The organism is Pantoea sp. Ap-967 (genome assembly GCF_011752565.1).
Taxonomy (GTDB): Bacteria; Pseudomonadota; Gammaproteobacteria; order Pseudomonadales; family Pseudomonadaceae; genus Aquipseudomonas.
The window spans coordinates 56,924-111,638 of the sequence record NZ_VWXK01000017.1; the positions used below are offsets into that span (position 1 = coordinate 56,924).

Consider the following 54,715-nt stretch of genomic DNA (forward strand, 5'->3'; position numbering starts at 1 on the left):
TGTAGGAGCAGGCTTGCCTGCGATGCGCCGCGCGGGCGGCGCTCGATCTCACAGGCGCCCTGCTCTTCAGGCGAACCCACCCTAATTTGCAACAGAACATTTATTTTCAAAAAGGGCTTGAAATCGCTTCGCCGTTGCCTGACCTTAGAGTCAAGAGGCGCAGAAATACCAAGGCCCTCAATGGCCTAGGCACGCCTCCATGCGAGCAAGCTGAATAAGGATTGGAATCATGCAAATCCAGGTCAACAGCAGCAACCATATCGAAGGCAACATCCGTCTCAACGAGTGGGTCCGCAGTACGCTGGAAGCCACCCTCGAACGCTACGACGACGACCTCACCCGCATCGAGGTTCATCTGCGCGACGAGAACGGCGCCAAGCCCGGCCCGCACGATAAACGCTGCCAGCTGGAGGCTCGCCCGAAAGGCCACCAACCGATTTCCGTGACCCACACCGCCACGTCGCTGGACCAAGCGGTCGACGGTGCCGCCAGCAAGCTGAACAACGCCCTGGAACACTTCTACGGCAAGCTGCGCAGCAAGCGCGGCGTGCTTGAACTCAGCGACCCCGACGCCTGATCGGCACACACAAGAACGCCCGGCCAATGCCGGGCGTTTTCATGTTTACGGATCAACGGGCCTGAACCAACCAGGGATTCACCCGGTCAACTTCTGCAATCATTCATTGCAGATACCCGAGCATGAACAATCCTTTCGACCAGATCAGCGCTGCCTTCGCCCCCGAATACCGCGTCAACCTCAGCATCGAACGGCTCGATGGCAGCATCATGCTGACCCTGTCCGACGACGCCGGCGTGGTTGCCAAACGCCTCATCAGCCAAGCCCAACGCAACGACCCGGTGCGCCTGCAGCGGGTGATCGACAGCATTCGCCTGGGCCTGGCCATCGAACTGGGGCAAAACCCGCTGCAGGTACTGGCCGCCCTGACCCGCGAAGGCCGTGCCGACAGCCGCCCGTTCGCAGCCATCGGCGTGGCCAACTGAGCCTCAGCCCAGCAGCTTGCCGATTTGCTTCTCCAGGTCCGGCAGCCGCCAATTGCCTACCCGATGCGCCGCATCGAATGTGCCGGGTTGGTGGAACAGGCCGACCAGGCCCTGGTCGTAGGTGGGTTCCTGGCCCTGCTTGAGCCAGTAGATAACCTCTTCGACCAGCGAGCGGCTGGCGACCACCTTCAGTTCGATGACGTCCGCGACTTCAGTGACGTACAGCGCATCCGGATCGAGCCCCAGGGGGGCCAGGACGTTCTTCAGGTGGGCATGGACGGCTTCGGCATCTTTACGCATTGCGATTCTCCTGTTGGCGCCACCGGCCGTGGCCCGATGCCACGACGCCCGATGCGGCGCCAGCCAGGATTCAATCGCACCGCCGCCCACCCTTGGCGGTAGAAAAATATCCCCTCACTTGCCCTCGTCCACTTCCTTGCCGTTTGCGTCCAGGGCCTTGGTCGAGGGGTAGCGGTACGAGGCGTAGCGCACCACCAGGATCGAGAACGCCAGCAGCAGGATGCCGCCACACACATACAGCAGCCCGGCATCGGGCGCCTTGTGGTGCGAGACATCGCCGATCAGCAGGCGCGTCAGCGCGGTGATTGCCACGTACAGCAGGAAGCGGATTGGCATGTGATTGGTCTTGAAGTAGATCCCGACCATCGCCCCCAGCTCCAGGTAGATGAACAACAGCAGGATGTCATCGACACTGACCCCACCCTTGCCGAGCATTTCAAGGAAAGTCACCACGGCCGCATAGGCGGTGATGGCACCGATGCCGAACAGCGCCAGGTAATGGAACGCTTCAACGCACAGGTTGCCCAGCGAGTCGGCCGAGCCGTGCAGGCCCTTGCGCAGTCTTTCAGCCCATTTGATGTTCACGATGTGCGATTCCCCGATACGACATGAAGGATGGTGCGTCACCCTTGTGACGCTTGTGCCATGCAGTTAAAGGGCCAGGCCCCTGGCTTGGAAGGCGACCAATTGCCGCAAGGCACCTGTGGGCTAGGCTTTAGCCTGATTTTTTGGTTGCACGGTGATGGCCAATGCCATTACTGTATATGGATACAGTAATCCAACCAGCTAAAAGGCACAGAGGTGATGAATGGCCGTCGAAGTGGTGTACCGCAGCAGCCGCGACCCGGAGCGCTTGTTCATGGATAAGGCCGAAGCAGATCGTCACGACAAGATGCTCGAACTGGCCGAGCGCCTGGCAGAGGTGCTGCACAAGGCGGTGCCATCGTTGACCGAGCAGCAGGTGGAAGAGGCCGGGATCTACATGGCCAAGAACCGCGATGTGTTCGCGCGGGCGTTCAAGAGCCAGCCGGATGCGTTGGGTGAGTTGCTTGAAGGCGGTGCTGCCGAGTGACATCGGCGCAGTTCACAGGCGGGTAGGAGCGAGCAGAGCTCGCGATGCGGTGCCACCGGCAGGTTCAGCCTTTGAAGTATGCTGCGCCTGCCAGATCGCATCGCGAGCTTTGCTCGCTCCTACCGGTTTTGCGCAGGTGGTTTTCACCGCGCAGGGGGCGCTGCATCTCAACCATAAAGCAGCCGCTCGGCCAGCATCTGCGCCACCCGCGCGGGCGAGCGTTTCTCGGCCTGGGCATGCCCGTACACCTCGGTCAGCCGTGTGGGTATGCGGGTGAGGTGTTCGGTAATGTTCCCCAAGTCCCCGCCCTGGTGCCGCAACGCCACGTAGATCAAGCCCCCGGCATTGATCACATAATCCGGCGCATAAAGAATCCCGCGTGACTCCAACTGGTCAGCCACCTGCAAGGTCGTCAGCTGGTTGTTCGCCGCCCCCGCCACCGCCGCACAGCGCAGCTGCATCACCGTCTGCCCATTGAGCACCGGCCCCACGCCGCACGGGGCGAAGATATCGCACGGCGTGCTGATCAACGCATCGTTGGTCACCGGGTGGGCATTGAACTGCTCCACCGCCAGCCGCACCCGCCCAGGGTCCAGGTCGCTGACCAGCAATTCCGCCCCTGCCGCGTGCAACTGCTCAGCCAGTGCATAACCAACATTGCCCAACCCCTGCACCGCCACGCGCAAGCCTTCCAGGTTGCTGCTGCCCAAGCGTGCCCGCGAGGTGGCACGGATGCCGGCGAACACGCCCATGGCCGCGTGCGGCGAAGGGTCACCGGAGGCTGTGGTGCTGGTGACGTGTGGCGTGGACTGGGCAATGCAGTCCATGTCCAGGGTCGAGGTGCCGCTGTCCACGGCAATGATGAAGCGGCCCTGCAGGGTGTCGATGAAGCGGCCGAACGCCTCGAACAGCGCCGCGCGGTTTTCCACATGGGGGTTGCGCATCACCACCGCCTTGCCCCCGCCCAACGGCAGGCCAGCCAGGGCCGCCTTGTAGCTCATACCCTGGGCCAGGCGGATGGCATCGGTCATCGCGCTTTCATCGTCGGCATACGGCAAGTAGCGGCAGCCACCCATGGCCGGGCCCAGCGTTTCGCTGTGAATGGCCACCACAGCCTTCAGGCCCGTGGGCGGGTCAGTGAACAGGTGCAGCGACTGGGTGCGGGTGCTTTGCATCAGCGCGAACATCGGCGGGCTCCCCTGCGAGGTGCTCCTACCAGTATAGGCACGCGCTTGCAGCTGACGCGGCGGGCGGACCACTGGACGAATCTGCCTGCCACAGCTATTACTCTAGCGTGTGTGGAGATCGCCGATGAACCCACGTCAAGTTTGCCTGGCCTGCCTGGAGCGCGAGCCGGTCGCCCTGCTGGAAGCCGCCTTGTGGATTGCCGCCGAGCATGACCGCCAGGTTGACCCGGCCGCCTGCCTGGCCCAACTGCACCACCTGCAAGCCCAGATCAGCGCCAGCCTGCCCATGCTGCCATTGACCGAGCTGGCCCAGCCGTTGCTGCGCCAGCTCAACGCATTCGGCTTCCAGCAGGATGAATACCACCCCCTGCGCCCACAGGCGGCACTGCTCGACAAAGTGCTGCAGCGCCGCCGTGGCCAGCCGCTGGCCCTGGCCATCATCACCTTAGAGCTGGCCCGGCGCTTGTCCATTCCCCTGGAAGGCGTGGCCTTCCCTGGGCATTTCCTGCTGCGCGTGCCCGGCGCCGACCATTTGCTCGACCCCTGCGGCGGCAGGCGCCTGTACCCCAATGATTGCCGCGAACTGCTCGCCCGCCAGTTCGGCCCGCACATCGCCCTTACCGCCGAGCACCTGCGCGCCGCCAGCGCCACGCAGATGCTCCAGCGCCTGTCACGCAACCTGCGCCAACTGCACATCAGCAACGATGACCACCTGGCGGCGCTGATCGATGCCGAACGGGTGATGCAGCTGGGCCCGGTGCAGGTCAGCGACTACGTGACCCGCGCCTCGCTGTACCAGCAGCTGGATTGCCCCCAGGCCGAACGGTTCGACCTGGAGCATGCCCTGCTGCTGACTGACGACCCGGTGCAACGGCTGAAACTGTCGGAACGAATCGGCAAGCTGCCCACGGTAAACCGCTCGATTCACTGAGCCGGTGTATCCACCTGGCAGGACGGGTGGGCACTGGCGAATGCCGGGTGCCCCGCCGCCAGGGCCGCCACCCGGCGAATACGTGGGTAGCCACCCAGGTCGATGGTGAAGCGCTCGGCGGCATACACCTGTGGAATCAGGTAGACATCCGCCAGGCCCGGCTGCTCGCCGAAGCAGAAGCCCTGGTCGCCAATCAAAGCCTCCACCGCCGCCAGGCCCTGGCTGATCCAATGGGCGATCCACTGGTTCACCTGGGCTTCGTCATGCCCCAGCTGGCGCAGCTGGTTGAGCACGCTGACGTTGTGCAGCGGGTGCACATCGCAGCCGATGATCGCCGCCACGCCCCGCACCCTGGCGCGCAGGGCTGGGGCGGCGGGCAGCAGCGCAGGCTGTGGATAAACCTCCTCCAGGTACTCGATGATCGCCGGTGACTGCAGCAGCAGCTCCCCCTCGTCGGTACGCAGGGCCGGCACCCGCCCCTGCGGGTTCAGCGCCACATACTCCGCCCCGCGCTGCTCGCCCTTGAGCAGGTTGACCGGCAGGGCCTGGTAGCCCAGGCCCTTGAGTGCCAGGGCGATGCGCACCCGGTAGGAGGAGGTGGAACGGTAGTAGGTGTACAGCTCCATGGCCAGGTTTCCTCAGTTGGCAGCGATCACGGTGCCGCGGCATTCGCCGAAGCCAATGCTGGCCACGCCATCCGCCGTGCAGCGGGCGCGCAGGATGATTTCATCACCGTCTTCGAGGAACTTGCGCAGCTCGCCACTGGCCAGTTCCACCGGTTGCTTGCCGCCCACGGTGATCTCCAGCAGGCTGCCATAGGCGTCCGGGCTGGCGCCGGACAGCGTGCCGGAACCGAACAGGTCACCCGGTTGCAGCTGGCAGCCGTTGACGCTGTGGTGGGTAATCAGTTGGGCCACGGTCCAGTACATGTTCAGGGTGTTGCTCAAGGCCAGGCGGTGGGCAGGCAGGCCCTGCTCGCGCATGCGGGCGGTGAGCAGCAGCACTTCCAGTTCGATATCGAAAGCCCCGCGGGCCTGGTCGTGCGCGTCCAGCAGGTAGGGCAATGGCTGTGGGTCACCCTCCGGGCGCGCTGGCTGGGCGCGGCGGAAAGGTGCCAGGGCTTCGGCGGTGACGACCCAGGGCGACAGGGTGGTGATGAAGCTTTTCGACAGGAACGGGCCCAGTGGCTGGTATTCCCAGGCCTGGATATCACGCGCCGACCAGTCGTTGAGCAGGCACAGGCCGGCCAGGTGCTGCTCGGCCTCGGCGATGGGAATGGCCTGGCCGATGTCGTTGCCCTGGCCGATCCAGATCCCCAGCTCCAGCTCGTAGTCCAGGCGGGCACAGGGGCCGAAGGCCGGTTCGGTGTGGCCGGCCGGCAAGGTTTGGCCTTTCGGGCGGCGCACATCGGCGCCCGAGGGGCGCAGGGTCGAGGCACGGCCGTGGTAGCCGATTGGCACGTACTTGTAGTTGGGCAGCAGTGGGTTGTCGGGGCGGAACAGCTTGCCGACGTTGGTGGCGTGCTGGATGCCAACGTAGAAATCGGTGTAGTCGCCCACCTTGGCCGGCAGGTGCATCTGGCACTCGCTGGCGGGGTACAGGGCGGGCTTGAGTGCAGCCTGGTGTTCGCTGCGTTCCCCGAGCAGCGCCTGCAGGCGTTCGCGCAGGGCCACGCGGGCAGGCCGGCCCAGGGCGAAGAAGGCGTTCAGCGCACCGCCGCGGGTCGCTTCCACCGCAGCCTTGGCCTGGCCCTCGAACAACCCGGCGGCCAGCACGGCCTCCAGGTCGAGAATGGCGTCGCCGATGGCCACACCGCAGCGCTGCGCTTCGCCCGGGCGGCTGAAGATGCCCAGCGGCAGGTTCTGCAGCGGGAAGTCGCTGTGCCCGTTGGCGTGCTCCACCCAGCTACGGGCAATGGCGGTCTGGTTCATGGGTTATCTCCGGTTCGGGGTGAAGGTGCTTGGCAAGGTGGCCCAGCAACTGTCGTAGTCGGCCTGCAATTGCGGGCTGTCCTGAGCCTGCAGGCTCGGGCGCAGCACCTGGCTGGTTTCGAACATGAAGGCCATGGTGTTGTCGATCTTGTGCGGTGCCAGCTGCGCTGCGATGGCTTTCTCGCAGGTTTCCGCGTCTGGCCCGTGGGCGCTCATCACCCCGTGCAGGGAAGCGCCACCGGGCAGGAACCCTTCGGCCTTGGCATCGTAGGCGCCGCTGATCAGGCCCATGAATTCGTTCATCAGGTTGCGGTGGAACCATGGCGGGCGGAAGGTGTTCTCGGCCACCATCCAGCGGGGCGGGAAAATCACGAAGTCCATGTTGGCCAGGCCATGCACGCTGGTGGGCGAGGTCAGCACGGTGAAGATCGACGGGTCGGGATGATCGAAGCTGACCGTGCCGAGGGTGTTGAAGCGGCGCAGGTCATATTTGTACGGCACATTGCTGCCGTGCCAGGCCACCACGTCCAATGGCGAATGCTGCAGCTGGCAGGCCCAGTGCTCGCCGAGGAACTTCTGCACCAGTTGCACCGGGCCATCGGCTTCTTCGTAGTGCGCCACCGGGGTGAGGAAGTCGCGCGGGTTGGCCAGGCCGTTGCTGCCAATCGGCCCCAAGTCCGGCAGGCGCAGTGGCGCGCCATGGTTTTCGGCAAGGTAGCCACGCGCCTGGCCATCGGGCAATTCGACGCGGAATTTCATGCCGCGCGGGATCACCGCAATTTCCAACGGCGCGACTTCCAGCACGCCCAGTTCGGTGGCCACGCGCAGCCGGCCCTGCTCCGGCACCAACAGCAGCTCGCCGTCGGCGTTGAAGAACACCCGGTCCATGGAGCGGTTGGCACGGTAGATGTAGATGCTCACCCCAGCCGGTTTGTCGGCGGCCGCGTTGGCCACCATCGGCAGCCAGCCCTCGATGAAGTCGGTGGGTTCGGCCGGAATGGGCTGGGGGTTCCAGCGCAGGCGGTTGGGCGTGGCCGCGCCCAGCGGGCCGGCCAGGGGCTGGCGCTGCAGGCGTTCGAAGCGCGGGTGCAGGGCCGAGGGGCGAATACGGTACAACCAGGTGCGGCGCAGTTCACTGCGGGCCATGGTGAACGCCGTGCCCGAGAGCAATTCGGCATACAGCCCGTAGGGCGCCTTTTGCGGTGAGTTCTGCCCGACCGGCAAGGCACCGGGCAGCGCTTCGCTGGCGAATTCGTTGCCAAAGCCGCTCAGGTACTGAAGATCGGCGGACGTGTCGCGGTTCATCGATGCCTCCGGATTTTGTTTTTATCGTAATCAGATTACGAATAACGTAATTTGCTCCCCGCCGGGCGTCAAGCTATAAAGGCGCGACGCGAAGAATCCGGAAGTTTCCAACCCATGGCCAAAGCCAGTTCCCCCGCCGACAACGGCAAGCAGAAAGTCCGCTCGGCGGAGGTCGGCACCGACATCCTCAAGGCCCTTGCCGAGCTGTCCCCCTCCACCTCGCTGTCACGCCTGGCCGAACACGTGCAGATGCCCGCGAGCAAGGTGCACCGCTACCTGCAGGCGTTGATTGCCAGTGGTTTCGCCGAACAGGACGCGGCCACCAACCATTACGGCCTGGGGCGCGAAGCCTTGCGCGTGGGGTTGGCGGCGCTGGGCAGCATCGATGTGCTGAAAGTGGCAGCGATGCCGCTGTCGCTGCTGCGCGATGAACTCAACGAGAGCTGCTTCATCGCCGTGTGGGGCAACCAGGGGGCGACGGTGGTGAGCATCGAGCCGGCGGTGCGGGCGGTGACCGTGGTGACGCAGATCGGCTCGGTGCTGCCACTGCTCAGTTCATCCACCGGGCTGGTGTTCGCCGCGCACCTGCCCGAGCGCGAAACCGTGGAATTGCGTGACCGGGAACTGGCCACGCTGCAGCAGGCGCCGGGCGACTACCAGGGCTTGCTGGCCGGCATCCGGGAACGCGGCCTGCACCATGTGCATGGCCTGCTGATGCCGGGGGTGGATGCCTTGTCGGCGCCGGTGTTCAACGCCCTGGGGCAGATCGCGGCGGTGATGACGGTGGTCGGCCCGACGTCGATTTTCCATGCCGACGAGCATGGCCCGGCGGCGCAGCGGCTGCTCGCCGCGTCCAGGGAAACCAGCTGGCGCATGGGCTATTCGCCCACGGCTTGAGACTGTTGCCCGAAACGTAAAGGTGAATGTCACTGACGGCTATTTTTCCCTCAGGATCAAGCGCTTATTCTTACCTCACTGGCCGGCATGAAGGGCGTTAACCCCCCTGTCCTTCAGGCCCGCGAGGTTCACCGACGTTGATTTTGAAGCTCCTTGATCTAACGTCTCGATTGGCCGCTGCCTTTGCAGCGGCCTTTTTTTTGCCTGATCGATTGGTAGCGAACACTTGCGGAGCCGGTGCCACGCACCGCGTCGCCTGCTTCGCGGGGCAAGCCCGCTCCTACAAGAGCGCGGCGTGGCTGCTAGGGGTATTTCTGCAGGTTGGCCATCATCTGCTGCAGGGACTGCAGGTTGTCCCGCGGGTGCACCGCCCCTTCGAAATCGGCAATGCGCTCCCAGTTCTGCGCCACCTGTTCGGGCGTGAACCCCTCAGCCGGGTCGAAGCCAACCCCCAGGCTGCGCTCCCAGCGCACCTTGCCCACCCAGCCGCCACCCACCTCGAACAGCTCACCGCTGTCCTGGCATTGCTCGCTGCCCAGGTACACCACCAGCGGGCTGATCAACTCGGGCTTGAGCCGTTCGAACACCTGCGCCGGCATCAGCCCCTCGGTCATGCGCGTACCACCGGTTGGGGCGATGGCATTGGCCAGTACGCCATGCTTGCGCCCCTCGATCGCCAAGGTACGGGTCAGGCCGTACAACCCAAGCTTGGCCGCGCCATAGTTGGCCTGGCCGAAGTTGCCATAGATGCCCGAGGTGGACGCCGTGAAGATCACCCGCCCCCAGTTCTGCTCGCGCAGGTGCGGCCAGGCGGCGCGGGTCACCTGGTAGGCACCGTCCAGGTGAACCTGGCAAACCTGCGCCCAGTCGCTGTCGTCCATCTTGTGGAACGCCTTGTCGCGCAGGATGCCGGCATTGTTCACCAGCACATCGACCCGGCCGAAGCTGTCCAGCGCCTGCTCGACGATACGGGCGCCCTCGCTGACCGAATCATGGCTGGCCACGGCAATGCCGCCCGCTGCACGGATTTCGGCCACCACCTGGTCGGCGGCCGAAGCATTGGCGCCCTCGCCCCGGGCACTGCCGCCCAGGTCATTGACCACCACCTTGGCGCCGCGCGCGGCGAACAGCAGCGCATGGGCCCGGCCCAAGCCGCCACCGGCCCCGGTGACGATCACTACACGGTCTTGCACACGTACCGGCTCGCTCATGCCCATGGCTCCCGCTCAGGTTTCGATGGCGTGAGTGTCCGCCAGCCCAGGCTTGCGGACAATCAAGCGCACCCGGGCTGAATGCCTGGCAATAACGCAGGGCGATGGCCGCCGCCTCAGGACCAGGCCAACCTACGCGGCAGGTAGCGCAGGGGCTGCTCGCGAAACGCCAGGTAATGGCGCAGTACCTGCACCGGTGCCTCGGTGTGCGGGTAATGGCCGATGCCCTGCAGCACAACCGTGTCGGGGTTGGGCACCAGTTGCCGGTAACGCTCGACCATCTGCGCACCCGACAACGGGTCGGCGCTGCCATTGATGAAGCGCAGCGGCACGCCATCGCGCTGCAACGCCGCCACCCAGCGCTCGCGGTGCTGCCTGCGCTCAGGCTGGTAACCCACCAGCTTGTGCAGGATGCGCGTGCCGCAATTGCTGGCGATCAGGCTCCAGCAGTCGTCCAGCGCGCTTTCGCTGGGGTGGGTACAGGGCCCGTAGATCTGGCTCACGGTGCGCACCAGGTCGTCACGCCCGAACGAACGCCCCACTAGCCAGCCCAGGCGGCTGAGCAGCAGTTTCTGCACCAGCGGAAGCTGGCAACGCTCCGGGAACAGGCCGCTGTTGAGGAACACGCAACTGGCCACGTCTGCGCGCTGCTCGTGGTGGCGCGACAGCAGTTCCTGGGCGACGCTGCCGCCGTAGTCGTGGGCCAACAGGTGCACCGGCTGGTCGACCCCAAGGTGCGCCAGCAGCGCCTGCTGCAGGTCGGCCTGTTCCATCAGGCTGTAGCGGTGGTCGAGCGGCTTGGCCGAATCGCCAAAGCCCAGCATGTCGCAGGCGATAAGCTTGAAGCGCTGGGCCAGCGGGGCCCAGAGGTAGTGCCAGTCCCAGCTGGCGGTGGGGAATCCATGCAACAGTAACAGGGGCTCTCCTTGCCCTGCGGTCCAGTAGCGGATGCTCTGGCCCCGGAATGAAAAACTCAAACCCCGGGTACGCCAGACGCACAAAGGAATCTCGGCGAGGGGCATCAGGGTTTTCCCGGAAATTGGCGATGGACGGGTTTGGGCAAGGCTGCGGTCATTGCAAGTCACCTCGGCACATTGATGTGCTCTCTGTATCGGGGTTGAGTCTAGTCAGCCCCCTGCCCGGTGAAACTTGCGTTGCCAGCCAGCTTGATGACCGAGCGAGTCAGTGGCACGAACGGTCACAACAGCATGGTCAACAGCGGCGCGGCGAACAGGTTGAGCAGGCCGGTAAGGACCATGACCAGGCCGGCCACCGAGCCTTCCTCGCGGCCCACTTCCTGCGCCCGACTCACCCCGGCGCCGTGCGCGCCAACCCCGAACAGCGCACCCCGAGCCAACGGCGTGCGCAGCGGCAGCCAGCGCAGCAGCACGCCCCCGAACATCGCCCCGAGCACACCGGTGAACATCACGAACACGGCCGTCAGCTCCGGTACGCCGCCCAGGTCGTGGGCCAACGGCATGGCGAACGGCGTGGTGATCGAGCGCGGCACCAGCGACAGGCTGATCGCGTTATCCAGCGCCAGCAGGTGGGCCAGCCCCCAGGAGCTGGCGATCGACGCCGCGCTGCCGGCAACCATGCCCATCAGCAACGCCGGCCAGTGCCGTGCCAGCAGCGCCCGTTGCTGCCAGATCGGCACGGCGAAGGCCACGGTCACCGGGCCCAGCACGCCCATCAACCAGTGGGTGTTACGCGCATATTCGGCATAGGCGGTGTGCAGTGGCACCGCCACCGCCAACAGCAGCGCCGGCACCAGGATCAACGGCGACATCAAGTAGCGCCCGGTGCGCCGGTACAACCAGCGGCTGGCCAGGTAGGCGCACAAGGTCAGTGCCAGCCAGAACAGCGGCATCGGCTCAAGGCTCATGGCGCAGGCTCCAACGGCACACCAGTTCCACGGTCAGGGCGGTCACCACCATCACCGTCAGCGTACTCAAGGCAATCACCAGCAGGATGCGCCAGCCTTCTTCGCGTACCAGGCTGCCGTAGTCCAGCAGGCTCATCAGCGCCGGAATGAAGAACAGCAGCATTTCGGCCATCAGCCAGCCGGCGCCCATCTGCAAGGTGGCGGGCTTGAGCAGGCCGCACGCGAACAGCACCAGCAACAGCGCCAGGCCCATCACGCCACCGGGGATCGGCCAACCCAGCCATTGGGCCAGCTGGCCACCGAACAGGAACAAGACAAGCAGCACCGCCAGCTCGGCGAGCAGGCGCAGGGGCTTTTTCAACAACGCGGGTTTCATGGGCGGGGGTTCCTCGACAAGCCCTTATTTTAAGAGCCGGCTGCCTAGGCCAGAAGCGAATTGTTAGACTTGCACCCATTCCATAATGGAATTCGGAACATGGAATTCAAACAGCTGCGCAGCTTCATCGAAGTGGTTCACCGCGGCGGTTTTACCCAGGCCGCGCAAACCCTGCACATCAGTCAGTCGGCCGTGAGCAAGCAGGTGGCCCAGCTTGAGCAAGATGTGGGCCAGCCACTGCTCGAACGCCAGGCCTCGCACCTGCACCTGACCGCCGCCGGGCGCATCGTGCTGGAGCGTGGCGAGGCGCTGCTGCGCCAACGCCAGGAACTGCTGCGCGAGCTCGACGACCTCAGCCAGATGGCCCGCGGCGAGTTGCGCCTGGGCCTGCCGATGCTGGGCAACGATGTGCTGTTCGCGGGCCTGTTCGCCGAATACCGACGGCGCCACCCGAACATCGCCATCCAGTTGCTCGAAGGCGGCAGCCATAGCGTCGAACAGGCCGTGCGCAGCGGCGAGCTGGAGCTTGGCGGCAGCCTGACGCCCAGCGACCCGGCGTTCGAATTCCAGCCCTTCTGCAACGAACCGTTGGATGCGCTGCTGCCAGCCGGGCATGGGTTGGCGGGGGTAGAACAGGTTAGCCTCAGGCAACTGGCCGACACCCCCTTCCTGCTGTACCAGCGCAGCTTCGTGCTCAACGACCGCTTGCTCAAGGCCTGCCAGCAGCAGGGTTTCACGCCCAAGGAAGGCGGGCGCAGTGGCCAGGCGGATTTTCTGGTAGCGCTGGTGGCGGCGGGCCAAGGCGTGGTGTTGCTGCCCCGTGTGGTGGCAAAAACCCTGGAGCGCCCTGGGGTGGTGCGTGTGCCATTGAAGGCGCCGGGGTATCTGCGCTGGGATATTGCGTTCATCTGGCGGCGCGGGGCGTACCTTTCGCGGGCGGCGCAGGCCTGGTTGGCGTTGCTGCGAGAGGGGTAAGCCTTACCGACCCTTGCGCTTGTAGGAGCGGGCTTGCCCCGCGAAGCAGACAACGCGGTGCATGGCACCGGCGTTCGCCGGCTTCGCCGGTGTTCGCGGGGCAAGCCCGCGCCTACAGACGAAGGTGCCGGTATGGGTGGATCAGGCCTTCAGGGCCTGGGCAAACTCGGCCAACCAAGGCTCGGCATCGGCTTCCGGGGTCACGGTTTCGCTGGCATCGAGCTGCAGCATCGGCAGCACTTCACGCACGCCCAGCTCGGCAAACAGCTCGCGCATCTGCTCGCCGCCACCGCAGTAGGTATCGCCATAGCTCGTATCGCCCAGGGCAATCACCGCCCCCGGCAAGCCACGCCAGGCAGCCGGCAGGGTATCGCGAAGGGTGCTGTACAGCGGCATCAGGTTATCCGGCAACTCGCCCATACCCGTGGTCGAGGTCACCGCCAGCAAAGCCTGCGGGGCGAAGCCTTCGATGTCTTGCTGGGTAGCGCGGCCGGCATGCCAGGCCTGGAACCCGGCGGCCTTGAGCAGCGACTCGGCATGGCGGGCAACTTCTTCGGCGGTGCCATACACCGAACCGGAAATAATGGCGACTTTCATCGGGAAGAGATTCCGAAACTGAGTGAAAACGTAGGATACTAGCATCCGACGCTGGCAAAAGGCCTCCTCATCCCAAAGTCCCAACGGTCCGCACATGATCAATGCGCAGCTGCTGCAATCGATGGTCGATGCTTCCAATGACGGGATCGTGGTCGCCGAACTGGAAGGCGATGACACCATTCTGATCTACGTCAACCCCGCCTTCGAGCGCCTGACCGGCTACAGCCGTGACGAAATCCTCTACCAGGACTGCCGCTTCCTGCAGGGCGACGACCGCGACCAGCTGGCCCGCGCGCGCATTCGCAAGGCCCTGGCCGCTGGCCTGCCCTGCCGTGAAGTGCTGCGCAACTACCGCAAGGATGGCAGTGCCTTCTGGAACGAATTGTCGATCACCCCGGTGCGCCAGGACGGCGAGCCTCATTTGTATTTCATCGGCATCCAGAAGGATGTCACCCGCCAGGTCGAGCTGGAACGCGAGCTGGCCGAACTGAACGCGCGTCGCCTTCCCGACGAGCGCGTCTGAACCAAACACCCTGGGCACGGTCAATCCATCTTGAAGAAGTCGTCATTACCGAGTTCGATCATGCAAGCCGATGCCCTCCTGACCCAGGATGAGCTGGATTTCATCCAGAACATGCAGCACTCCCCGCAATTGAACCTGGCCGACCCGGTGTCGAGTCTGCTGGTCAATGGCGACAGCCGCATCCAGTCGCTGCTGACCCGCCTGGTGGCCAACGAGCAGGTTACCCTGCAGGCCCAGTTCAACAACCAGCAGATCAGCTTCCCGCTGCAACTGGTTGAGGACGAATTCCACGCCCTGCACTTGCAGCTGGGCTCCCCGGAAATCTACGAAGACGGCCCACAGTTGCGCCCCTGGCGCCTGTCGATGGAACAGCCAAGCCCGTTGCGCGATGCCAAAGGCAAGGCCAGCGGCCTGCTGGTACGCGATATTTCCTTCAAAGGTGCACTGCTGGAGCTGCGTGGCCTGGCCCAGGCGCCGTCACGCTTCGACCTGTTCTTCGCTCCCGCCGGCCTGCCACCGATCAGCCTGCACGGCCGCCTGCGCCGGCGCATTGGCCCGGACCTGGCCGCCTACGACCTCAGCCGCAGCGCCACCGATGAAGTCGAGCGCCTGCGCGAATATATTCTCCAAGCCCACCGCCAGGCTCACCCGGAACTGCACGCTCAGGTATCGAGCTGACCGGCCAGGTACTGGCGCAGCCGCTGACGCATCACCGCCCCTTCAGCCCCCAGGCACACCACCGGGGTTCCGGCCAGGCTGTCCTGGGCCAGCGGCGCTGCCTCGCCAGCCAACAGCAACGGGCACTGCAGGCTTGGCGCCATGCGCACCAGGCGCTTGCCCATGCCAGCGGTGAGGGCGTGGTTGGCAAACAGCACCAAGGCATCCGGCCTTAGCCGCTCGCACACCAACGCCAGTTCATCCAACGGTTGCCCCGGCATCAGCAGGGTCACGCCGACATCCTCGCTGCCCAGCATCAAGCCTGCCACCTGCAACTCCAACTCCTGGCAAGGCCCCGGCAGCGGCGCCAGCACCAGGCGGCGCGGCTGTGCCTTGCGGGGTGACTGCTGGTGTGACTGCTGGTGTGAAAAGACCCGCCCTCTCAGGAACTGGTCCAGAAACAGCCATTCACTGGCCTGGCCATACGCCCCCTGCCCTGCCGCCAAGTCGTGCCACACGGGCATCAGTACCTCGGTGAACGCCCGCTCCAGTGCCATGGCTGCGCTTAGCTGGTCGAACAGTTGCGCCAAGGCCGCGGTGTCGAAGCGCTGTACCGCTTCGCGCAGCAGGGCCTGGCTGCGCGAGGAGGGTTCGGCAACGGCCACGTCCTGCACCGAGGCCTGGCCGCGGGCCAGGATGCTGGCGACCTTGCTCACCGCCACACCGCGCTCCAGCCAGCCTCGGATGCGCCGGATGGTGTCGATGTCGGCCTGGGAATACAAGCGATGGCCACTGTCGGTGCGGGTTGGCTGGATCAGCCCATGGCGCCGCTCCCACGCCCGAAGGGTGACTGCGTTGACTCCGGTGAGCCGGGAAACCTCGCGTATCGGAAACAGCGCCTGGTGCGCCAGGGCACCCTGGGTTTGCGGGCCAGCTGCGTGATCGTTCATCAGCGCTGAAATAACCTGTGTGCGGACGTTGAACGAGCATTCTACTACGGCGCGCAGCCAGCGCGTGTAGGCCGTACAACCGTCAGGCAGTTCGGGTATGCTGGGGGCAACGACAGAGCAGACAAGTTGACCACCCGCACATGAACAACCCTATTCTCGTCACCGGCGCCAGCCAGCGCGTAGGGCTGGCCCTGGCCCTGGACCTGGCACAGGCCGGCCATACGGTCGTCAGTGCCAGCCGCACCCCGCTAGCGCAGTCCGCGCACCCGAATATCGTGCAGTTCCAGGCCGACCTGTGCGTGAAGGCTGACCGCGAGGCCCTGGTCGATTTCCTCAAGCACAACTACGACGGCCTGCGGGCGATCATCCACAACGCTTCCTTGTGGCTGGACGATGGCCTGGACAACCTGGACACCATGTTCCGCCTGCACGTCGAAGCCCCGTACCACCTGAACCTGGCCCTGGGCGACCTGCTGGCCAAGGTGGAAAAGGCCGACATCATCCATATCTGCGACGAAACCTCCTCGCGCGGCAGCAAGGGCCACATCGGCTACGCCGCCACCAAGGCAGCGCTGCAGAACATGGTGCTGTCGTTCGCCGAAAAGTACGCACCCAAGGTGCACGTCAACGGTATCCTGCCGGGCCTGCTGATCCTCAAGGAAGGGGGCGACGAGGCCTATCGCCAGCAAACCCTGAAAAAAGCCCTGCTGGAGTTCGAACCCGGCGCCGCGCCGCTGATCGAGACGGTCAATTACCTGCTCGCCAGCCAGTACAGCACCGGCAGCCAGGTGGTCATCAACGGTGGCCGCCATCTGAAGAACCGTATCACCTGAAGAGACGCCCATGACCCCTCAACAGCAACTTGAGCTGGAGGCCGCCGCCTTCCGCCGCCTGGTCGACCACCTGCGCACGCGCACCGATGTGCAGAACATCGACCTGATGAACCTCTCCGGCTTCTGCCGCAACTGCCTGTCCAAGTGGTACAAGGCCGCCGCCGACGAGCGCCAGGTCGACCTCAGCCTGGACGACGCCCGCGAAGCGGTATACGGCATGCCTTACGCCGAGTGGAAAGCCCAATACCAGAAAGAAGCCAGCGCCGAGCAGCAAGCGGCGTTTGAAAAAGGAAAAACCTCGTGACTGATCTGAACACCCTGCGCGCCAGCCTTGCCAGCGGCCAACATGCCTTTGCCGACACCCTGGCGTTCATTGCCGGCAACTACAGCTACCAGCCCCAGGCCTTCAACAACGGCGGCGTGGAAAATGCCGCCGGGCAGAACGAAGGCTCGTGCAAGACCCTGGGCCTGGCCCTGCTGGAAGGCCTGAGCGACCAGGAAGCGTTGCTGGCCTTTGGCGAGCACTACCGCGATGTGCTGGCCACGCCCGAGGGCAGTGACCACAGCAATATCCGTGCGTTGATCAAGCATGGCTTGGCGGGCGTCAAGTTCGCGGCCCAGCCACTGGCGCGCAACGCCTGATAGCGCAGGGGCGGGCGGCATCAACCGACGACCTGCCCCGGCCCTCCTGCCAGCAACTGGCCTTGCTGCAACCACTGCAGTGCAATCGGCCACAGGCTTTCGCGGAAGCGATCGTGGAAGAAGGCGAAATGGCCGATCTCTTCGACTGAGATATCCACAGGCGCAATCCGCAAATGCCGCCGCTGCGCTGGGGGCAGGTAGCCGAGCAAGCGCTCGGTGGCCGCTACCGTGCCGAACGGATCATCCGTCAGGCTGATGGCCAAGGTCGCAGCCTTTACCTGGGCAAACGGCAGCCTGGCCAACGCGCGTCCGCTCGGGCGCTGTTCATAGCGCGGCGTGCGGGTGGTCCAGTCGTGCACGACGCCGGCCGGGGTATCCTCCATCCAGCCCAGGCGCTTGCCGGGAAAATAGCCGAAAGTGCGGGTCAGCAGCGGCATCACCACATGCCACTTGCCAAACAGCCGCCAGCGCTGGTCGGCGGCATAGTCGCGCCAGTAGGCGAACTGGGCGCCCACCATCACCACCCGCCGCACCCGCCCGGCCGACGCTGCCAGGCCCACCGCGCAGCCACCGAAACTGTGGCCGACCACGTCCACCGGTTGCCCGGGATAATGGGTGGCGGCGTGCGCCAGCATGGCTTCGAAATCCAGCCGGCCCCAATCGCTCCAGGAGGCCTGGAAGCCGCGCAGGGAGGCCGGGCGTGATTCGCCGATGCCACGGTAGTCATAGGTGAGTACGTCAAAGCCTTGGGCGAACAGGTAGTCGGCAAAGCGCGAATAGTAGCGGCAGCGCACCGAGGTGGCGGCGTTGATGATCACCAGCGGGCGCAGGGGATCGGGCTGGGCGTGGCGCCAGCAGAAGCCACCGAGGCTGTAGCCGTCGGCTGCGGCCTGGCGAAAGGCAGTGGCGGGTTGGGTGTGGCTGCTCATGGCGCATTCCCTGTTGTTGTGCGCCAAAACTAGCAAAAAAATGATGGCCTGTACCGGCCCGTTCGCACCGACGGAGTGTGCGCCGTCCCCGGTAGGAGCGAGCGCAGCTCGCGATGGGGCGCGCAGCGGCCCCAGGTTTTCAGTTTCGCAACTGATAACGCCGGGGCTGCTTTGCAGCCCATCGCGAGCGTTGCTCGCTCCTACCGGGGGCAGCAGCGTTTGAAAACGCAATTGCCCGCGAAGGGGCCGGTACAGGCTTGGCCGATTACAGCTCGACGCAGTCGAACTTCACATCGGTGGCCACGTCTTCGTCGTAGTTGACGTCAGCACGCTCGAAGCCGAACAGGTTGAGGAACTGCTTCTTGTAACCGGCATAGTCGGTCAGCTCGAACAGGTTCTCGGTGGTCACCTGTGGCCACATGGCCTTGCAGGCATCCTGCACGTCGTCGCGCAGTTCCCAGTCGTCCAGGCGCAGGCGGGCTTTCTCGTCCACCTCGGCCGGGGCGCCGTCGGCGCGGTACATGCGGTCGCGGAACATGCGGTCCAGCTGGTCCTGGGTGCCCTCGTGAACGCCCTTCTCCTGCATGATCTTGAAGACCATCGACAGGTACAGCGGCATCACCGGAATGGCCGAGCTGGCCTGGGTGACCACCGACTTCAGCACCGCCACGTTGGCGCCGCCCTTCACTTCAGCGGCCAGCTTCTGGTTCAGGCGCAGCGCGGTTTCGTCCAGGTCCTGCTTGGCCTGGCCCAGGGCGCCGTGCCAGTAGATCGGCCAGGTGATTTCGGTGCCGATGTAGCTGAAGGCCACGGTACGCGCACCTTCGGCCAGCACGTCGGCGCCGGCCAGGGCATCGATCCACAGCTGCCAGTCCTGGCCACCCATGACGGTGACGGTGTCGGCGATTTCCTGCTCGGTGGCCGGCTCGATGCTGGCCTCGATGATGGTGTCCTTGTTGGTGTCGATGGCGGTCGACTTGTACGGCTGGCCGATCGGCTTGAGCGCGGAACGGATCACTTCACCGGTCTGCGGCAGCTTGCGCACCGGGGATGCCAGCGAGTAGATGACCAGGTCGACCTTGCCGCCCATTTCGTTCTTGATCAGCTCGATGACCTTGGCACGGGCTTCGTCGGAGAAGGCGTCACCGTTGATCGACTTGCTGTACAGGCCCTCGGCCTTGGCGAACTTGTCGAAGGCGGCAGCGTTGTACCAGCCGGCGGTACCGGCCTTGGTCTCGGTGCCTGGTTTTTCGAAGAACACGCCCAGGGTGTCGGCCTTGAAGCCGAAGGCGGCGGTGATGCGGGCCGCCAGGCCGTAGCCGCTGGAAGCACCGATGACCAGGACCTTCTTCGGGCCATCCTCGCGCACGCCCAGCTTGCGGGTGGCTTCGATCTGGTCACGGACGTTGAGCTCGCAGCCCTTCGGGTGAGTCGTGGTGCAGATGAAACCGCGAACCTTAGGATGAATGATGGCCAATGTCTGTACCTCGTCAGGTTTATGCCGGGGAAGCGCCACTGGGGCGATTCCGATTGATCAGAGGGTGAGACTACCCCCGCAGGTTATCCGACACATATTACGGGCTGAACCCGGGGGATTCAAAACCACGGTGCGCCGCGTGGCGATCAACCCTGCCGGAAAACCCGCCCCGCACCCGGGATGAGGCGTGAATCAATTGCTCGTCATCTCACACGGGGCAGCACTTGCCTGGCGATTGGCAAACATCTCGCTCAACTGCAAGGGTTTCATATGCAACAGGCCCGCTGGCGTTTCGCACACAGGCTGGATGAAGTTGTCGCTGAACAGCAACTTCCCATGCACGAAATACTCACCCGCCCGCCAATTGGGGTTGTCGATACGGGTCCCCAACTTCGACGCGAGCCAATGGCCAATTTCGTAATGGCTGACCCAGCGCTCCGGCAACAGGGCGTCCAGTGCCTGGGGCGGCGCTTCGCGGGCCACCACGATCACCGGCACATCGGTCACTTCCGGTACCAGCGCGTTGTGCCCCCACTTGCCATTTTCGCCCAGGCGCTGACCATGGTCACCGGTGATGACCAGGTAGCGCTCACCTTCCAGGCGTTCGAAACGCTCCAGCACCTCTGCCAGCAGGCCGTCGAGGTAGTGAATCGAGTTGTCATAGGCATTGGCCTGGGCCTGCGGCCCGTTGTCTGGCCAGGGTGCTTGGGCTGCTTCATTCAGGTAGTTGCGTGCATAAGGCAGGTGCGCGGTACGCAGGTTGAGCACCACGAAGTTGCGCTCGGCGAATGCCTGCTGGTCGAGGATGCCGAGCAGGGCCCGATCCTGCTGCTGGAGAAAGCGCAGCGGGTGATCCTCGCGGGTGATCGATACATCCAGGTAGCGGCTGCCCAGGTGCGCCAGCAGGCGTGACTCCTGTGACGAGATCCAGTGGGTACGCAGCCCCGCTTCACGGGCGAAGCGGAACAGGTTGACCTCGCCGCTGCGCAGCCGGTGGTCCTGGCCCGGCTCGCGAATCGGGTTCAGCAGGTAGGGCAGGCTGACATCCGTGGCCACCCCCGCCGAAATGCCGGGGCGCACCAGCGCGCTGGGGTGCCCGGCCAGGTAGGCGTCGAGCCTGGGCGTGGTTTGCCGCGCATAGCCATAGAGGCTAAGGCGTTCGCTACGCAGGGAATCGGCCACCACCAGCCACACATGCCTGGCCGTGCTGGGCACCGCGTTTAACCGATACGGCGCGTAGGGCGCCTGGGGCACTGCCAGTTCAGGCTTGAACGCCAGGCGCACGGCCCAGGCCGAGAACGCGTTGAGGCTGTTGTGCAGCCCACTGCGGGTCGGCCCCGGGGTGAATGAATCGAGGTTGCGATAGGTCGCACGGTAGGGCTTGGCCAGCAGCACCACGGCGATCAGCACCAGGGCCCAGCGGCTGGCAGGCAGTGCGACGTGCTTGGGCAGCACCCAGTGCACGCCGATCAACAGCCCATAAGGCACCAGCACGCTGGCCAGGGCCGGCCAGTGCTCGGCCAGGCTGTGCCTGGCGGTTTCCCAGACCTCGCCCGGCTCGCGCAGCAAGCTGCGGATATCGATGGCACTCAGCGGCTCGCCAATGAAGCTGACAGTTGCCAGTTGCAGCACCTGCATCGTCGCGAACAGCAGCAGAATCGCCACCACCAGCACACGCAGGTTGCACAGCCACAAGGCCAGGCAGAACAGCCACAGGCCGGCAACCCAACCCGCTTCGAGTTCGGCGCGGTTGGCCGGTGTGAACAACTGCTGGATAAAGTCATCGGCCAACAGCAACAGGCAACTCAGGCTGGCCAGGGCGAGCAGGCGCAGCCAGGCCGCGCCGGTTTCGCCGCCGCGCCGGAGGGTAATGTGCATCAACATCGGGAATACTCGTGATCAGTGGTCGTCAGGAATGCGCCGACGGCGCCCAGTCAGCATCGACAGCGGTAGGTTCTCGCCCAGGCGCACGCTCTCGACCACCGCTGCCAGCACATGCACGGCAACCAGCGCCAGCAAGGCATCGGCAATGAAACTGTGCACGTTCAGCGGCCAGTCCGCGCCCCACAGGGCATCGACTTCTTCCATCAGAAAGCCGGTCAGGCCCAGGGCAGCCATGCAGGCGAGCATCAGCACCATCACCAACGCACCAATGGGTGAGTGGCCCATGCGATGGAAGGGCCGGCCTTGCACCAGTGCCCGCCCATGGGCTGCCAGCCGGGCCGGTGTGGGCCAGAAATCGGCCCAGCGGGCGCTCTGCGGCCCGACGAAGCCCCACACCAGGCGCAGCATCACGCAGCCGACTGCGTAGTAGCCAAGCCAGCGGTGCCAGCCATCACCCTCTTCGTTGAAGAAATAGTTGGCGAAGAACACCGTGGCGATCGACACGTGGCACAGCCGCAGCAGAGGGTCCCAGAGCCGCACCGTGGCGGCGGGCATCAGTCCTTGATCTCGCTCTTGATCGCCTTGCCGGTGACCGGGTCATGGTAGATCTCGACCTTCTTGCCGTCCTTGTTGAAGCCGTAGATTTCGTAACAGTTGCCTTTGGTCACCTTGAACTTGTTGATCTTGTAGCCCTGCTCCTTGAGCTGGGCCTGGAATGCGTCCGGGTTCTGCCAGGTGCTTTTGTCGGCGGTGGTGCATTGTGTGGCGGCGAAGGCCGAACCGCTGCCCAGCAGCAGGGCGCAGGCAATCAGGGTACGCATGGCGATAAGCTCCAGTGGGGGGTGATGGCAGCACTATGCGTGGCGCAAGCTTAGTGAAAGCTTAGTAGGTCACTGCCTGTTACATTTCCCCCCTGCCGAACGGCCTGGCAGCCGCCATCATGGCGCCTTGCACAGGAGAGCCGGACCATGCGCGTGCTGCTGGTGGAAGATGACAAAGCCCTCGCCCAGGGCATTCGCGTTGCCCTGCGCGGCGAGGGCTATACCCTCGATTGGCTGGCCGACGGGCTGGAGGCCGGGCATGCCCTGGACAGCGAGCGGTTCGACCTGGTGCTGCTCGACCTCGGCCTGCCGCGCAAGGACGGCCTGAGCCTGCTGCGCGCCCTGCGCAGCAAAGCCCAGGGCGATGTGCCGGTACTGGTACTGACTGCCCGCGACGCCACCGGCGACCGTATCCAGGGCCTGGACAGCGGCGCCGACGACTACCTGGTCAAGCCCTTCGACGTCGACGAGCTCAAGGCCCGCATCCGCGCCCTGCTGCGCCGCAGCCAGGGCCGCGCGCAGCCGCTGCTGGAGCACGCCGGGGTCAGCCTCGACCCGGCACGCCGCAAAGTGCACTTCCGGGGCAACCCGGTGGCCCTGACCCCAATGGAATTTCAGTTGCTGCATCAACTGCTCGCCCGCCCGGGCGCGGTGCTGACCCGCGAACGCCTGGCCGAAGCCTTGTACGGCTGGCAGGAGTCCGGCCCGGGCAACACCCTGGAAGTGCTGATTCACAACCTGCGGCGCAAGCTCGACAACACCCTGATTCGCACCGTGCGCGGCGTCGGTTACCTGATCGAGGCGCCCCGGTGATCGCCCTGCGTGCCCGTATTCTGCTGCCAACCCTGCTGCTGGTGCTGGTGGGTAGCCTGGGCCTGGTGCTGACCGCCGTGCGCGACGATCATCATGAAATCGAGAACGTCTACGACGCCCAACTGGTGCAAGCGGCACGGGTGCTGCAGGGCCTGTTCCGGCTGATGCCGGCCACCCAGGACTGGCAGGCCGTGCGGGATGCCCTGGAACAGGCCATGGGCCTGTCGGGCAAGCAGATCCTCAGCCACCCCTACGAAATGAACCTGGCATTCCAGGTGTGGCGCCAGGACGGCCAGTTGCTGATGCGCTCGGACGATGCCCCGCCCTTCGCCACGCCACCGGCGCCCGGCATCCACGACCTGCTGCACCAGGGCCAGGACTGGTGTGGTGTGCTGCTGGAAGACCCGCAGCGCGGCCTGCTGATCTGGGTGGGTGAGCGCGATGACCTGCGCAAGGACCTGATCCAGCGCATCGCCAAGCAGGCCCTCACCCCCGCTCTGCTCGGCATCCCCGTGCTGGTGCTGCTGATCTGGCTGCTGCTGGGCTGGGGCCTGCAACCGTTGCAGCGCCTGGCCCTGCAACTGCGTAACCGCCTGGTCGACAGCGCCGAGCCGCTGGCCAGCGAGCACCTGCCGGCAGAGCTGGCGCCGATGGCCAATGCCCTGAACCATCAACTGCGGCAGATGCAGGCGCTGCTGGAGCGCGAACGCCGCTTCATTGCCGATGCCGCCCACGAATTGCGCACGCCCCTGGCGGTGCTGGCCATTCACGCCAGCAACGCCCGCCACGCGGCCAGCGCAAGCGAGCGCGACGAGGCCCTGGGCTACCTTGAACAGGGCGTGGCCCGTGCCACCCGGCTGGCCAGCCAGTTACTGACCATGGCCCGGCTGGAGCCGCTGAGCCAGGCACGCCAAGCGCTGCGCCTGGATGCCTGCGTGCGTGAGGAACTTGCCGAACTGACGCCGCTGGCGATCCGCCAGGACGTCGAGCTGATCCTGCTCGATGACGGCCCGTGCCAGGTTTTCGCCGACCCGGCGGCGATCACCGTGATGCTGCAGAACCTGGTGGGCAATGCCCTGCAGTTCAGCCCAGCGGGCAGCGAGATCCAAGTAGTGCTGGCCAACAAGGACGGCTGGCTGGAACTGCAGGTGCTGGACCAGGGCCCAGGGGTCGAGGCGCACCTGCTGACGCGCCTGAGCGACCGCTTCTACAGCGCCAACAATGCCAACGGCGCGGGGCTGGGGCTGGCGATCGTGGCGTTGGTGGTGGGGCAACTGGGAGGGCGCCTTGGCTACTTCAACCGCGCCGAAGGCGGCCTTGGGGTAAGCGTGCAGCTGCCCACGTGCCCCGCCCATGGCCAGCCCCATTCATTTGTTTTCCAGATCAATCAACAAGAAAAACAAACTTAACAAATCAGCCAATCCCGCCGATGCTGGCGGCACTACGCCCATTGCCCGGAGAACAACAACATGAACGACGTGGTCATCGTCGCCGCAACCCGCACCGCCATCGGCAGCTTCCAGGGTGCCCTGGCCAATGTGCCCGCCGTCGACCTCGGTGCAGCAGTGATCAAGCAGTTGCTGCAACAGACCGGGCTGGACCCGGCCCAGGTCGACGAGGTGATCCTCGGCCAGGTACTCACCGCCGGTGCCGGGCAAAACCCGGCGCGCCAAGCCGCGGTCAAGGCCGGCCTGCCGTTCAGCGTTCCGGCGCTGACCCTGAACAAGGTGTGCGGTTCGGGGCTCAAGGCCCTGCACCTGGCTGCCCAGGCGATTCGCTGCGGCGACGCCGAGGTGGTGATCGCCGGCGGCCAGGAAAACATGAGCCTGGCGCCCTATGTGATGCCGTCGGCCCGCACCGGCCAGCGCATGGGCCATGGCCAACTGATCGACAGCATGATCAGCGACGGCCTGTGGGACGCCTTCAACGACTACCACATGGGCATCACCGCCGAGAACCTGGTCGAGAAGTTCGGCCTCAGCCGCGAACAACAGGATGCCTTCGCCGCCGAGTCCCAGCGCAAGGCCGTGGCCGCCATCGAGGCAGGCCGCTTCCAGGACGAAATCACCCCCATCGTGTTGCCGCAAAAAAAGGGCGAACCCAAGGTGTTCGACCGTGACGAGCAGCCGCGCCCGGAAACCACCGCCCAATCGCTGGCCAAGCTGCGCCCGGCGTTCAAGAAGGATGGCAGCGTCACCGCCGGCAATGCCTCCAGCCTCAACGACGGCGCCGCTGCGGTGCTGATGATGAGCGCTGCCAAGGCCAAGGCCCTGGGGTTGCCGGTGCTGGCGAAGGTTGCCGGTTATGCCAGTGCGGGCGTGGACCCGGCGATCATGGGCATTGGCCCGGTGTCGGCCACCGAACGCTGCCTGGCCAAGGCCGGCTGGCAACTGGCCGAGCTGGATTTGATCGAGGCCAATGAAGCGTTTGCCGCCCAGGCGCTGGCGGTGGGCAAGGCGCTGGAGTGGGATGCCTCGAAGGTTAACGTCAATGGCGGTGCGATTGCCCTGGGGCACCCGATCGGGGCGTCTGGGTGCCGGGTGCTGGTGACCTTGTTGCACGAAATGATCAAGCGCGATGCCCGCAAAGGGCTGGCGACCTTGTGCATCGGTGGTGGCCAGGGGGTTGCCTTGGCGATCGAGCGTTGATTCGAGGGGGATGAAAGCAGGGCCGGCCCTTTCGCGGGGCTAGCCCGCTCCTACACAGCGGTAGGGCCAGAACGGAAAACGCCAATGTCTCGTTCAGAGCAGCCCGCTGCGCCCCCGGACATGACCCCGCCCATCACCTTCCGGCACAATGCCAACCTGAACCCTCCAGGTGCCCTCACCCCATGAGCCCGCTCAAAGCCGCGCTGCGCGAAAACACCTTCGTCTGCGTCATGGAATTCGTCCCCAAGCCATCGGCGGAGCGCTTCGCCGCCATGGAGGCGATCATGGCCCGCGGGCACCTGTGCGGCTGGCCCATGACCGTGGCCATTGGCGACCGGGTCGGCAGCCCGCTGGATCTCTCGCCGCTGGACGCCCTCGCCTCGTTCAGCACCCCGCAGCCTGCCCTGCCGCACTTCTCCGGCAAGGACCGCGAACGCCACCACCTGCTGGCCCAGCTGCAACGCATGGACGCCGCCGGCCTCGACCAGTTGTTGCTGCTCACCGGCGACCGCCTGCCCGGGCACCAGCCGGGTGAGCGGCCGGTACGCTACCTGGAATCGGTCGCCGCCCTGCAGGTCGCCCGCCAGGCATGCCCGCACTGGCTGCTGGGCGCTGCGCTCAACCCGTTCAAGTACCGCGAGGAAGAAGGCGGAGCCCAGTATTTCAAGGCCGAGAAGAAGCTCGCCGCCGGTGCCGACTTCCTCACCCTGCAACTGGGCTTCGACGCCGCCAAGCACCAGGAAGCCATGCACTGGATGCAGCGCCAGGCCGCCCCCAAGCCCATGCTCGCCTGCCTGATGAGCCTGACCCATGGCCGCGCCGCGATGCTTGAGCATGTTGCCGGGGTGACCGTGTCACCGTCGATGCGCGACATGCTCGAAGCTGAAACCGCGGTATCCAAGGCATTCGCCCAGGCGCGCAGTGTCGACCGCCTGGCCCTGCAGATCATTGGCGTGAAACTGATGGGGTACGCAGGCGTGCACCTGTCGGGGATTCACGAACTCAAGCAGCTCCTCGCCCTGGAGCAGCGCCTTGAGCACTGGCAAGGGCGAATCAGCTCGCTGCAACAGTGGGCCCCGGCCTGGGCCGACAGCTGGCAGATGCCCGGCCTGCCCGCCGTGGCCTTCCACCCACCCGAGGCAAACTGGCGTGACGGGCAGTCAACCGTCACGGCCTCGCCCAGGGAGAAACTGCGCTACCACGTGCTGCACACTGCCCACTCGCTGCTGTTCAGCCGCCAGAACTGGCTGAGCAAGGCCTTCGGCTGGGCCGTGGGCCAACCGCTGTGGGCCACACCGGGCGGTGCCCGCGTACTGCACGGGTTGGAGCGGGCCATCAAGCGCCCGATGGTGGGCTGCGACACCTGTGGCCGCTGCCGCCTGGAAGACACGCTGTACACCTGCCCGGAAACCTGCCCCAAGGGCCTGGCCAACGGGCCCTGCGGTGGCACGGCGCTGAACCGTTGCGAGTTCGGCGACCGCGAATGCATCCACAGCGTGAAGTACCGCACCGCCAAGGCCGTGGGCCAAACGGCGGTGCTCACTGAGCGCTTGATTCCGTGCATCGACGTTAACACCCGCCACCGCAGCTCCTGGCCGCAGTGGTTCGAAGCGCCCTCGACCCGCCGCCTCAGCCCGCAGCCAGCGCCTCGAACCCAGCCCTGATCGTGGCTTCAGGCAAGTCGTCGGCAATGAACACCATCACGCTCTCGCGCGTTTCGCCTTCGGCCCACTCGGCATCCCAGTCAAAGCCATAGAGCTTGAGCACGCCCTGGAACACCAGGCGGCGGTCGTCACCGGCGATGTTCAGCACACCCTTGTAGCGCAGCAATTGCTTGCCATGGGTTTCCAGCAATTGGTTCATGAAGTCGCTGAGGCGGTCGATGTCCAGGGCGGTTTCGCTGCGCAGCACCAGGGTCGAGATGCGGTCCGGCTTGGCCGGTGCAAGCACTGGGCGCAGGCTTGGCTTGAGGTTGGCGCCCAGGTCCGGGTTGAGGTTGAAGCCGCGCACATCGAGCAGTTCGGCCAGGTCGATACGGCCATGCTCAACCACGCGAATGGCCGCCCGGCCATTGATCCGGGCCAGGCGCTCGCGCAGGGCATCGACCACGGCAGGCTCCACCAGGTCGGTCTTGCTCAGCAGCAGGCGGTCGGCAAAACCGACCTGGGCCTGGGCGATGGCCTGGGCCAGGTGCTGGTCGGCATGGGCGGCATCGACCAGGGTGATGATGCCGTCGAGGATATAGCGCTCACGCAGTTCCTCGTCGATGAAGAAGGTTTGCGCCACCGGTGCCGGGTCGGCAAGGCCGGTGCACTCGATCACCAGGCGGTCGAAGGCGATTTCGCCGGCGTCCAGGCGTTCGAGCAGCAGGTACAGGGCGCGGGTCAGGTCGCCGTGGATGCTGCAGCACACGCACCCGTTGGCCAGGGTCATGACCTGTACCGGTTCGTCGCCCAGCAACTGGCTGTCGATACCGGCGTCGCTGAATTCGTTTTCGATCACGGCGATCTTCAGGCCGTGCTCGGCCTTGAGCATATGCTTGAGCAGCGTGGTCTTGCCGGCGCCGAGAAAGCCGGTGAGCACGGTGACGGGAATGGGCGTCTGCACGCGAAAAATCTCCTGAAACTGAAAATGACTGTGGGAGGCCGGTTGCCCGGCCTCCCACAGGTTTGCACGTGTCGCGGGTTCAACAGCACTTGGGCCCGGACTTGCCACCGTAACGCGCTTCCTGGCGTTCGCGGAAGAACGCCTCGTAGCTCATCACCGGTTGGTCCGGGTGGTTCTTCTGCATGTGCTCGACATAGTTGTCGTAGTCGGGCATGCCGACCATCAGGCGGGCTGCCTGCCCCAGGTACTTACCCAGTCGACCCAGGTCGTTGAACATCACTGCAGTCCTCTCAAGCGTCAGGCAGGGCCTGGAACGGGGTTTCCTTGTCGCTGCGCTCCTTGCGGCCAAGGGCGGCATAGCCGACCTTCAGGGCGAAGAACAGCACGCTGAACACCACCAGCAGGAACAGGATGGTCAGCCCGGCGTTGGTGTAGGCGTTGAAGATCACGTGCTGCATCTGGCCAACGTCCTTGGCCGGGGCCAACACCTGGCCGGCGTCCAGCGCCGTGCTGTACTTCTTGGCCAGGGCCAGGAAGCCAACGGCCGGGTTGGGGTCGAACAGCTTAATCAGGCCCGCGGCGGTGGTGCAGATCAGCAGCCAGGCAGCCGGCAACAGGGTGACCCAGATGTAGCGCTCGCGCTTCATCTTGATCAGCACCACGGTGCCAAGCATCAGGGCGATACCGGCCAGCATCTGGTTGGAGATGCCGAACAGCGGCCACAAGGTGTTGATGCCACCCAACGGGTCGATCACGCCCTGGTACAGCAGGTAACCCCACAGCGCCACGCAGCCTGCGGTGCCGATCAGGTTGGCGGTCCACGACTCGGTGCGCTTGAGGGCCGGCACGAAGCTGCCCAGCAGGTCTTGCAGCATGAAGCGCCCGGCACGGGTACCGGCGTCCACGGCGGTCAGGATGAACAGCGCCTCGAACAGAATCGCGAAGTGGTACCAGAAGGCCATGGTGTTTTCACCCGGCAACACTTGGTGCAGGATCTGCGCGATACCCACGGCCAGGGTCGGTGCACCGCCGGCGCGGGCCAGCACGGTGTGCTCGCCGATGTCGCGGGCCACGGCTTCGAGCTGGTCAGGGGTAATCATGAAGCCCCAGCTGCTCACGGTTTGCGCCACGGCAGTGACGTCACTGCCCACCACGGCGGCCGGGCTGTTCATGGCGAAGTACACGCCCGGCTCGATCACCGAGGCGGCAACCATGGCCATGATGGCGACGAACGACTCCATCAGCATGCCGCCATAGCCGATGTAGCGGGCGTTGGTTTCGTTGTCCAGCAGCTTCGGCGTGGTCCCCGAGGAGATCAGCGCGTGGAAGCCAGACACCGCGCCACAGGCGATGGTGATGAACAGGAACGGGAACAGGGTGCCCTTCCACACCGGGCCCGTGCCGTCGGTGAACTGGGTCAGTGCCGGCATCTTCAGCTCTGGCGCAAGCACCAGGATGCCGATGGCCAGGGCGACGATGGTGCCGATCTTGAGGAAGGTCGACAGGTAGTCACGCGGTGCCAGCACCAGCCACACCGGCAGCACGGCGGCGACGAAACCGTAGCCCACCAGCATCCAGGTGATCTGCACGCCGGTGAAGGTGAAGGCCGGGCCCCACACCGGATCCGCGGCGATCTGGCCCCCCAGCCAGATCGACGTCAGCAGCAGGACCACGCCCACCACCGAGATCTCGCCGATGCGGCCCGGGCGGATATAGCGCATGTAGATGCCCATGAACATGGCGATCGGGATGGTCGCCATCACCGTGAACATGCCCCAAGGGCTTTCGGCCAGGGCCTTGACCACGATCAGCGCCAGCACCGCGAGGATGATGATCATGATCAGGAAGCAGCCGAACAGGGCGATGGTGCCTGGAATGCGGCCCATTTCCTCGCGCACCATGTCGCCCAGGGAGCGGCCGTTGCGGCGGGTGGACAGGAACAGGACCATGAAGTCCTGCACGGCACCGGCCAGTACCACGCCGGCAATCAGCCACAACGTGCCGGGCAGGTAGCCCATCTGTGCGGCCAGTACCGGGCCGACCAGCGGGCCGGCACCTGCGATGGCAGCGAAGTGATGGCCAAAAAGAATGTGCTTGTTGGTCGGGACGTAGTCCAGGCCGTCGTTGTTGAGCACCGCAGGGGTGGCTCGGCGTGGGTCGAGTTGCATCACCTTGGTGGCGATGAACAGGCTGTAATAGCGATACGCGACCAGATAGATGGCCACTGCCGCAACCACGATCCACAAGGCATTGACTGCTTCCCCACGGCGCAGGGCAACCACACCCAGCGCGCAGGCTCCTATGACTGCCAGCGCCAGCCACGGAACGTGGCGTAGCAGGCTATTATTGTTGTTCATGGTTTACTTCCAGCTGGTGGATTGGAAAAGACCGCCCACCGAGTCTAGGGCGTGTCATCGCGCATTGCCATACTTGCTTTGGTCTAGAGCCTCTGCGGCCAGATTGCGGTACCTGATGTACCTATCCAACTAACTATAGTCAGGATGTCACCCGAGGACCTGCCCCATGAGCGATCACGACGAACGCCGCCGCTTCCAGCGCATCGACTTCGATGCCCCCACCGAACTGCGCCAGGGCGACCGCCGCTGGCCGGTAAAACTGCTGGACCTGTCGCTCAAGGGCATGCTGGTCAAGCGCCCCGAGCCGTGGGATGCCGACCTGAGCCAGGATTTCGATGCGGTCATCCACCTCAACCCCGAGGTGCGCGTGCAGATGCAGGTGGAACTGCGCCATGAGGAAGCCGCGCGCCTGGGGTTCGTGTGCCTGTACATCGACGTCGATTCGATGAGCCATTTGCACCGTCTTGTGGAATTGAACCTGGCCGACAGCACCGAAATGATGCGCGAGCTGCGCGAACTTATCGAAGAATGAAATCTGTTAGCTAGCTACCCGCCTTCCCACCTTCTGTTTCTTGTCTACCCAGACAGCTTTATGCCTGGGTAGCAATGCTTTGTACACACCTCTCTAGCACCGAATAAACCACGTTGGTACGGCTCCTGCATTGTGTTTTTGCACACACTGCAAGGCCGGCTGCACGCGCTCCGATCAAAATATTGTATACAATTTATGTGGCAATGATTTGTAGGAAGTGTCTACAGTAGCGGCACAACAATAAACAGAGAGCCTGCTCCATGACTACGTCCCCTAGCACGTCTCCCGCCCAGCGCCCCGAGGATGAAAACCTCGGGTTGGGTGCCAACCTGGCCTATGGTCTGCAGCATGTGCTGACCATGTACGGCGGGATCGTCGCGGTACCCCTGATCCTGGGCCAGGCGGCCGGCCTCAACGGTGCCGAAATCGGCATGCTGATCGCCGCCTCGCTGTTTGCCGGTGGCCTGGCGACGCTGCTGCAGACGCTGGGCATTCCGTTCTTCGGTTGCCAGCTGCCGCTGGTACAGGGCGTGTCGTTCGCCGGCGTGGCAACCATGGGGGCGATTCTCAGCAGCGAAGGCGGTGGCGGCTTGCCGGGCGTGCTTGGCGCGGTGATGGCTGCGTCGCTGATCGGCTTCCTGATTACCCCGGTGTTTTCGCGCATTACCAAGTTCTTCCCGCCGCTGGTCACCGGCATCGTCATCACCACCATCGGCCTGACCCTGATGCCGGTCGCGGCCCGTTGGGTGATGGGTGGCAACAGCGCCTCGCCGGAGTTCGGCAGCGTCGCCAACATTGGCCTGGCGGCACTGACCTTCGCCATCGTGCTGCTGCTGAGCAAGTTGGGCAGCGCGACCATCTCGCGGCTGTCGATTCTCCTGGCCATGGTGATCGGCACGCTGATCGCCTGGGCACTGGGCATGACCGACTTCAGCAAGGTCAGCGAAGGGCCGATGTTCGCCTTCCCTACCCCGTTCCATTTCGGCATGCCGGAGTTCCACGTCGCCGCGATCCTGTCGATGTGCATCGTGATCATGGTGACCCTGGTGGAAACCTCGGCCGACATCCTGGCCGTGGGTGAGATCATCGACACCAAGGTCGACTCCAAGCGCCTGGGCAATGGCCTGCGCGCCGACATGGCATCGAGCATCCTGGCGCCGATCTTCGGCTCGTTCACCCAAAGCGCCTTCGCCCAGAACGTCGGCCTGGTGGCCGTGACCGGGGTGCGCAGCCGCTATGTGGTGGCCACCGGTGGGGTGATTCTGGTGGTGCTGGGCCTGCTGCCGGTGATGGGCCGGGTGATTGCGGCAGTACCGACCCCGGTTCTGGGCGGCGCCGGCATCGTGCTGTTCGGCACGGTGGCGGCCAGCGGTATCCGCACCCTGTCGAAGGTGAACTACAAGAACAACGTCAACCTGATCATCGTCGCGGCGTCGTTGGGCTTCGGCATGATCCCGATTGCCGCGCCGACCTTCTACCACCAATTCCCCAACTGGTTCGAAACCATCTTCCATTCGGGCATCAGCTCGTCGGCGATCATGGCCATCCTGCTGAACCTGCTGTTCAACCACTTCAAGGCAGGCAACTCGGAGAACCAGTCGGTGTTCGCCGCGGCCTATGAACGCACCATCCAGTATTCGGACATTTCCGCGCTGCGCGATGGCGACTACTTCAAGGATGGCAAGCTGTTCGATGCCGACGGCAACGAAGTGCCGGTGATGGAGCTGGACGAGCATGGCAACCAGGCGCCCCGGCGCAGTGCGGTGGCCGAGCATTGACGGCTGACTGAGCGGTGAGGTGAAGGGGGGCCGATGCGCATCGTTGGCTTCCCTTTTTTGTTTGCTACGGGGGTTTACGCCAACCTGGTAGGAGCGAGCGCAGCTCGCGATGGGGCGCGCAGCGGCCCCAGGGGCCCAGCTTCACGGCACATAACGCCGGGGCTGCTTTGCAGCCCATCGCGAGCTGCGCTCGCTCCTACCAGGTCCACCGTCAACGGGTGCAGGTTCACTACTACTCGAACAAGGCATCCAAAGCCTGTTCCAGGCGCGTCACGGCAATTACCTGCAACCCAGGCGGCGCCTCTTTCGGGGCATTGCCCTTGGGCACGATGGCGCGCTTGAAGCCGTGCTTGGCCGCCTCTTTCAACCGCTCCTGGCCACTGGGCACCGGCCGTACCTCACCGGACAAGCCAATCTCGCCGAACACAAGCAGCCCATGGGCCAACGGCCGGTTACGCAGGCTGGACATCACCGCCGCCAGCAATGCAAGGTCCGACGCGGTTTCCAGCACCTTCACCCCACCCACCACGTTGAGAAACACGTCCTGGTCATGGGTGGGAATGCCACCATGGCGGTGCAGTACCGCCAGCAACATGGCCAAGCGGTTCTGGTCAAGGCCCAGGGTCACCCGCCGTGGGTTGGCCAGGTGGCTGTCATCGACCAACGCCTGCACTTCCACCAGCATCGGCCGCGTGCCTTCCCAGGTGGCCATGACCACGCTGCCCGGCACTTCCTCCTGGGTACGGTTGAGGAAGATCGCCGAAGGGTTGGACACCTCCTTCAAGCCCCGGTCGGTCATGCCGAACACGCCCAGTTCGTTGACGGCGCCAAAACGGTTCTTCACCGCCCGCAACAGGCGCAGGCGGCCATCGGACTCACCTTCGAAATACAGCACGGTGTCAACCATGTGCTCCAGCACCCGCGGGCCGGCCAGCGAGCCTTCCTTGGTGACATGGCCCACCAGGAAGATCGCCGTGCCGCTTTGCTTGGCGTAGCGCACCAGCAGCGCGGTGCTCTCGCGCACCTGGGCGACGCCGCCGGGGGCAGACTGCAACTGCTCGGTGAAGATGGTCTGGATCGAGTCGATGACCATGACCCGGGGCTTTTCCACGCGCGCAGTAGCAATGATGGTTTCGATGCAGGTTTCGGTCATCACCTTGAGCTGGTCCTGGGGCAGGCCCAGGCGCCGGGAGCGCATGGCCACCTGCTGCTGCGACTCTTCACCAGTGACGTACAGCGCCGGCATGCCCACGGCGATGTTGCACAGGGTTTGCAGCAGGATGGTCGACTTGCCGATGCCAGGGTCGCCGCCAATCAGCACCACCGAGCCGTCGACCAGGCCGCCGCCCAGCACCCGGTCGAGTTCGGTGCTGCTGGTGCTGAAACGCGGAATTTCCTCGACGCTGACTTCGGCCAGGGTCTTGATCTGTGCCTGTTGCCCGGCCCAGCCGGTGCGCCCGCTGGGGGCCGCGGCGCCGCCGCTTTCGATCATGGTTTCGGTGAGGGTGTTCCAGGCCCCGCAGTCGGCGCACTGGCCGGCCCATTTGGGGAAGGTTGCGCCGCACTCGGTGCAGCCATACAAGCGCTTGGCCTTGGCCATGGGCAGGGTCTCCTGGAAAAAACCGCCATGATAGCCGACAGCGGCGTGCCCCGAACGCTTGGGGATGCGACAAAACTATTCGTTCTAACCGCAGTCACTACCCCTGAAGCCAACGCATGACGCGCTGCAGTGGCTTACACTGCGTACACCTCACCTTTTGTTACAAGGAAACAGACATGGGCATGATCAGTGAATTCAAGGCCTTCGCGGTCAAGGGCAATGTCGTCGACATGGCGGTGGGTATCATCATTGGCGCGGCCTTCGGCAAGATCGTCTCCTCGTTCGTCGGTGACGTGGTCATGCCGCCACTGGGCCTGCTGATCGGCGGGGTCGACTTCAGCGACCTGGCCATCACCCTGAAGGCCGCCGAGGGCAACGTACCTGCGGTGGTGCTGGCGTATGGCAAGTTCATCCAGACGGTGATCGACTTCATCATCATCGCCTTTGCCATCTTCATGGGTGTGAAGGCCATCAACCGCCTCAAGCGCGAGGAAGCCGTGGCACCGACCGCACCGCCAGTGCCTTCTGCCGAAGAAACGCTGCTGACTGAGATCCGCGACCTGCTCAAGGCGCAGAACCAGAACCGCCTGCCGTAAACCAGCCCCGGGGCCGCCACGCGGCCCCTCGCCTTACCAGTAGTTTTCCACCGCCACCTGGCCAGGCCGTTTGCTCAGGCTCAGCTGCAGGTCGCGTGCCTTGAGCACCTTGCGCGTCTCGTCGATCATTTGCGGGTTGCCGCAGAGCATGATTCGCGAATGCTCAGGCGACAGTTCCAGCCCAGCGGCCTTTTCCAGTTCGCCGTTCTCGATCAGGGTGGTAATGCGTGCATTGAGTGCGCCCGGGTGCTGCTCGCGGGTCACCACCGGAATGAACTGCAGCTTGCCGGCGAACTCGGCCAGGTAGTCGCGCTGCTCCAACCCGGCAATGGCGTCCACGTAGGCCAGCTCTTTCGCCTCGCGCACCGAATACACCAACTTGATGTTGTCGAACCGCTCCCAGGCTTCGAAGTCCTGCAGGATCGACATGAACGGCGCAATGCCGGTTCCGGTCGCCAACAGCCACAGGTCGCGGCCACCGACAAAGCGGTCGAGGGTCAGGTAGCCGAAGGCCTGGCGGTCGATCAGCAGGGTATCGCCCGCGCCCAACCGGCTCAGCTCGCTGGTGAACTCGCCACCGGGAACTACGATGGAAAAGAAGTCGAGGTACTCGTCATGGGGCGCGCTGACCATCGAGTAAGCCCGCCAGGCCACGCTGCCATCGGCCTTGGTCACGCCCAGCCGCGCGAACTGGCCGGCCCGGAAACGGAACCCCGCATCGCGTGTAACCCTCAGGCTAAACAGGTTCGGCGTCAACGGCTGAACGTCGAGCAGGGTCTGGCGGGTGAATTTGTCGGCACTGGCGGTCATGGGGGGCTCCGTGGGTAGCGTGTGCCAAGTGTCGCGCAAAGTGCCGCGGATAAAAACCATCGGAGTGTAGGGGCACCCCCGGGCGAGCCTGCCGAGGAGCGAAAACAGCGAAGCGCTATAGCTAAATATTCCGAACGTATTAGTAGGAACCTTCCTACAATTAGGCGGAAATGCATACGATTAAGCTCGATGCTCCGAGGGTTTGATAGATGATTCACTGGAATCACGATCAACTGCAGCAGTTGGCCGGCGAACGCACGCCCCAGAAAGTTTTCGACCTCGCAGTAAATCTGGCCCAGGACTTGGACATGACCTTCCTGGGTTACCGGCTTCGCCTGCAACTGGCTGCCCAGGCCCCCAAGGTGTACCACTACAGCAACTATCCCAGCGAGTGGGTGGCGTGCTGCGAGCGTGACGACTTGCACCGCCAGGACGCCGCTGCCGTGCGCAGCCACAACTCCACCTTGCCCGTGCTGTGGACCGATGACCTGTACCGGGAGGTGCCGCATTTTCGCGAACAGGCCTGCCTGCATGGCCTGCGCCATGGCTGGACGCAGTCGCTGCACGACCTGCAGCACAACGAAAGCCAGGTGAGCGTGAGCCGCCCAATGGGTGAAATAAGCACATCGGAACTCTACGACAAGGCCGGCCGGGTGCAGTGGCTGTGCCACTCGATGCACGCGATCATCAGTGATTACCACCTGACCAGGCTCAGTGCGCCGCCCCTGAAGATGAGCGAGCGTGAACTGGAAGTGCTCAAGTGGTCCGCCGCTGGCAAAACCGCTGCGGACGTGGCCTGCATCCTGTCGTTGTCGCAAAGCACGGTGAATTTCCATATTCGCAGCGTGATCGCCAAGACCAACGCCACCAACAAGGCCGGCGCCATCGCCATCGCCCTGATGCGTGGCCTGATCGAATAGCCAGGCCTGCGACCTTCGGCAAAGCCCTGTAGAATCGCGTACTTCAAGCCCGCGGCGAATGGCCGTGGGCAGATCCGTACCCGAGCCAAACGCCATGCCCCTGTTGACCACCCCCTATGCCGAACTCGACCTGATCCGCCAGCCGGACCAGGCCAACGACCCGCTGCAGGCCTTCGACGCCGCCGACGAGTACCTGCTGCAGCAGCTGCACGAGCAGGGCCTGGCGGCGGGCACGCGGGTATTGGTGCTCAATGACAGCTTTGGCGCCTTGGCGGCCAGCCTGGCCGGGCAGTTGCAAGTCACCAGCAGTGGCGACTCGCACCTGGCACGCATGGCCCTGGAAAAGAACCTGGCGCGCAATGGCCTGGCATTCGACAGCGTGCCGTTCGTACCGGCCAGCGAACACTGGCAAGGCACGTTCGACCGGGTACTGGTGCGGGTGCCCAAGACCCTGGCGCTGCTCGAAGAACAGTTGATCCGCCTGCAAGGGCACCTGGCGCCGGGGGCACAGGTGATTGCCGGCGCCATGATCAAGCACCTGCCGCGTGCCGCTGGCGACTTGCTGGAGAAGTACATTGGCCCGGTACAGGCTTCGCTCGCCGTGAAAAAGGCCCGGCTGCTGACCGCCAGCGCTGCCGGGCGCCCCGCTGCCACCTCGCCCTACCCCAGCCGCTACCGCCTGGACACGCCTGAACTGGAACTGGTGAACCATGCCAACGTGTTCTGCCGCGACGGCCTGGACATCGGCACCCGCGCCTTCCTCCCGCACCTGCCGCGCAACCTGGGCAATGCCCGGGTTGCCGACCTTGGCTGCGGCAATGGCGTGCTGGCCATCGCCAGCGCCCTGGCCAACCCCGACGCGCAGTACACGCTGGTGGACGAGTCGTACATGGCGGTGCAGTCGGCCCAGGAAAACTGGCAAGCGGCCCTGGGCGAACGGGCGGCGACCCTGATGGCCGCGGATGGCCTGGCGGGGGTGGAAAAGCAGTCGCTGGACGTGGTGTTGTGCAACCCGCCATTCCACCAGCAGCAGGTGGTGGGCGATTTTCTGGCCTGGCGCATGTTCCAGCAGGCGCGTGAAGCGTTGGTGGTGGGTGGGGCGCTGTACATCGTCGGTAACCGCCACCTGGGCTACCACAGCAAGCTGGCGAGGCTGTTCCGTGGCGTCGAGCAGGTGGCGGCAACGCCCAAGTTCGTGATCCTCAAGGCCCGTAAATAATCCCCCAACACCCCGCAATTTCCTTGTAGGAGCGAGCGCAGCTCGCGATGGGCTGCAAAGCAGCCCCGGCGTTATCAGCCACGAAGCTGAAACCCGGGGCCGCTGCGCGCCCCATCGCGAGCTACGCTCGCTCCTACCGGTAGCGCTCAGGCTCAGTGGGTCGTCAGCCCAGCCGCGCCCATGAACAACCGCATCACCCAGGCCGCCACGCCCAGGGCCGCGACGCTCATCGCCCAGATCAACACCAGCCACCCCAGCCGCTGCCACAGCGGCTTCTTCTCTTCCAGGCCAGGTTTACCCGTCATCGTCAGGCCCTCCTAGTGGTAGCCATCTTCATGGGTGACCTTGCCGCGGAACACGTAGTAGCTCCAGAAGGTGTACATGAGGATGAACGGCAAGATAAACAGCGTACCCACCAGCATGAAGCCCTGGCTCTGGGGTGGCGACGCGGCGTCCCAGATGGAGATCGAGGGCGGGATGATATTGGGCCACAGGCTGATGCCCAGGCCGCTGTAGCCAAGGAAGATCAGCACCAGGGTCAGCAGGAACGGGGTGTAGTGGGCATTGCGCGCCACCGCCTTGAGCAGCCCGTAGAAGGTCACCAGCACCAGCAGCGGAACCGGCATGAACCAGAACAGGTTGGGCATGCTGAACCAGCGGGCACCGATTTGCGGGTAGGCGATGGGCGTCCACAGGCTGACGATGCCGATCACCGCCAGCAGCACCAGCGCCAGCGGCCGGGCGAGGTCGTGCATGCGCGTTTGCAGGTCACCTTCGGTTTTCATGATCAGCCAGGTGCAACCCAGCAGGGTGTAGGCAACGATCAGCCCGAGGCCGCAGAACAGGCTGAATGGGGTCAGCCAGTCGAGAGTGCCCCCGGCGAAATGCCGGTCGACCACCTTGAAGCCCTCCAGGAACGCGCCCAGGGCCACGCCCTGGAAGAACGTGGCAACCAGCGATCCACCGATGAACGCCTTGTCCCACAGGTGGCGCTTGTCGTCCCGGGCCTTGAAGCGGAATTCGAAGGCCACGCCGCGGAAGATCAAGCCGATCAGCATCAGGATCAGCGGCAGGTACAAGGCTTCGAGCACCACGGCATACGCCATGGGGAAGGCCCCGAACAGCCCGGCGCCGCCCAGCACCAGCCAGGTTTCGTTGCCGTCCCACACGGGGGCGACGGTGTTCATCATCACATCGCGGTCACGCTCACCCTTGACGAACGGGAAGAGCATGCCGATGCCCAGGTCGAAGCCGTCCATCACCACGTACATCATGACGCCGAAGATGATGATTACGGCCCAGATCAGCGGAAGGTCGATACCCATGGCTCAGTTCCCCTTGCTCAGGCTGGCAGGCTCGGCCTCGCGGCCATCGTCAGCGGCCGACAATGGCCGCGCCGGCGTGCGTTTGGTGCCGGGCCCCCCGGGGTTGTGCTCGTCGCCCTCGCCGGTCTGCGGGCCTTTGCGCACCAGGCGCATCATGTAGCCAAGGCCGGTGCCGAACAGGGCGAAATACACCACCACGAACGCCACCAGGGTGAAGCCAAGCTGTGCATAACTGTGGTTGGACACACCGTCGGCAGTGCGCAACAGGCCGTACACCACCCACGGCTGGCGGCCGATCTCGGTGGTGAACCAGCCGGCCAGCAGCGCCACCAGCCCGGACGGGCCCATCCACAAGGCCACGTGCAGGAAAGGCCGCGAGCTGTACAGCGTGCCGCGCTTGCGCAGCCACAGGCTCCAGAGGCCGACGAAGATCATCAGGAAACCGAGCCCGACCATCACCCGGAACGACCAGAACACGATGGTCGAGTTGGGCCGGTCCTCGGGCGGGAATTCCTTCATCGCCGGCACCTGCTGGTCGAGGCTGTGGGTCAGGATCAGGCTGCCGAGCGCCGGTATCTCGATTTTGAAGTGGGTGGTTTCGGCTTTCATGTCGGGGATGCCGAACAGGATCAGCGGGGTCGGCTCGCCGGGCTTGTTCTCCCAGTGGCCTTCGATGGCGGCGATTTTCACCGGCTGGTGCTTGAGGGTGTTGAGGCCATGGAAGTCGCCGATCACCGCCTGGATCGGGGCGACGATCAGGGCCATCCACATGGCCATCGACAACATGGTGCGCACCGCCGGGTTGTCACGCCCGCGCAGCAAATGCCAGGCCGCCGAGGCGCCAACGAAGAAGGCGGTGGAGACGAACGCCGCGGTGGCCATGTGCATCAGGCGGAACGGGAACGAAGGGTTGAACACCACTGCCAGCCAGTCCACCGGCACTACCCGGCCATCGATGATCTCGTGGCCCTGGGGCGTCTGCATCCAGCTGTTGGAAGCCAGGATCCAGAAGGTCGAAACCAACGTGCCGAGCGCAACCATGACCGTGGAGAAAAAGTGCAGGCCACGGCCGACGCGGTTCCAGCCAAACAGCATGACGCCCAGGAAGCCTGCCTCCAGGAAGAACGCGGTCAGCACTTCATAGGTGAGCAAGGGGCCGGTGACGGCGCCGGCGAAATCGGAGAAACGGCTCCAGTTGGTGCCGAACTGATAGGCCATGACCAGGCCAGACACCACGCCCATGCCGAAGTTGACGGCGAAAATCTTCGACCAGAAGTGGTAAAGGTCGCGGTACACCTGCGTGTTGGTGCGCAGCCAAAGGCCTTCGAGGACGGCCAGGTAACTGGCAAGGCCAATGGTGATGGCCGGGAACAGGATGTGGAACGACACGGTAAAGGCAAACTGCATTCGGGCGAGCTCTAAGGCCTCTATTCCGAACATGGTGCTTCCTCTTCAGGTAATTCGGCTTGCGGGCTTTTGGCCCGGTCGCCCACTGCCCCTACGTTTGAGTCGAGCGTGGCGCGTTGGAATTGTTCTGTTCGATCGCAGGGAATCCGGCCGTATGGCCAATCGTTGGCCAACCGTTGCAAATGCAACGATTGATCCAGATCAACGACTGTTAGGAAGCATAGTCCCGAATAGCCCGCCGGGCCGTGTGGTTGAATGCCGCGTGACCGGTTGCCCCACCCCCTTTCACAGAACGTGAAAAAGTGCCGACTTGGGCAAACAGTAACCACTTGTTACAAACAGATGATACGCTGCGCCCCCCTCTACTGCGCCGAGGCCAACAGGTTTCCGATGTCCGATTCCGCACCGCAGTTGTTGCGTCACCACCGCCCGTTCATCGCTTTCTGGCTGGCCCGGGTGTTCACCGCCAGCGGCTTCCAGATGCTCACAGTGGCCATTGGCTGGCACCTTTACCAGCTGACCGGCAACGTGCTCGACCTGGGCCTGGTCGGCCTGGTGGAGTTCGCCCCGCGGGTGTTGTTCATGCTGCACACCGGCCACGTGGCCGACCGCTACGACCGGCGCAAGGTGGCCGCCCTGTGCCAGACCCTGCAAGGTTTAATCGCCCTGGCGCTGGCCGTGGGCAGTGCCACCGACAACGTCAGCCGCGAACTGATCTTCGCCCTGGCCTTCCTGCTTGGCGCCACCCGCTCGTTCGAGATGCCCGCCACCCAGGCGCTGCTGCCCAACGTGGTACCAACAGGCCTGTTCCCGCGGGCCGTGGCGGCCTCGGCTTCGGCAACCCAGTCGGCGACCATCGTCGCCCCGGCCGTGGGCGGTTTCCTGTATGCCTTCGGCAGCATCTGGGTGTATGGCCCGACGGTGGTGCTGTACGCCATCGCCTGCCTGCTGATGCTCAGCCTCGACTCGCGCCAGCAAGTGCCCCAGCGTGGCCGCGCCAGCCTTGAGTCGCTGCTGGCGGGGATTCGTTTCATCCGCAGCCGCCCGGACATCCTCGGCGCCATCTCCCTGGACCTGTTCGCCGTGCTGCTGGGCGGCGCCACGGCGTTGCTGCCGGTATTCGCCAAGGACATCCTGCTGACAGGCCCCTGGGGCCTGGGCCTGCTGCGCTCGGCGCCGGCGGTGGGGGCGCTGCTGATGTCGTTCTGGCTGGCGCGCTTCCCGGTGGAACGCAAGGTCGGCCGCACCATGTTCACCGCAGTGGGGCTGTTTGGCGTGGCGACCATCGCCTTCGGGTTGTCGACGTCGTTCTGGTTCTCGCTGGCGGTGCTGGTGGTGCTGGGCGCGGCCGACATGATCAGCATGGTGATTCGCGGGGCGTTCGTGCAACTGGAGACGCCCGACGAGATGCGCGGGCGGGTCAGTGCGGTGAACGGGCTGTTCATTGGCGCCTCGAACCAGTTGGGCGAGTTCGAGTCCGGGGTGACGGCGCACTGGTTCGGGACAGTGCCGGCGGTGGTGCTGGGTGGCGTGGGCACGCTGGTGGTGACCGGGGTGTGGGTAAGGCTGTTCCCGACCTTGGCCAAGCGGGATCGGTTGCATAACGGGTGATCGATATAAGGCTGTGCGGGCCTCTTCGCGGGGCAAGCCCGCTCCTACACTGAGCGGGCTTGCCCCGCGAAGAGGCCGGCACAGGTCAAGAAAACCCTTTCCCCAACGGCCATAGGCCCCCGCCAAGCATGCTGGTATGATGCGCGGCTTTTTTCCGCCCTACACAAAACCACGGCACCGGCTGCGGTGTGTGCTTTGCTGATGGGGTCGATACATTCACGGCGCGCGAGCGCCCTGGGGAGCGGGCATGCTGGAAAGGCTGTTTCAACTAAAAGCACACAACACCAACGTGCGCACCGAGATTCTTGCGGGCGTCACCACCTTCCTGGCCATGGCCTACATCCTGTTCGTCAACCCGAGCATCCTCGGCGAAACCGGCATGGACAAGGGTGCGATCTTCGTCGCCACCTGCCTGGCCGCGGCCATCGGCTCGACCACCATGGGCCTGATCGCCAACTACCCGATCGCCCTGGCACCGGGCATGGGCCTGAACGCCTTCTTCACCTACACCGTCGTGCTGCACATGGGCCACACCTGGCAAGTGGCGCTGGGTGCGGTATTCCTTTCGGCGGTGATGTTCTTCCTGCTGTCGATCTTCCGTATCCGCGAATGGATCGTGAACAGCATCCCGCTGCCGCTGCGCTCGGCGATTGCCGCCGGCATCGGCCTGTTCCTGGCGTTCATCGCCCTGCATAACGCGGGTATCGTCGTCGATAACCCGGCCACCCTGGTTGGCCTGGGCGACCTCAAGCAGCCGGCGCCGATCCTGGCCACCCTGGGCTTCTTCCTGATCGTCGGGCTTGAGTCGCTGAAAGTGCGCGGCGCGGTGCTGATCGGCATCCTGGCCGTGACCATCGCCGCTATCGTAATGGGCGTGACGCCGTTCGGCGGCGTGGTGTCGATGCCGCCGTCGCTGGCCCCGACCTTCTTGCAGCTGGACATCAAGGGCGCCCTGGACGTAGGCCTGGTCAGCGTGATCTTCGCCTTCCTGTTCGTCGACCTGTTCGACAACTCCGGCACCCTGATTGGCGTGGCCAAGCGCGCCGGCTTGATGGGCAAGGACGGCCACATGCCGAAGATGGGCCGTGCGCTGATTGCCGACAGTACCGCCGCCATGGCCGGTTCCCTGCTGGGCACCTCGACCACCACCAGCTACATCGAGTCTGCTGCTGGCGTGAGCGCCGGTGGCCGCACTGGCCTTACCGCCATCGTGGTGGCCGTGCTGTTCCTGCTGGCACTGTTCTTCGCCCCGCTGGCCGGTAGCGTACCGGCCTTCGCCACCGCGCCGGCACTGCTGTTCGTTGCCGTGCTGATGGCCTCGGGCCTTGCGGAAATCAACTGGGACGACGTCACCGAGGCCGCACCTGTGGTGGTGACTGCCCTGGCCATGCCGCTGACCTACTCGATCGCCAACGGCATCGCCTTCGGTTTCATTTCCTGGACCGCCGTCAAGCTGATCTCGGGCCGCCACCGCGACCTGAACCCGGCCCTGGTGATCCTTTCCATTCTGTTCGTCATCAAGCTGGGCTGGTTCAACGCATGAGTGCTGCCTTCGACCCCTCCTCCTACGACAGCCAGCTGGACGCCAAGGTCGCCCGGCTGCGCGAGCTGCTGGCGCCCTTCGGGGCGCCGGAGCCGGCCGTGTTCGACTCGCCACGCGAGCATTACCGCCTGCGCGCAGAGTTCCGCCTGTGGCGCGAGGACGGCCAGCGCCACTACGCGATGTTCGCCCCGGGCGAGAAGCACAAGGCGATCCTGATCGACGACTTCCCCATCGCCAGCCAGCGCATCAATGCCTTGATGCCACGCCTGAAGGCAGCCTGGCAGGCCAGCGAGGCACTGGGCAACCGCCTGTTCCAGGTGGAATTCCTCACCACCCTGGCGGGTGATGCAATGGTCACGCTGTGCTATCACCGCCCGCTGGACGAAGCCTGGGAAGTGGCCGCGCGCCAGCTGGCCACGGACCTTGGCGTGAGCGTGATTGGCCGCTCCAAGGGCAAGCGCCTGGTGATTGGCCGCGACTACGCGGTGGAGCAGCTGAATGTTGCAGGCCGCGTGTTCAGCTACCGCCAGCCAGAGGGCGCGTTCACCCAGCCCAACGGCGCAGTGAACCAGAAGATGCTCAGCTGGGCCTTCGAGGCCATGGGCGAGCGTGAGGACGACCTGCTGGAGCTGTATTGCGGCAACGGCAACTTCACCCTGCCGCTGGCCACTCGCGCGCGCCAGGTGCTGGCCACCGAGATCAGCAAGACCTCGGTAAACGCAGCCCTCAGCAACCTCGACGAGAACGCTGTGGATAACGTGCGCCTGGTACGCCTGTCGGCCGAAGAGCTGACCCAGGCGCTGAACGAGGTGCGGCCGTTCCGCAGGCTCGAAGGCATCGACCTGAAAAGCTACGATTTCGGCACCGTGTTCGTCGACCCGCCGCGCGCTGGCATGGACCCAGACACCTGCGAGCTGACCCGCCGTTTCGAGCGTATCCTGTACATCTCGTGCAACCCCGAGACACTGGCGCAAAATATCGCGCAACTGCAAGATACCCACCGTATCGAACGCTGCGCGCTGTTCGACCAGTTCCCGTACACCCACCACATGGAAAGCGGGGTGCTGCTGGTTCGGCGCTGATCCATGCTGCAGCGGGGCCCCACCGGCTCCGCTGCAAGCTGCCAGGAGAGTCGTGCCGTTGGACCAGTTCAGTGCCATGCAAGCCTTTCGCCGGGTCGTCGACCTCGGCAGTTTCAGCGCCGCCGCCAGCCAGGCAGGCGTTTCTCATACCGTGCTGTCCCGCCAGGTCAAGCAACTGGAGCAGCAGTTGGGCACGCAGCTACTCACCCGCACCACCCGCCGCCTGCACCTGACCGAGGCTGGGGCCTTGTTCTACCGCCACTGCGCGCAAATCCTCGACCAGATGCAAGCAATGGCGTTGGAGCTGTCCGAGCACCAGCAACAACCCACTGGCACCTTGCGCCTGGGGGTAGCCACCGCGTTTGGTGAACTGGAACTGGGCCGCTGGCTGCCGGACTTCGTCGAACGCCACCCGCAGCTGCATATCGAGCTGCACTGCAGCGACCGTTTCGTTGATCTGCTGGAGGAGGAGATCGACGTCTGCCTGCGGGTTACCGACGCTCTGCCGGACTCAAGCCTGGTGGCACGGCGCCTGGCCAACAGTGAGGTGGTGCTGGTGGCCGCCCCGGGCTACCTCGAACGCCATGGCGCCCCTGCCACACCTGACGACCTGGCCAGCCACGCCCTGCTCGGGTACAGCCAGCTGCTGCACCCGCAGCGCCTGCTGCTGAGCGGCGCCGCTGGCGAGCAGCGCGATATCCTGATGCCAAGGCGCCTGAGCGCCAACTCGCCCATGGCCCTGCGCGCTGCCGCCATTGGTGCGCTGGGCATCGCCAGCTTCGACCGTTTCATCGTGCACGATGCCCTGCAGGACGGGCGCCTGGTGCCGGTGCTGGAAAGCTGGGCGCTGCCACCGCGCAGCCTGTATGCGGTTTATCCACAGAGCCGATACCTGGCCCCCAAGGTCAGGGCATTGCTCGACTACGTGCAGGCCTATTACTCAACGCCGAGGTGGTGATTTGTGCATTTTTCGCACAGGTCATGGCTGGATAAGCCAGTATTTGTGCACTGATTGTTTGGATAGCCTGCGTTGACAGTCACTCAACGAAGGAGCTCCATCATGAAAATCCTGCACGCAATTCTCGCAGCCCTGGCAATCGCTGGCGTGGCGGCCGGTGTCACCGCCGCGGAAAAAACCATTTCCGTCACCGATAGCGCAGCCCTGAAGTGGCAGGACGTGCCGGGCACCAAGGGCGCCGTCAGCTATGCCAATGTCGAGGGCGATATCTTCGGCAAGGGGCCGTATTCGGCCTATGTGAAATTCCGCAAGGGCACCGATAACGGCCTGCACCAGCACACCCAGGTGCTGCCCACGGTGGTGCTCAAGGGCACGTTCTACGCGGTGATCGATGGCAAGCGCAGCGAGTACCCGGCGGGGTCCTACTACAAGCTGCCTGCGGACCTGGTGCATGAGAGCGGCTGCACGGCCGCTGCGGATTGCCTGTTGTTCCAGTACCAGGCTGATGCGTTCGACCTCAAGCCCGTGAAAGGCTGAGAGGGATGGGGCCGCTTGGCGGCCCATCGCGGCCTGCGCTCGCGCCAACCGGGGGATGGTTGGGGCGAGCGCAGGTGTGAGTTAGAAGTCGAAGAACACCGTCTCCCCTTCCCCCTGAATACGGATATCGAAACGATAAGCCGTTTTCCCGTCCACTTCGCAACGCTTGGCGATCAAGGTTTCGCGGCGCTGCGGCTGTTCGATCAGGTTCAGCACCGGGCACTTGGCGTTGGCCTGGGCCTCATCGTCGAAGTACAGGCGCGTGTGCAGGTGGATGTTGATGCCGCGGGCAAACAGGCTGATGTTGATGTGCGGCGCCATCGGCACGCCGGCGGCATTGTTCACCACACCCGGCTTGACCGTGTGCACGGTCCACTCGCCGGCATCGAAGGTGGTGGCGGTGCGGCCAAAGCTGTTGAAGGCGTTTTCCAGGTTGTAGTCATCCTGGTACTGGCCATTGGCGTCGGCCTGCCACAGTTCCAGGAACGAATCACGCACCAGGTGGCCGTTACCGTCGTACACCTGGCCGATCAGCAGAATCTGCTCGCCCGGCGCGTCCGGCTTGGCCATGCGGTTCCAGATTTCCTGGTCGCGGGTGGGGTTGCCGGCCGCTTCCAGGGCCAGGCCGATGTGCACGTAGGGGCCGGCGGTCTGCGAGGGGGTTTCCGGCAGCAGTTCGATTGGCATGGCGGGGTCCTCAGCAGTTCTCGAAGTGGGTCTTGCGCTGGCCGCGCAGCACGATGTCGAAGCGGTACGCCAGGCAGTCCATCGGGTTGGCGTTGCTCATGTCGAGCTTGGCGATCAACTGCTGCACGGCTTCGGGGTTGGCGATCGACTTGACGATCGGGCACAGCGGGATCAGCGGGTCACCTTCGAAGTACAGCTGGGTGATCAGCTTGGTGGCGATCGACGGGCCGCTGATGCCGAAGTGGATATGCGCCGGGCGCCAGTCGTTCGGGCCGTTGCGCCATGGGTACGGGCCCGGCTTGATGGTGCGGAAGCTGTAGTAGCCGTCGCGGTCGGTCAGGCAGCGGCCAACACCACCGAAGTTCGGGTCCAGCGGTGCCAGGTAGCGGTCGTTCTTGTGGCGATAGCGCCCGCCCGCGTTGGCTTGCCACATTTCCACCAGGGTGTTGGGCACCGGGTTGCCATACTGGTCGACCACACGCCCGGCAACGATGATGCGCTCGCCGACCGGCAGGCCACCGTTGTTGAAGTTCAGCAGCAGGTCATGGTCGTGGGCACCAAAGCCCAGGTGGGAAAAATTCGGGCCTGTGGTTTCGCTGATCGACTGTGGAATGCTCACCAGTGCCTGGCGCGGCGAGCGAGCAATCGAGGTCTTGTAGTCGGGCGTCAGGGCCTTGGGGTGCCAGTTGCGATCACGGATCACAAAGCGGCTGTTGTCCTGGGCAGGCATGCCGGTTTCCTCTCTTGGAATTATGAGAACGGCCTGTACAGTGCAGGCGGACTTGCAGTTTCGGATAGGTCGCGCGGGATGAATATTGAAATCAGCCGCCCCTTACATAACCAAATGGTTATGTACTACGCCCTTTGGTGGCGCTGATCTAATCTTTAACCTCATGTTTCACGTTTCCGGGAGCACTTCATGGAATGGCGAAAAGGCCGGCGCAGCGACAATGTGGTCGATGCCCGAGGCGAAGGTGGTGGCGGCGGTGGCATGCGTTTTGGCGGTGGCAAAGGGCTTGGCCTGGGGGCAATCCTGCTGATCGTCGGCATCGGCTGGCTGACCGGGCAGGACCCGTTGCAGATCCTTGGCCAGCTCACCGGGCAGATGGAACAACAGCAGCAACGTGCAGCGCCCAGCGGCGCTGGCGGCAATGCGCCGCCGGCCAACGACGAGCAGGCACAGTTCGTCGCCTCGATCCTGGGCGACACCGAAGACACCTGGAAGGCGCTGTTCGCCCAGGCCGGCAAGCAATACCGCGACCCCAAGCTGGTGCTGTTCAGCGGCCAGGTGAGTTCGGCCTGCGGCTTTGCCACGGCGGCGGTCGGGCCGTTCTACTGCCCGGCAGACCAGCGGGTGTACCTGGACATGGCGTTCTTCCGCGAAATGGAAACACGCTTCGCCGCCGCCGGTGACTTCGCCCAGGCCTACGTGATCGCCCACGAAATCGGCCACCATGTGCAGACCCTGCTGGGGGTGCCGGCGAAGATCGATGCCGCGCAGCGCAGTGGCCAGCGCCTGAAGGGCGACAACGGCCTGCTGGTGCGCCAGGAGCTGCAAGCCGACTGCCTGGCCGGGGTGTGGGCCTACCAGGCGCAAAAGCGCCTGAACTGGCTGGAGCCTGGGGATATCGAAGAAGCACTGAACGCGGCCAATGCTATCGGCGATGACCGGCTGCAGCAACAGAGCCAGGGGCGCGTGGTGCCCGATTCGTTCACCCATGGCACCTCGGCGCAGCGGGTGCACTGGTTCAAGGCTGGGTTTGCCAATGGCAATGTGAACAGCTGCGATACGTTTGGGGCGCGTAGCCTTTGAATGTGTAGGGGGCCGCTTTGCGGCCCATCGCGAGCTGCGCTCGCTCCTACCGGAAGCGTATCCCCCCTGTAGGAGCGAGCGCAGCTCGCGATGGGCTGCGACGCAGCCCCTGTTACAAATCACCTGCAAAAGCGTTTCAGCTTTCCGCTCCCCGTGCCGATAACTGCTGCACGAATCAGCAGGCCCCAGAAGAACAACGCCCTGCGATCGAAGATCAAGTGAGCGAACGAATTTTCTGGAGAGCGTGCATGAACAGCTGGTTTGCCAATATCAGCGTCAACCTCAAACTCGGCCTGGGCTTCGGCCTGGTGCTGGTGCTTACCGGCCTGCTGGCCCTGACCGGCTGGACCAGCCTGGGCAGCCTCATCGACCGCAGCAACTGGATGGGCGACATCGGCCAGCTCAACAAAGACCTGACCGACCTGCGCGTCGCGCGCCTGCAATACATGATCGCCAATGGCGACGATACCGCAGCAGCCAACACCCAGGCCAAGCTCGATGCCTTCAGCAAACAGCAGCAATACCTGGTCAGCACCTTCACAAGCCCGGCCAACGTCGTGCTGCTCAAGGAGCTGGGGCAGACCATCGACCAGTACAAGGTGTCGCTGAGCAAGATGCGCGCCGGCTACAAGAACTCCCAGGCTGCCCGTGAGGCGATGAACGTGCTGGCGGCCAAGGCCGATGGCGCCATGGACACCCTGAGCCAGGACGTGATGTCGCGCCCTGAAGCCGACAGCGTGCGCCTGGCCCAGTACCAGCTGATCAGCAAGGCGCGCCAGCAACTGCTACAAGTGCGCATCGACGTGCGCGGCTACATTGCCGACAACACCGCCGCCAACGAGCAAGCCGCGCTGCGCCAGCTCGACGCTGCCCTGGCGGAAATCGACAGCCTCAAGCGCCAGCTGCCGGCCGAAACCACCCAGGTGCAGCAGTTCGAGCAGTCGGTGTTGGCCTACCGCGATGCCGTGCGCCAATTCCGCGATGCGGTTGCCGAAATCACCACGGCGCGTGCGGAAATGACCGTGCAGGGCGCCGACATCGTCAAGCGCAGCGACGCGCTGTACAAGATCCAGTTGGAGCGCCGCGACGCCGAAAGTGCCCAGGCCCGCAGCCTGCAGATCATCGCCACGCTGCTGGCACTGCTGGCCGGGGTGATTGCCGCCGTGGTCATCACCCGCCAGATCACCCGCCCGCTGCACGATACCCTCAAGGCCGTGGAGCGCATTGCCAGTGGCGACCTGACCCACGACCTGCGCATCATCCGCCGCGACGAAATCGGTGTGTTGCAGCAAGGCATCGCGCGCATGGGCACCACCCTGCGCGAGCTGATCAGCGGTATCCGTGACGGCGTCACCCAGATCGCCAGCGCCGCCGAGGAACTGTCGGCGGTCACCGAGCAGACCAGCGCCGGTGCCAACAGCCAGAAAGTGGAAACCGACCAGGTGGCCACCGCCATGCATGAAATGGCCGCCACCGTGCAGGAAGTGGCGCGCAACGCCGAGCAGGCCTCCCATGCCGCCACCGGCGCCGACGAGCAAGCCCGCGCCGGTGACCGCGTGGTGGCCGAGGCAATCAGCCAGATCGAACGCCTGGCCGAGGAAGTGCAGCGTTCCACCGAGGCCATGAACCTGCTGCAGCAGGAAAGCCAGAAGATCGGCAGCGTCATGGACGTGATCAAGTCGGTGGCCGAACAAACCAACCTGCTGGCGCTTAACGCCGCGATCGAAGCGGCCCGTGCCGGTGAAGCCGGCCGTGGCTTTGCCGTGGTCGCCGACGAAGTGCGTGGCCTGGCCCAGCGCACGCAGAAATCCACCGAGGAGATCGAGGAACTGGTGGCCGGCCTGCAGCACGGCACCCAGCAGGTGGCCAATGCCATGCAGGGCAGCCGCACCCTCACCGACAGCAGTGTGGAGCTGGCACGCAAGGCGGGCACCTCGCTGGAAAACATCACCAGCACGGTGTCGAGCATCCAGTCGATGAACCAGCAGATTGCCGCGGCGGCCGAGCAGCAAAGTGCGGTGGCTGAGGAGATCAGCCGCAGCATCCTCAACGTGCGCGATGTGTCGGAGCAGACGGCGGCGGCCAGTGATGAGACGGCGGCATCCAGCGTGGAGCTGGCGCGTTTGGGCGGGCACCTGCAGACGTTGGTGAGCCAGTTCCGCGTCTGACCTGAAGCCCGCTCCCACAGGGCCAGCGCAACATTCACACCCTGCGCCGTACCTCTGTAGGAGCGGGCTTGCCCCGCGAAAGGGCCAGCCAAGAGCTACTTGACGATCATCCCCACCCCACGCCCACGCGGATCGGAAGCGGTTTCAATCTTCCCCCCCTCCACCCGAATCGCCTGGATATCGCCCATCTCCCAGCCCTGGTCCTCCAGCACATACCCCATCTTCTTCAGCTCCTCAGCCACTGGCCCGGTCAGCGGCGCGTAGCTGTCGAAGTAAATGGTGTCCTTGGGCAGCAACTGGTGGTGTACCCGCTGCGCCGCCACGGCCTTCTCCAGCGGCATGCCGTAGTCGTACAGGTTGTTCATCACCTGGAAGATCGAGGTGAAGATCCGCGAACCGCCCGGTGTGCCGATCACCAGCTCGACCTTGCCATCGCGGGTCATCAGGCTCGGGCTCATCGACGACAGCATGCGTTTGCCCGGCGCGATGGCATTGGCATCACCGCCCACCACGCCAAAGGCGTTGGCCGTACCGGGCTTGGCGCTGAAATCGTCCATTTCGTCGTTGAGCAGGAAGCCTGCGCCTTTCACCACCACGCCGCTGCCGTAGTCGAGGTTGAGGGTGTAGGTGTTGCTGACCGCGTTGCCCTGCTGGTCGACGATGGAGAAGTGCGTGGTTTGGTGTGGCTCCAGCCCAGGCTTGACCTGGTCGGTGGCGGAAATGGCTTTCGGGTTGACCTGGGCGGCGCGCTTGGCCAGGTAGTCCTTGGCCACCAGCTGGTCGACCGGCACCTTGGTGAAGGCCGGGTCGCCAAGGTAGTCGGCGCGGTCGGCGAACACCCGTTTTTCAATTTCGGCCAGCAGGTGGATGTATTGCGCCGAGTTGTGCGCCACGCCCTTGAAGTCAGCGGCGCGGTCTTCCTTGATGCCCAGCAGCTGGGCCAGGGCCACGCCGCCAGAGCTGGGTGGCGGCGCGGTGTAGACCACATTGCCGCGCCAGCTCAGGGCCATTGGCTCGCGCCACACGGCCTTGTAGTCCTTGAGGTCCTGCTTGCTGATCAGGCCTTTGTCGGCCTGCATCTGCGCCACCAGCAGGTCGGCGGTCTTACCCTGGTAGAACTCGCTGACGCCCTTGTCGGCGATGCGTTCCAAGGTCTGCGCCAGCTCCGGCTGCTTGAACAGCTCGCCCACTTTCAGGGAACCGAAGTAGTCGTTGAAGTTGGTGGCGGTCTTGAACAGGCCCTGGGCATCGTTGCGGTACTGGTACTGCTTTTCAGCCACCTTGAAGCCGTTCTTGGCGTAGCCGATGGCCGGCGTCAGCAGTTCGCTCCAGGGCAGCTTGCCGAACTTGCGGTGGGCCTCCCACAGGCCCATCACCGTGCCGGGCACGCCTGCAGCGCGCACACCCACCAGGCTGAGGTTCTCGATCACCTCGCCCTTGGCGTCCAGGTACATGTTGCGGGTGGCTGCCTTGGGCGCCACTTCGCGGTAATCGAGGAAGTAGGCCTTGCCGTTGACGAACAAGGTCATGAAGCCACCACCGCCGATGTTGCCCGCCTCGGGGTAGGTCACCGCCAGGGTGAAGGCAGTGGCCACGGCAGCGTCCACCGCGTTACCCCCCTTTTTCAGGATATCGGCGGCAACCTGTGCACCATATTGATCGGGGGCGGCGACCGCGCCGCCCTCCAGCGTGGCGGCGAAGGTCGTGGAACAGCTCAGGAGCGCGGCGGCCAGGGCCAGGTACTGGAACGGGACAATACGCATGACACTTCCTTGGTGTTGTTTTTGTTGAGCAGTCAGTAAGGCCGAAGCGTATCGACTGTGCAATCAACCGTGGGAAGTTTCGCCGCCTGTGGGCAGGCGCTGTCGCGTTCAGGCAACTCAGCAGGCGTACATCGCCAACTTGCGCTGGATGAAATCGAGAAAGCACTGGATGCGCAGGGCCAGTTGCGTGTTGCGGTAGTACACCGCATGGATGGGCTGGCGGTAGCCGTTGTTGGCTTCGCCCAGCAGCACCTGGAGGCGGCCGCTGCGGATGTCTTCGTGGGTCATGAAGTGCGACAGGCTGACGATGCCCTCCCCGGCCAGCGCCAGCTGGCGCAGGGTTTCGCCACTGGAGGCAAGCAGCGCCGGGCGAATGCTCCAGCGGTCGCCCTGGGCATGGCGCAGGGGCCACTGGTTGAGCGATTCCGGCTGGCTGAAACCCAGCAGGCAATGCTGGTTCAGGTCTTCGACCTGCTGCGGCGTGCCGTGTTGCTCAAGGTACGCCGGGCTTGCCAGCACCTGCACCGGGCTGCAGCCCAGGGCGCGTGCATGCAGGCTGGAGTCGGCCAGTTCACCGATGCGAATGGCAACGTCAGTGCTCTGCTCCAGCAAGTCGATGATCAGGTCGTCGGTGTTGAGTTCCAGCTCGATGCCGGGGTACTGGCGGCGAAACTCACCGATCCACGGCAAGATGGCATGCAGCATGAACGGCGCGGCGGCGTTGATGCGCAGGCGCCCGGACGGGGTCTGGCGGTTCATCGACAGGCGCTCTTCCATCTCGTCCATCTGTTCCAGCACCCGGCGTGCGCGTTCGAGGAAGAAGCGGCCCTCTTCGGTGAGGTCCATGCGCCGGGTGGTGCGGTTGACCAGGGTGGTGCCGAGCTTGGCCTCCAGGCGTGACAACGTGCGGCTGACGGCCGATGGGGTTTGGCCCATCAGCTCGGCGGCAGCGGAGATCGAACCGCAGTCGATGACGGCGACGAATACCTGGAGTTCTTCGGATCGGGTTTTCACGGCGGGGGCCTGTGAGGGGGTGTGGTGGGATTAGATAGTGGTTGGCGGTTGCACGTCCAGTGGTAGCTGTACCGGCCTCTTCGCGGGGCAAGCCCGCTCCTACAAGGCCGTCGTATAGCCTGTAGGAGCGGGCTTGCCTCGCGAAAGGGCCGGTACAGGCAACAAATCACTCCGCCTTGCCAAACACCTTGTCCAGGTGCGCCTCATAGGCCGCCAAGGCTGCCGGCACATCGGGCCGCTTCATCACATCCACCGCCAGGAACGTCGGCAGCCCGGCCATGCCGAGGAACTGGTTGGCCTTGTGGAACGGGAAATACACCGCATCCACACCTTTGCCTTCGAAGAAATCACTCGGGTCGTCGAACGCCTGCTGCGGTGCGTTCCAGGTCAGCGACAACATGTATTGCTTGCCCTGCACCAGGCCGCCACTGCCGTACTTCTGCGAATGGTCCGAGCGGGTGCGGCCATCGTTGGCGTAGAGGCTACCGTGGCCGGCGGTGAACACATCGTCGACGTACTTCTTCACGGTCCACGGCGCGCCC

General features: G+C 64.7%; 57 protein-coding genes (1 of these 57 only partly in view). 27 read left to right on the forward strand and 30 right to left on the reverse strand.

The features are described 5' to 3' along the window. The first annotated feature begins 229 nt into the window (after positions 1 to 229). On the forward strand, positions 230 to 577 hold the full coding sequence (locus F3J45_RS18335; RefSeq protein WP_167065769.1) for an HPF/RaiA family ribosome-associated protein: 348 nt from the start codon (positions 230 to 232) through the stop codon (positions 575 to 577). 122 nt (positions 578 to 699) lie between these two features. Then, entirely contained in the window at positions 700 to 1,002 is a 303-nt protein-coding gene (locus F3J45_RS18340; RefSeq protein WP_167065772.1) for a DUF3509 domain-containing protein, read from the forward strand. Between the two features lie 3 nt (positions 1,003 to 1,005). On the opposite strand, the gene F3J45_RS18345 is transcribed toward F3J45_RS18340, so the two are convergent. Further along, positions 1,006 to 1,302 (reverse strand): hypothetical protein, encoded by a 297-nt coding sequence (locus F3J45_RS18345; protein ID WP_167065775.1) that lies wholly within the window; start codon positions 1,300 to 1,302, stop codon positions 1,006 to 1,008. A gap of 114 nt (positions 1,303 to 1,416) precedes the next feature. Continuing rightward, complete coding sequence (locus tag F3J45_RS30105) at positions 1,417 to 1,887, reverse strand: phosphate-starvation-inducible PsiE family protein (protein WP_167065778.1); 471 nt, start codon at positions 1,885 to 1,887, stop codon at positions 1,417 to 1,419. A 223-nt stretch (positions 1,888 to 2,110) separates the two neighbouring features. On the opposite strand from F3J45_RS30105, the gene F3J45_RS18355 reads away from it, so the two are divergent. Next, positions 2,111 to 2,374: a YebG family protein gene (locus F3J45_RS18355; RefSeq protein ID WP_167065781.1), complete on the forward strand. Its 264-nt coding sequence runs from the start codon at positions 2,111 to 2,113 to the stop codon at positions 2,372 to 2,374. 167 nt (positions 2,375 to 2,541) lie between these two features. Here F3J45_RS18355 and F3J45_RS18360 read toward each other — a convergent pair whose 3' ends face one another. After that, the gene (locus tag F3J45_RS18360) at positions 2,542 to 3,561 is read right to left on the reverse strand and encodes a Glu/Leu/Phe/Val dehydrogenase (RefSeq protein ID WP_167065784.1); all 1,020 of its coding nucleotides are present in this window, start codon (positions 3,559 to 3,561) and stop codon (positions 2,542 to 2,544) included. Between the two features lie 124 nt (positions 3,562 to 3,685). On the opposite strand from F3J45_RS18360, the gene F3J45_RS18365 reads away from it, so the two are divergent. Next, positions 3,686 to 4,492 carry a SirB1 family protein gene (locus F3J45_RS18365; protein ID WP_167065786.1) on the forward strand — a complete coding sequence of 269 codons (807 nt, stop codon included), beginning with the start codon at positions 3,686 to 3,688 and terminating at the stop codon, positions 4,490 to 4,492. Here the strand turns inward: F3J45_RS18365 and maiA are convergent. Genes maiA through hmgA form a run of 3 tightly spaced genes read right to left on the reverse strand, consistent with a single transcriptional unit; the run spans position 4,486 to position 7,728 of the window. Further along, positions 4,486 to 5,118: a maleylacetoacetate isomerase gene (gene maiA, locus F3J45_RS18370; protein ID WP_167065788.1), complete on the reverse strand. Its 633-nt coding sequence runs from the start codon at positions 5,116 to 5,118 to the stop codon at positions 4,486 to 4,488. The genes F3J45_RS18365 and maiA overlap by 7 nt on opposite strands. Positions 5,119 to 5,130: 12 nt before the next feature. Then, positions 5,131 to 6,423: a fumarylacetoacetase gene (gene fahA / locus F3J45_RS18375; protein WP_167065790.1), complete on the reverse strand. Its 1,293-nt coding sequence runs from the start codon at positions 6,421 to 6,423 to the stop codon at positions 5,131 to 5,133. 3 nt (positions 6,424 to 6,426) lie between these two features. Continuing rightward, a complete protein-coding gene (gene hmgA / locus F3J45_RS18380; protein ID WP_167065792.1) occupies positions 6,427 to 7,728 on the reverse strand; it encodes a homogentisate 1,2-dioxygenase in 1,302 nt (433 codons plus the stop codon). A 114-nt stretch (positions 7,729 to 7,842) separates the two neighbouring features. On the opposite strand from hmgA, the gene F3J45_RS18385 reads away from it, so the two are divergent. Continuing rightward, on the forward strand, positions 7,843 to 8,625 hold the full coding sequence (locus tag F3J45_RS18385; protein WP_167065794.1) for an IclR family transcriptional regulator: 783 nt from the start codon (positions 7,843 to 7,845) through the stop codon (positions 8,623 to 8,625). Between the two features lie 302 nt (positions 8,626 to 8,927). Here the strand turns inward: F3J45_RS18385 and F3J45_RS18390 are convergent, their stop codons facing one another. The 4 genes from F3J45_RS18390 to F3J45_RS18405 all read right to left on the reverse strand — a co-directional run bounded on the left by F3J45_RS18390 (position 8,928) and on the right by F3J45_RS18405 (position 12,097). Then, positions 8,928 to 9,836, reverse strand: a complete 909-nt coding sequence (locus F3J45_RS18390) for an SDR family oxidoreductase (RefSeq protein ID WP_167065796.1) — start codon at positions 9,834 to 9,836, stop codon at positions 8,928 to 8,930. A 116-nt stretch (positions 9,837 to 9,952) separates the two neighbouring features. Next, the gene (locus tag F3J45_RS18395) at positions 9,953 to 10,744 is read right to left on the reverse strand and encodes an alpha/beta fold hydrolase (protein ID WP_205300581.1); all 792 of its coding nucleotides are present in this window, start codon (positions 10,742 to 10,744) and stop codon (positions 9,953 to 9,955) included. 290 nt (positions 10,745 to 11,034) lie between these two features. After that, positions 11,035 to 11,721, reverse strand: coding sequence for an LrgB family protein (locus F3J45_RS18400; protein ID WP_167065800.1), 687 nt, complete (start codon positions 11,719 to 11,721; stop codon positions 11,035 to 11,037). Continuing rightward, a complete protein-coding gene (locus F3J45_RS18405; RefSeq protein WP_167065802.1) occupies positions 11,711 to 12,097 on the reverse strand; it encodes a CidA/LrgA family protein in 387 nt (128 codons plus the stop codon). Before F3J45_RS18405 ends, F3J45_RS18400 begins: the two co-directional genes overlap by 11 nt. A 99-nt stretch (positions 12,098 to 12,196) precedes the next feature. Between F3J45_RS18405 and F3J45_RS18410 the strand changes: the two genes are divergently transcribed. Then, positions 12,197 to 13,072 (forward strand): LysR family transcriptional regulator, encoded by an 876-nt coding sequence (locus F3J45_RS18410; protein WP_167065805.1) that lies wholly within the window; start codon positions 12,197 to 12,199, stop codon positions 13,070 to 13,072. Positions 13,073 to 13,213: 141 nt separating this feature from the next. Here the strand turns inward: F3J45_RS18410 and F3J45_RS18415 are convergent, their stop codons facing one another. Next, a complete protein-coding gene (locus F3J45_RS18415) occupies positions 13,214 to 13,669 on the reverse strand; it encodes a flavodoxin (RefSeq protein ID WP_167065808.1) in 456 nt (151 codons plus the stop codon). Positions 13,670 to 13,763: 94 nt separating this feature from the next. On the opposite strand from F3J45_RS18415, the gene F3J45_RS18420 reads away from it, so the two are divergent. After that, positions 13,764 to 14,192, forward strand: coding sequence for a PAS domain S-box protein (locus F3J45_RS18420; protein ID WP_167065811.1), 429 nt, complete (start codon positions 13,764 to 13,766; stop codon positions 14,190 to 14,192). A 60-nt stretch (positions 14,193 to 14,252) separates the two neighbouring features. Next, on the forward strand, positions 14,253 to 14,870 hold the full coding sequence (locus tag F3J45_RS18425; RefSeq protein WP_167065814.1) for a hypothetical protein: 618 nt from the start codon (positions 14,253 to 14,255) through the stop codon (positions 14,868 to 14,870). Here F3J45_RS18425 and F3J45_RS18430 read toward each other — a convergent pair. Further along, the gene (locus F3J45_RS18430; RefSeq protein ID WP_167065817.1) at positions 14,855 to 15,799 is read right to left on the reverse strand and encodes a MerR family transcriptional regulator; all 945 of its coding nucleotides are present in this window, start codon (positions 15,797 to 15,799) and stop codon (positions 14,855 to 14,857) included. The two genes, F3J45_RS18425 and F3J45_RS18430, sit on opposite strands and share 16 nt — an antisense overlap. Before the next feature lie 140 nt (positions 15,800 to 15,939). On the opposite strand from F3J45_RS18430, the gene folM reads away from it, so the two are divergent. Genes folM through F3J45_RS18445 form a run of 3 tightly spaced genes read left to right on the forward strand, consistent with a single transcriptional unit; the run spans position 15,940 to position 17,274 of the window. Then, the gene (folM, locus tag F3J45_RS18435; RefSeq protein ID WP_167065821.1) at positions 15,940 to 16,632 is read left to right on the forward strand and encodes a dihydromonapterin reductase; all 693 of its coding nucleotides are present in this window, start codon (positions 15,940 to 15,942) and stop codon (positions 16,630 to 16,632) included. A gap of 10 nt (positions 16,633 to 16,642) precedes the next feature. After that, the gene (locus tag F3J45_RS18440) at positions 16,643 to 16,936 is read left to right on the forward strand and encodes a DUF1244 domain-containing protein (protein WP_167065824.1); all 294 of its coding nucleotides are present in this window, start codon (positions 16,643 to 16,645) and stop codon (positions 16,934 to 16,936) included. Continuing rightward, positions 16,933 to 17,274, forward strand: a complete 342-nt coding sequence (locus tag F3J45_RS18445) for a HopJ type III effector protein (protein ID WP_167065827.1) — start codon at positions 16,933 to 16,935, stop codon at positions 17,272 to 17,274. Before F3J45_RS18440 ends, F3J45_RS18445 begins: the two co-directional genes overlap by 4 nt. 20 nt (positions 17,275 to 17,294) lie before the next feature. Here F3J45_RS18445 and F3J45_RS18450 read toward each other — a convergent pair whose 3' ends face one another. The 5 genes from F3J45_RS18450 to F3J45_RS18470 all read right to left on the reverse strand — a co-directional run bounded on the left by F3J45_RS18450 (position 17,295) and on the right by F3J45_RS18470 (position 22,385). Beyond that, complete coding sequence (locus tag F3J45_RS18450) at positions 17,295 to 18,203, reverse strand: alpha/beta fold hydrolase (protein WP_167065829.1); 909 nt, start codon at positions 18,201 to 18,203, stop codon at positions 17,295 to 17,297. 265 nt (positions 18,204 to 18,468) lie between these two features. Beyond that, on the reverse strand, positions 18,469 to 19,674 hold the full coding sequence (gene fabV / locus F3J45_RS18455) for an enoyl-ACP reductase FabV (protein WP_370526415.1): 1,206 nt from the start codon (positions 19,672 to 19,674) through the stop codon (positions 18,469 to 18,471). A 198-nt stretch (positions 19,675 to 19,872) separates the two neighbouring features. Next, complete coding sequence (locus F3J45_RS18460) at positions 19,873 to 21,558, reverse strand: phosphoethanolamine transferase (RefSeq protein ID WP_167065835.1); 1,686 nt, start codon at positions 21,556 to 21,558, stop codon at positions 19,873 to 19,875. A 21-nt stretch (positions 21,559 to 21,579) separates the two neighbouring features. Then, positions 21,580 to 22,119, reverse strand: a complete 540-nt coding sequence (locus tag F3J45_RS18465; protein ID WP_167065838.1) for a cytochrome b/b6 domain-containing protein — start codon at positions 22,117 to 22,119, stop codon at positions 21,580 to 21,582. Then, a complete protein-coding gene (locus tag F3J45_RS18470) occupies positions 22,119 to 22,385 on the reverse strand; it encodes a PepSY domain-containing protein (protein WP_167065841.1) in 267 nt (88 codons plus the stop codon). The genes F3J45_RS18465 and F3J45_RS18470 overlap by 1 nt, the downstream gene beginning before the upstream one ends. Before the next feature lie 147 nt (positions 22,386 to 22,532). Here F3J45_RS18470 and F3J45_RS18475 point away from each other — a divergent pair, with 147 nt between their 5' ends. From F3J45_RS18475 to F3J45_RS18490, 4 genes are all read left to right on the forward strand, one after another. After that, entirely contained in the window at positions 22,533 to 23,198 is a 666-nt protein-coding gene (locus F3J45_RS18475; RefSeq protein WP_167065844.1) for a response regulator, read from the forward strand. After that, positions 23,195 to 24,607, forward strand: a complete 1,413-nt coding sequence (locus F3J45_RS18480; RefSeq protein WP_167065846.1) for an ATP-binding protein — start codon at positions 23,195 to 23,197, stop codon at positions 24,605 to 24,607. The genes F3J45_RS18475 and F3J45_RS18480 overlap by 4 nt, the downstream gene beginning before the upstream one ends. Positions 24,608 to 24,667: 60 nt before the next feature. Further along, positions 24,668 to 25,846: an acetyl-CoA C-acetyltransferase gene (locus F3J45_RS18485; RefSeq protein ID WP_167065849.1), complete on the forward strand. Its 1,179-nt coding sequence runs from the start codon at positions 24,668 to 24,670 to the stop codon at positions 25,844 to 25,846. Between the two features lie 182 nt (positions 25,847 to 26,028). Further along, positions 26,029 to 27,510 (forward strand): methylenetetrahydrofolate reductase C-terminal domain-containing protein, encoded by a 1,482-nt coding sequence (locus tag F3J45_RS18490; RefSeq protein WP_167065852.1) that lies wholly within the window; start codon positions 26,029 to 26,031, stop codon positions 27,508 to 27,510. On the opposite strand, the gene yjiA is transcribed toward F3J45_RS18490, so the two are convergent. The 3 genes from yjiA to F3J45_RS18505 form a co-directional block, all read right to left on the reverse strand. Next, complete coding sequence (yjiA, locus tag F3J45_RS18495) at positions 27,476 to 28,453, reverse strand: GTPase (protein ID WP_167065855.1); 978 nt, start codon at positions 28,451 to 28,453, stop codon at positions 27,476 to 27,478. The two genes, F3J45_RS18490 and yjiA, sit on opposite strands and share 35 nt — an antisense overlap. Positions 28,454 to 28,532: 79 nt before the next feature. After that, on the reverse strand, positions 28,533 to 28,730 hold the full coding sequence (locus F3J45_RS18500) for a YbdD/YjiX family protein (protein ID WP_167065858.1): 198 nt from the start codon (positions 28,728 to 28,730) through the stop codon (positions 28,533 to 28,535). A gap of 13 nt (positions 28,731 to 28,743) precedes the next feature. Continuing rightward, positions 28,744 to 30,810 (reverse strand): carbon starvation CstA family protein, encoded by a 2,067-nt coding sequence (locus tag F3J45_RS18505; RefSeq protein WP_167065861.1) that lies wholly within the window; start codon positions 30,808 to 30,810, stop codon positions 28,744 to 28,746. A 166-nt stretch (positions 30,811 to 30,976) separates the two neighbouring features. Between F3J45_RS18505 and F3J45_RS18510 the strand changes: the two genes are divergently transcribed. Both F3J45_RS18510 and F3J45_RS18515 read left to right on the forward strand, forming a co-directional pair. After that, positions 30,977 to 31,342 carry a PilZ domain-containing protein gene (locus F3J45_RS18510; protein WP_167065864.1) on the forward strand — a complete coding sequence of 122 codons (366 nt, stop codon included), beginning with the start codon at positions 30,977 to 30,979 and terminating at the stop codon, positions 31,340 to 31,342. Between the two features lie 260 nt (positions 31,343 to 31,602). Continuing rightward, on the forward strand, positions 31,603 to 33,120 hold the full coding sequence (locus F3J45_RS18515; RefSeq protein ID WP_167065867.1) for a nucleobase:cation symporter-2 family protein: 1,518 nt from the start codon (positions 31,603 to 31,605) through the stop codon (positions 33,118 to 33,120). A gap of 232 nt (positions 33,121 to 33,352) precedes the next feature. Here the strand turns inward: F3J45_RS18515 and radA are convergent, their stop codons facing one another. Then, positions 33,353 to 34,720, reverse strand: coding sequence for a DNA repair protein RadA (gene radA / locus F3J45_RS18520; RefSeq protein ID WP_167065870.1), 1,368 nt, complete (start codon positions 34,718 to 34,720; stop codon positions 33,353 to 33,355). Between the two features lie 176 nt (positions 34,721 to 34,896). Here radA and mscL point away from each other — a divergent pair, with 176 nt between their 5' ends. After that, positions 34,897 to 35,316, forward strand: coding sequence for a large-conductance mechanosensitive channel protein MscL (gene mscL / locus F3J45_RS18525; RefSeq protein WP_167065872.1), 420 nt, complete (start codon positions 34,897 to 34,899; stop codon positions 35,314 to 35,316). Between the two features lie 33 nt (positions 35,317 to 35,349). Here mscL and F3J45_RS18530 read toward each other — a convergent pair whose 3' ends face one another. Next, positions 35,350 to 36,126 (reverse strand): ferredoxin--NADP reductase, encoded by a 777-nt coding sequence (locus F3J45_RS18530; RefSeq protein ID WP_167065874.1) that lies wholly within the window; start codon positions 36,124 to 36,126, stop codon positions 35,350 to 35,352. 209 nt (positions 36,127 to 36,335) lie between these two features. Between F3J45_RS18530 and F3J45_RS18535 the strand changes: the two genes are divergently transcribed. Continuing rightward, on the forward strand, positions 36,336 to 37,046 hold the full coding sequence (locus F3J45_RS18535) for an autoinducer binding domain-containing protein (protein WP_167065876.1): 711 nt from the start codon (positions 36,336 to 36,338) through the stop codon (positions 37,044 to 37,046). A 94-nt stretch (positions 37,047 to 37,140) separates the two neighbouring features. Continuing rightward, positions 37,141 to 38,265: a methyltransferase gene (locus F3J45_RS18540; protein ID WP_167065878.1), complete on the forward strand. Its 1,125-nt coding sequence runs from the start codon at positions 37,141 to 37,143 to the stop codon at positions 38,263 to 38,265. 152 nt (positions 38,266 to 38,417) lie between these two features. Here F3J45_RS18540 and F3J45_RS18545 read toward each other — a convergent pair whose 3' ends face one another. Genes F3J45_RS18545 through F3J45_RS18555 form a run of 3 tightly spaced genes read right to left on the reverse strand, consistent with a single transcriptional unit; the run spans position 38,418 to position 41,030 of the window. After that, positions 38,418 to 38,570: a DUF2474 domain-containing protein gene (locus F3J45_RS18545; protein ID WP_167065880.1), complete on the reverse strand. Its 153-nt coding sequence runs from the start codon at positions 38,568 to 38,570 to the stop codon at positions 38,418 to 38,420. 12 nt (positions 38,571 to 38,582) lie between these two features. Further along, complete coding sequence (gene cydB, locus F3J45_RS18550) at positions 38,583 to 39,590, reverse strand: cytochrome d ubiquinol oxidase subunit II (protein WP_167065882.1); 1,008 nt, start codon at positions 39,588 to 39,590, stop codon at positions 38,583 to 38,585. Between the two features lie 3 nt (positions 39,591 to 39,593). After that, positions 39,594 to 41,030 carry a cytochrome ubiquinol oxidase subunit I gene (locus F3J45_RS18555; protein ID WP_167065884.1) on the reverse strand — a complete coding sequence of 479 codons (1,437 nt, stop codon included), beginning with the start codon at positions 41,028 to 41,030 and terminating at the stop codon, positions 39,594 to 39,596. A 357-nt stretch (positions 41,031 to 41,387) separates the two neighbouring features. Between F3J45_RS18555 and F3J45_RS18560 the strand changes: the two genes are divergently transcribed. The 5 genes from F3J45_RS18560 (at position 41,388) to F3J45_RS18580 (ending at position 46,728) form a co-directional block, all read left to right on the forward strand. Further along, positions 41,388 to 42,608 carry an MFS transporter gene (locus F3J45_RS18560; protein WP_167065886.1) on the forward strand — a complete coding sequence of 407 codons (1,221 nt, stop codon included), beginning with the start codon at positions 41,388 to 41,390 and terminating at the stop codon, positions 42,606 to 42,608. 247 nt (positions 42,609 to 42,855) lie between these two features. Further along, a complete protein-coding gene (locus F3J45_RS18565) occupies positions 42,856 to 44,151 on the forward strand; it encodes an NCS2 family permease (RefSeq protein ID WP_167065888.1) in 1,296 nt (431 codons plus the stop codon). Next, positions 44,148 to 45,233 carry a tRNA (uridine(54)-C5)-methyltransferase TrmA gene (gene trmA / locus F3J45_RS18570; RefSeq protein WP_167065891.1) on the forward strand — a complete coding sequence of 362 codons (1,086 nt, stop codon included), beginning with the start codon at positions 44,148 to 44,150 and terminating at the stop codon, positions 45,231 to 45,233. Before F3J45_RS18565 ends, trmA begins: the two co-directional genes overlap by 4 nt. 58 nt (positions 45,234 to 45,291) lie before the next feature. Next, complete coding sequence (locus F3J45_RS18575) at positions 45,292 to 46,191, forward strand: LysR family transcriptional regulator (RefSeq protein ID WP_167065894.1); 900 nt, start codon at positions 45,292 to 45,294, stop codon at positions 46,189 to 46,191. Between the two features lie 102 nt (positions 46,192 to 46,293). Beyond that, a complete protein-coding gene (locus tag F3J45_RS18580) occupies positions 46,294 to 46,728 on the forward strand; it encodes a cupin domain-containing protein (RefSeq protein WP_167065897.1) in 435 nt (144 codons plus the stop codon). A gap of 81 nt (positions 46,729 to 46,809) precedes the next feature. On the opposite strand, the gene pcaG is transcribed toward F3J45_RS18580, so the two are convergent. Both pcaG and pcaH read right to left on the reverse strand, forming a co-directional pair. After that, positions 46,810 to 47,415: a protocatechuate 3,4-dioxygenase subunit alpha gene (gene pcaG / locus F3J45_RS18585; protein ID WP_167065900.1), complete on the reverse strand. Its 606-nt coding sequence runs from the start codon at positions 47,413 to 47,415 to the stop codon at positions 46,810 to 46,812. 10 nt (positions 47,416 to 47,425) lie between these two features. Continuing rightward, a complete protein-coding gene (gene pcaH / locus F3J45_RS18590; protein ID WP_167065903.1) occupies positions 47,426 to 48,145 on the reverse strand; it encodes a protocatechuate 3,4-dioxygenase subunit beta in 720 nt (239 codons plus the stop codon). 189 nt (positions 48,146 to 48,334) lie between these two features. On the opposite strand from pcaH, the gene F3J45_RS18595 reads away from it, so the two are divergent. Continuing rightward, positions 48,335 to 49,228: a neutral zinc metallopeptidase gene (locus F3J45_RS18595; RefSeq protein ID WP_167065906.1), complete on the forward strand. Its 894-nt coding sequence runs from the start codon at positions 48,335 to 48,337 to the stop codon at positions 49,226 to 49,228. Between the two features lie 248 nt (positions 49,229 to 49,476). Beyond that, complete coding sequence (locus F3J45_RS18600; RefSeq protein ID WP_167065909.1) at positions 49,477 to 51,396, forward strand: methyl-accepting chemotaxis protein; 1,920 nt, start codon at positions 49,477 to 49,479, stop codon at positions 51,394 to 51,396. A 95-nt stretch (positions 51,397 to 51,491) separates the two neighbouring features. Here F3J45_RS18600 and ggt read toward each other — a convergent pair whose 3' ends face one another. The 3 genes from ggt to F3J45_RS18615 all read right to left on the reverse strand — a co-directional run. Then, positions 51,492 to 53,159 carry a gamma-glutamyltransferase gene (gene ggt / locus F3J45_RS18605; protein ID WP_167065912.1) on the reverse strand — a complete coding sequence of 556 codons (1,668 nt, stop codon included), beginning with the start codon at positions 53,157 to 53,159 and terminating at the stop codon, positions 51,492 to 51,494. A gap of 117 nt (positions 53,160 to 53,276) precedes the next feature. Next, positions 53,277 to 54,173 carry a LysR family transcriptional regulator gene (locus tag F3J45_RS18610; protein ID WP_167065915.1) on the reverse strand — a complete coding sequence of 299 codons (897 nt, stop codon included), beginning with the start codon at positions 54,171 to 54,173 and terminating at the stop codon, positions 53,277 to 53,279. Positions 54,174 to 54,339: 166 nt separating this feature from the next. Then, positions 54,340 to 54,715: the 3' portion of an NAD(P)H-dependent oxidoreductase gene (locus F3J45_RS18615; protein WP_167065918.1), read on the reverse strand. Its footprint extends 215 nt past the window's final position; 376 of the gene's 591 nt are visible here — the last part of the coding sequence; the start codon falls outside the window, past its right edge; its stop codon occupies positions 54,340 to 54,342.

Bases quoted from the DNA above. Each gene is read 5' to 3' on its own strand.
- maiA (WP_167065788.1), bottom strand. From the start codon at position 5,118: ATGGAGCTGTACACCTACTACCGTTCCACCTCCTCCTACCGGGTGCGC.
- F3J45_RS18410 (WP_167065805.1), top strand. From the start codon at position 12,197: ATGGAATTCAAACAGCTGCGCAGCTTCATCGAAGTGGTTCACCGCGGC.
- F3J45_RS18360 (WP_167065784.1), bottom strand. From the start codon at position 3,561: ATGTTCGCGCTGATGCAAAGCACCCGCACCCAGTCGCTGCACCTGTTC.
- F3J45_RS18465 (WP_167065838.1), bottom strand. From the start codon at position 22,119: ATGCCCGCCGCCACGGTGCGGCTCTGGGACCCTCTGCTGCGGCTGTGC.
- trmA (WP_167065891.1), top strand. From the start codon at position 44,148: ATGAGTGCTGCCTTCGACCCCTCCTCCTACGACAGCCAGCTGGACGCC.
- F3J45_RS18425 (WP_167065814.1), top strand. From the start codon at position 14,253: ATGCAAGCCGATGCCCTCCTGACCCAGGATGAGCTGGATTTCATCCAG.
- F3J45_RS18555 (WP_167065884.1), bottom strand. From the start codon at position 41,030: ATGTTCGGAATAGAGGCCTTAGAGCTCGCCCGAATGCAGTTTGCCTTT.
- F3J45_RS18440 (WP_167065824.1), top strand. From the start codon at position 16,643: ATGACCCCTCAACAGCAACTTGAGCTGGAGGCCGCCGCCTTCCGCCGC.
- F3J45_RS18595 (WP_167065906.1), top strand. From the start codon at position 48,335: ATGGAATGGCGAAAAGGCCGGCGCAGCGACAATGTGGTCGATGCCCGA.
- F3J45_RS18475 (WP_167065844.1), top strand. From the start codon at position 22,533: ATGCGCGTGCTGCTGGTGGAAGATGACAAAGCCCTCGCCCAGGGCATT.
- F3J45_RS18500 (WP_167065858.1), bottom strand. From the start codon at position 28,730: ATGTTCAACGACCTGGGTCGACTGGGTAAGTACCTGGGGCAGGCAGCC.
- F3J45_RS18505 (WP_167065861.1), bottom strand. From the start codon at position 30,810: ATGAACAACAATAATAGCCTGCTACGCCACGTTCCGTGGCTGGCGCTG.
- F3J45_RS18530 (WP_167065874.1), bottom strand. From the start codon at position 36,126: ATGACCGCCAGTGCCGACAAATTCACCCGCCAGACCCTGCTCGACGTT.
- F3J45_RS18460 (WP_167065835.1), bottom strand. From the start codon at position 21,558: ATGCACATTACCCTCCGGCGCGGCGGCGAAACCGGCGCGGCCTGGCTG.
- F3J45_RS18335 (WP_167065769.1), top strand. From the start codon at position 230: ATGCAAATCCAGGTCAACAGCAGCAACCATATCGAAGGCAACATCCGT.
- hmgA (WP_167065792.1), bottom strand. From the start codon at position 7,728: ATGAACCGCGACACGTCCGCCGATCTTCAGTACCTGAGCGGCTTTGGC.
- F3J45_RS18385 (WP_167065794.1), top strand. From the start codon at position 7,843: ATGGCCAAAGCCAGTTCCCCCGCCGACAACGGCAAGCAGAAAGTCCGC.
- ggt (WP_167065912.1), bottom strand. From the start codon at position 53,159: ATGCGTATTGTCCCGTTCCAGTACCTGGCCCTGGCCGCCGCGCTCCTG.
- F3J45_RS18345 (WP_167065775.1), bottom strand. From the start codon at position 1,302: ATGCGTAAAGATGCCGAAGCCGTCCATGCCCACCTGAAGAACGTCCTG.
- folM (WP_167065821.1), top strand. From the start codon at position 15,940: ATGAACAACCCTATTCTCGTCACCGGCGCCAGCCAGCGCGTAGGGCTG.
- radA (WP_167065870.1), bottom strand. From the start codon at position 34,720: ATGGCCAAGGCCAAGCGCTTGTATGGCTGCACCGAGTGCGGCGCAACC.
- pcaH (WP_167065903.1), bottom strand. From the start codon at position 48,145: ATGCCTGCCCAGGACAACAGCCGCTTTGTGATCCGTGATCGCAACTGG.
- F3J45_RS18400 (WP_167065800.1), bottom strand. From the start codon at position 11,721: ATGAGCCTTGAGCCGATGCCGCTGTTCTGGCTGGCACTGACCTTGTGC.
- F3J45_RS18535 (WP_167065876.1), top strand. From the start codon at position 36,336: ATGATTCACTGGAATCACGATCAACTGCAGCAGTTGGCCGGCGAACGC.
- F3J45_RS18355 (WP_167065781.1), top strand. From the start codon at position 2,111: ATGGCCGTCGAAGTGGTGTACCGCAGCAGCCGCGACCCGGAGCGCTTG.
- F3J45_RS18600 (WP_167065909.1), top strand. From the start codon at position 49,477: ATGAACAGCTGGTTTGCCAATATCAGCGTCAACCTCAAACTCGGCCTG.
- pcaG (WP_167065900.1), bottom strand. From the start codon at position 47,415: ATGCCAATCGAACTGCTGCCGGAAACCCCCTCGCAGACCGCCGGCCCC.
- F3J45_RS18515 (WP_167065867.1), top strand. From the start codon at position 31,603: ATGACTACGTCCCCTAGCACGTCTCCCGCCCAGCGCCCCGAGGATGAA.
- mscL (WP_167065872.1), top strand. From the start codon at position 34,897: ATGGGCATGATCAGTGAATTCAAGGCCTTCGCGGTCAAGGGCAATGTC.
- F3J45_RS18450 (WP_167065829.1), bottom strand. From the start codon at position 18,203: ATGAGCAGCCACACCCAACCCGCCACTGCCTTTCGCCAGGCCGCAGCC.
- F3J45_RS18390 (WP_167065796.1), bottom strand. From the start codon at position 9,836: ATGAGCGAGCCGGTACGTGTGCAAGACCGTGTAGTGATCGTCACCGGG.
- F3J45_RS18580 (WP_167065897.1), top strand. From the start codon at position 46,294: ATGAAAATCCTGCACGCAATTCTCGCAGCCCTGGCAATCGCTGGCGTG.
- F3J45_RS18405 (WP_167065802.1), bottom strand. From the start codon at position 12,097: ATGAAACCCGCGTTGTTGAAAAAGCCCCTGCGCCTGCTCGCCGAGCTG.
- F3J45_RS18560 (WP_167065886.1), top strand. From the start codon at position 41,388: ATGTCCGATTCCGCACCGCAGTTGTTGCGTCACCACCGCCCGTTCATC.
- cydB (WP_167065882.1), bottom strand. From the start codon at position 39,590: ATGGGTATCGACCTTCCGCTGATCTGGGCCGTAATCATCATCTTCGGC.
- F3J45_RS18415 (WP_167065808.1), bottom strand. From the start codon at position 13,669: ATGAAAGTCGCCATTATTTCCGGTTCGGTGTATGGCACCGCCGAAGAA.
- F3J45_RS18485 (WP_167065849.1), top strand. From the start codon at position 24,668: ATGAACGACGTGGTCATCGTCGCCGCAACCCGCACCGCCATCGGCAGC.
- F3J45_RS18340 (WP_167065772.1), top strand. From the start codon at position 700: ATGAACAATCCTTTCGACCAGATCAGCGCTGCCTTCGCCCCCGAATAC.
- F3J45_RS18545 (WP_167065880.1), bottom strand. From the start codon at position 38,570: ATGACGGGTAAACCTGGCCTGGAAGAGAAGAAGCCGCTGTGGCAGCGG.
- F3J45_RS18565 (WP_167065888.1), top strand. From the start codon at position 42,856: ATGCTGGAAAGGCTGTTTCAACTAAAAGCACACAACACCAACGTGCGC.
- F3J45_RS18510 (WP_167065864.1), top strand. From the start codon at position 30,977: ATGAGCGATCACGACGAACGCCGCCGCTTCCAGCGCATCGACTTCGAT.
- F3J45_RS18470 (WP_167065841.1), bottom strand. From the start codon at position 22,385: ATGCGTACCCTGATTGCCTGCGCCCTGCTGCTGGGCAGCGGTTCGGCC.
- fahA (WP_167065790.1), bottom strand. From the start codon at position 6,423: ATGAACCAGACCGCCATTGCCCGTAGCTGGGTGGAGCACGCCAACGGG.
- F3J45_RS18430 (WP_167065817.1), bottom strand. From the start codon at position 15,799: ATGAACGATCACGCAGCTGGCCCGCAAACCCAGGGTGCCCTGGCGCAC.
- F3J45_RS18420 (WP_167065811.1), top strand. From the start codon at position 13,764: ATGATCAATGCGCAGCTGCTGCAATCGATGGTCGATGCTTCCAATGAC.
- F3J45_RS18490 (WP_167065852.1), top strand. From the start codon at position 26,029: ATGAGCCCGCTCAAAGCCGCGCTGCGCGAAAACACCTTCGTCTGCGTC.
- F3J45_RS18365 (WP_167065786.1), top strand. From the start codon at position 3,686: ATGAACCCACGTCAAGTTTGCCTGGCCTGCCTGGAGCGCGAGCCGGTC.
- F3J45_RS18540 (WP_167065878.1), top strand. From the start codon at position 37,141: ATGCCCCTGTTGACCACCCCCTATGCCGAACTCGACCTGATCCGCCAG.